The organism is Methanopyrus sp., from assembly GCF_053997775.1.
Genome location: NZ_JBMXXF010000029.1, coordinates 1 through 47910 on the forward strand (window position 1 = coordinate 1; position 47910 = coordinate 47910).

The following is a 47910-nucleotide window of genomic DNA, read 5'->3' on the forward strand; positions in this document are numbered from 1 at the left end:
CCCTCCCACGCGTGCGTCTCCTCGTGCACCTTCAGCGCCCACCGGGCCGGCTCCTGCGCCAGGTCGACCACGGTGCTGACGCGCTTGAACCAGTCCTTCCCCAGCTCGCCGATCCCGTAGATCAGCGCCCGGAAGTCGCCCGGGCCCACCTCCACCCACGAGCCGGACTCCGCGACGTCGGTCCCCTGGAACGCCGCCTGGATCGCGTTCCTGTCGTCCTTGAACGCCATGTACGGGTACGCCGTGGGGATCACCTTCAGCCCGCACGGCGGCTGGAAGCCGCCGATGGTGTTGAGCGCCTCCCGGAGCTCGCCCCCGTACTCCTCGATCTTGGCGGCGTCCAGGTAGGCCTGCCGGTAGTCCTGCAGGGAGGCCGCGGCGGGGGCGCCGGCCAGGGCCAGCGCTCCAATCAGGGTGAGCAGCGCTAATCTCACTTAGAACAATCCCCCGTGGCACTTTGGTAGTACTTTCCGGCCCGGAGTTGTTACCGATGAGTACCAAAAAGGTTTCGGGAATGACCTTTATCGGGCCACCTGGTGACCCGGTGCGATCCTCGGGGGAGGCCGGGATCGTGCCGATCCTGCTCGTTCTTCTCCTGCTGACGGTGTCGATCCAGCCCGCGGGGGCCGCGGGCGCGCAACCGCTGCAGTTCCACGAGCCGGACGCGGGCGTGCCGCCGGGGGAGTACTGGGCGGACCCCTTGGGTTGCCCCACCCCGTCCTTCTTCCGGGAGGTCGTGCTGCCGGACTCGAGGGGTCTGCTCGTCACCCCGCCAACCCGGCTGGCGGGCCGCCCCTACCCGGAGAACGAGGCCCTGGTGGAGAGGCTCGAGGCGCGCTGGCGGGAGCTGGCGGGGAGGCCCAACCGGGAGAAGATCGTGGCCCTGGTCTACTACAACTGGCCCCCGGGCCGGGAGTCCGTCACCGCCGATGGGCTGGACGTGTTCGGCTCGCTCGTTAACATCCTGGCCAATCTCAAGGCCGCGGGCTACGACGTGAGGACGCCCTGGGACCGGGAGCTGCTGGAGATCGCCCGGCTCGAGCGGGAGGGCCGGTGGGACGAGGCGGCCCGGCTGGTGAGGAGGCTCGAGGCCGAGCTCGCCCGGCTGGTCTGGCGGTACGGGATCAACGTGGGCTGGTGGAGCGGGGAGCGGCTGCGTCGGATGTACGAGGGTCGGGCCTACCTCGCGCTCATCCCCGTCGACGCGTACCGTCGGTGGTACGAGCGGCTGCCCGAGGTGGATCGGCTGTACGTGGAGGACGGTCTGCCCGGGCTCCTCTACGGGTACGCCCGGCTGCTGAGACCGCCGCTGAGCGGGCGTGAGCTGGAGTCGCTGAGGCGAGATCTGGAGGCGCTGCTGTCGGAGGCGCGGCGGCTGCTGTCGTCCGTGGGGCCGGTCGGGGTCGGTTCCGGCGATCCTAGGGAGCTTCAGGCCGCCCGGGAGGGGGCGCTGAGGGAGCTCTCCCGGCTGGCGGAGGCGGTGTTGGAGTACGCCTCGGGGCGCCTGGGCGCATCGGAGCTCCGCCGGGCGTTCGAGCGGGCGTTGGAGGCGGGCCGGCGGCTGGAGCGGCTGCTGGGGTACCGCACGGGCCTGTTCGGGTGGGGACCGCCGCCCGGGGACGTGATGGTCGTGGACGGGTACTTCGTGGTCCCGGGGCTGAGGTTCGGGAAGGTGCTGCTGGTGCCTCAGCCACCGCGCGGCTGGCTCTGGGGCTCGCTGGAGTCGTCGGTCACGTACCACTCGCTGCTGCTCCCGCCGCCGCACCACTACCTGGCCGTGTACCTGTGGCTGAAGCGGACGGTCGACGTCGTCGTGCACGTGGGCACGCACGGGACGCTGGAGTGGCTGCCGCTGCGTCGGACGCTCCTCTCGCACGTGGACTTCCCGACGGTGCTGCTCGGGGACGTTCCGCACGTGTACCTGTGGTGCGTGACGAGTGGGGAGCTGCTGAACGTCAAGTGGAGGACGAGCGCGGTGGTGATCGGGCACCTGCCGCCGCCCCCGGAGACGGCGACCGAGTTCTACCTGCGGACGCTCGTGGAGGCGCTGCACGAGTGCTTCCACTGGTTCCAGTCCGGCAGCCCGGGGCTCGCGGAGCGGTTGCGTCCGCTCATCCTGGAGGCGCTCCGCGTCACCCGGCTGTACGAGTGGATGGGTCTCTCCTGGGAGGACGTGGTCCGGATGGCGGGGACGGAGCGGGGTTTCGAGCGGCTGGTGGACCGGCTGCACCTATACCTGCACGCGATGCAGGCCCACGGTGAGCGCCCGGTGCCGGCGAGCCTGGCGCGCTCGCTGCACGTGTACGGGCTGGTCACCTCGGACGAGGTGCGCGCCTACGTGCGCGCCATCCTCTTCCGAGAGTTCCTGAGGCGGGAGCTCGAGCGCCGCGGGCTGAGCCTCGACGAGCTGGATCGAATGATCCGGGACCACCCCGACCGGGCCCTCCGGCTCCTGAACGAGCTCTGGGGCGAGTGGGACCGGCTGGTGTCCCACCCGGGGAAGCTGCGGTCCCTTTACCCCGACCTCTACCGGGAGGCGGAGCGGATCCGACGGCTCGTGATCGAGTCCGCCCGGCTCGAGATCGAGAGCCTGCTGAGCGCGCTTTCCGGGCGCCGGATCCCGGTGGGGCCCCCGGGCGACCCCACCCTGGACCCCTCCGTGCTGCCCACGGGGCGCCTGCTGTACGCCCTGGACCCGAACGCGCTCCCGTCCGAGGCCGCCTGGAGGGCGACCGAGGGGTTGCGGCCGCCTCAACGACCCACCCTGTTCCTGCTCTCCGCCACGGACCTAATCAACGACCGCGGCGCCTCCCTGGCCTACCTGATGAGGAGCTCGGGCCTGGTGAGGCTCGACGAGGGGTACGGGCTCACGGGCTCCCCGGTCTACGCCCCGGTCCTCGTCTGCCAGGGGCTGGAGTCCGTCTTCGCCCGGTGCACCCCGGGCCTCGCGCTGCTCAAGGCACACCTGGCGTGCGTCCTTAGGGCCTCGGAGCGGTGCCCACCGTCGGAGCTGGAGCGGCTCCTGGAGCGGCTGCGGAGCGGGTGCCGGGACCCGGAACTCCGGGCCGCGCTCTCGAGGATCCACGTCGACCCGGGCCTGCTCCGCCGGGGCCTGGAGGCGCTGCGGCGGTGGTACGAGTCCCTCCCGGTCCGGGTGCTCGAGCTCCCGGACTTCCGACCGGACCCGAGCTGGTACGGGGCGTGGGCGGTGAAGTTCCTGTACGGGGTGCAGGTGGAGGGATTGCCGGTGGAGGAGGCCGCCCGACGCGCCGCCGCGGCCCTGTACGGGCCGGCCGACTACACGACGGGAGTGCGGGTGCTCGCCGAGCGGCTGGAGCCCCGCGAGTGGGACCTCTTCGTGGCCTCGCTGCCCGCCAAGCTGGGCCGGATCCTGCTGCCCGAGGGCCCCGTCTCGGACCCCGGGATGTTCGAGCTGGAGCTCCTGCTGGTCGACCAGCTCGTGAAGGCGGAGACCGACCGCATCTGGGGGGCCTTGGCGGAGGACGTCCTGGAGTTCGGCGTCGCCTGCCTCGCCCTCTCCCGGGCCGTGCGCGGCGCGTGCCTCGACCTGCTGCTCCTGGACCCGACCACCCGGGAGCTGACCCCGTTCCACGCGGAACTGCTGCGCGAGTTCCACTCGCTGCTACTCGACCGGGACTGGATACTCTCGCTGAGCACCCCGGGCCAGGCCGCCGCGCTCTTCGAGCGGGTGTCGAGGCTGCTGGGCCTGATCGCCGCGCTGAGCCCCGTCATCGAGTCCCCGGGCACCCCGGTGGAGGAGGCGCTCGCGGGCGCCCTGGGGCAGCTCCTGTACGAGGTCACCCACCGGTTGGTGCTCGACCGCGAGGTGGCCCGGCACCTGGAGCGGATCAACCCGTACGCGCTGGAGGCGATCACCGCCCGGGTCTTCCACCTGTACTACCGGGCCGGGGAGGCCCTGCTCCGCCGTACCTACCACGCGCAGGTCATGGTCTGGGAGGGCGAGCTGAAGGAGGTGAGCCGCTGGGTCGAGCGGGCCAGGAGGGAGATCCTCTCCCGATCGTTGGAGCTGTTCTCGTACCTGTCGCGGCGGTACGGGGCGTGCGGATGCTTCGAGGAGGCGGCCAACCCGGTCCTGAGGTCGGTCCTCTCCCTTTCCAGCCCCGTCAGCGCGTTCCTGCCCAACCCGTACGCCGTCGGACTCGTCCCGGCGCGGCCGATCCCCGCCGGACGGCCCGGTTCGATCTCCATCCACCCGTCCACCGCACCGCTCCCGTCCCCGCCACCGGTCTCCCCCTCCCCCAGCCCGGAACGGGGCGCCCCATCACCCAGTCCGAGTCCCGCGCCCGCGACGTCCGTGGGTGTTGGGCCAGCCGGACGCGTCGCCGTGAGGTCCCCCGCGGTGGCTCCGGGGTCCCGGGTGACCCTGGCACTTCCGTCTCGCCTCGTCTCGTCGACCGGTACCGTGTCGTCGCCCTGGATCGCTCGGACCGACCGGCGCTCTATCATCGGGCCGGTCGCCGTCCGGTTGACCGACCGGCCCGTCGGTGGGGGGACGGCCCCGTCTGCGGTCGGCCGCTCGATGGCGCGCGGGCCAGTTCGGATCTCCCCGGTCGGTTCCCCGCTCTCCCGGTCGGTCGGCCTCGCCCGCTCGGTCTCGAGGTCGGGGTCGGGTCCGTCCAGGGGCGGGTCGACCAGGTCGCCCGCCGTGTCCCTCTCCCGCCAGCCGTCTCGCGCCTCCGGGTCTCCGGTCCCGGTGTGGCTGCAGCGGTTGCTGTTGCTGGTGCTGGTCGGGCTGGCGCTCGGGGTGGGGGCGTGGTCGTGGTCGGGGCGCAGGGAGCGGGTGGGGTGGACGGAGGGTTGGTGATCACGCGTGCTTGGCGCGGTGGATGAACTTCCTCACGGCCTCGGGGTCCTTGACGCCCGGCTCCCGCTCGACGCCGGAGGAGGCGTCGACGGCGTGGGGTCGCACCTCCCTGACGGCCCGCTCGACATTCCCCGGGTTCAGCCCGCCGGCGAGGATCACCGGGACGTCCACCCGCTCGACGACCTCGGCCGAGGCCGACCAGTCATGGGTGCGCCCGCTGCCGCCACACTCCTCGGACTTGGTGTCCAGGAGGAGGGCGTCCACGACCTCCAGGTACCCGGACAGGGTCTCGTCGTCGACCCGGTCGTCCCCCAGCCACAGGCGCCCGGACGCGTCGACCCACAGCGTCTTGATGACCTCGTACCCGAGCTCCCTCACCCGCTCGCAGTCCTCTGGGCTTTCCGTCCCGTGAAGCTGGGCGACGGTGGCCTCCTCCACGCGCTCGAGCACTCCCAGGTCGTCCATCACCACCGTCACTTTGGAAACGAATGGGGATACCGTGGAAAGGATCTCGTTTGCCGTTTCCGCGTCCACGGACCGGGGGCTGGGGACGGGGACCTCGGTCACGCAGCCGATCGCGTCGGCCCCGGCCTCCTCGGCGAGTCGCGCGTCCCGGGTTCGGGTGATCCCGCAGATCTTGACGCGGACCACGGTCAGTCCCCCAGGTAGTCGGTGAGCGTGCGCTGGCCATCGCCCTTTCCGTCCCGGTCCGTGGCCTCGGGTTCCAGCCGTCGCCACTCGAGCCCGTACTTCTCCAGGAGGCGGCGGCAGCCGTCGGTGATGGAGGGGGCGACGAGGATGCCGCGCACCTCCTCGCCCCGCTCCTCGCGGAAGGCCTCCACGTACCGGCGGAGCTGGGAGGCCGCGTCGACGCCGGCCCGGGCCCGCTTGAGCTCGAGGACGACGAGGCGGCCGTCGGCGTCGTACCCGACCACGTCGGCGATGCCGGCCCGGCACTCGACCTCCTCCCGCACGGGTTGGAAGCCGGGCTCGATGACGTCCGGGTTCCGCCAGATGAGGCGCTTCATGTCCTCCTCGGAGCGGAACAGGGAGAACACGGAGCGCTCGCTCCGGGCCCCCTCCTTGGGGAGGGAGCAGGCGAGGAGGACGCGGTGGAAGTAGACGATCACCTCCTCCTTCACGTCGAGGCGGCGGGAGCGGAGGACGACGAGGTCGTCCCGCACCTCGAGGGACTGTCGGGAGGGGGCGGGGTTCCAGTTGGTGGGTTCGCGCTTCTCCAGGGCGTTGTGGAGGAGGAAGGTGCCGTCCGGCTTGCAGATGGCCAGCCGTAGGGCGGGTCCGGCCCGGGACTCGGCCCGGCCCCGGTACTCGGCCTCGCAGATCCCCGCGATCAGGACGGGCCGCTTGCCCAGGTCCCGGGCGAGGGTCTCCAGCTCCCGGGGCGTGGGCTCTTTTAGCACCCGGACCCCGGCCAAGGCCCGCTCCCCTGGTCGGGGGCTGGGTGCGGTGTCGGAGCTGCCGGTGGCACCGTTCGAGCGTAAGCTGCGGGCGGCGGGCGACGGGATGCGGGTCAGCCGCCGGGCCCCGGTGGTCCTTCGGGACAGCGTGCAGCGGCTCGCGGAGCGGATCGGGGAGCGGGCGGGGAGGCTGGCCGCGGCGCGGGGGAAGAAGTACGTGGAGCGGGAGGACGTGTGGAGGGCGTTCCTGGAGGTGGTGCTGGGGATCGACGCGGGGGAGTGACTCAGTCGCCCTCGAACCGGTCGATCGCCCGCTCCGCCACGCTCTCGACCGCGTCACCCACGTGGTCGTAGTCACCGCCGACGGCGATCGGCACGTTGTCCACGTACACCACGTCCAGCCCGGCCCGGAGCGCCTCCCGGGTGGCCACGTCCACGGCCGCGGCCTTCAGCTCCGTGAGCAGCACCTCGGCCTCGTCCACGTACCGCTCCAGGTCCCGGCGCAGCTTCGGCCGGTTGCTCAGGTGGGGGGACGTGCCCACGATCTCGCACCCGTACTCGGACTCCAGGTGCTCCACGAGCTTGGGCACCACCGCCTCCGGCGCGGTGGTGACGAAGATCGCCTTCTTCCCGGAGACGTCCTCCACGGGCTTGGGCCGGAAGACGGTCCGAACGACCTCCAGCCCGTCCTTCACGCGCCGGACGCCCCGCTCGACGCGGCGCACCTTATCCTCGTCCGCCATCGGCTCCTCGCACATCGTGAGGATCGCCAGGTCGCACATGCGGATCCGGTACGGGCCCAGGTACCCGGTCACGTGGCGCAGCGGCTGGTTCGCGCCCACGATGACGATGCCCGCGTCCGTCTCGATCGGCGGGATGGCGGCGCCGCTGCCCTCGACCACGATGAAGTCCGCCGGCAGGTCGTTGGCGATCTCGGCGCCCTGCAGCACGTTGTCGATGAACGTGCGGCCCGCGAGCCCACCCGCGCAGCGCCGGCACCCCACGGTCGGGATCCGGCTGAGCAGGGCGTCCTCCCAGTGATCGCTGGCCGCGTGCTTGCCCTTCTCCGCCTGCTCCAGCAGGTACTCGGGCGTCAGCTCGATCTCGTCCCCGCGCACCACCTCCGGCTCCCTCGGGCCCCCGCGCCCCATCACGACCACGCACGGGTTGTACCCGCGGGCGTGCAGGACCCGGCACGAGTAGGCGGAGACGGCCGTCTTACCCACCCGCTTCCCGGTCCCGATGATCCGCATCGACGGCTTCTCGAGCACGTCGTGCATCTCCACGGGCTTAAGCTTGAGGTCCGGGCACCAGTACTCCGCACCCGCGGAGAGGACGGTCGCGGCGATCCGGAACCGGTCGTCCGGGGAGACCACCGGCTCATCGCTGAGGTCCAGGACCACGTCCACGTCCTCGCGCTCCACCACCTCCTCGATCAGCTCCAGGGGCAGCTCGTCCTCCCGCTCGGGCAGCCAGACCCTGACGCCCAGCTCCCGCTTGACGTCCTCCGGCTCCCCGATCTTCTCCGTACCACCGATGAACACGGCCCCGACCAGCTCACCCAGCTCCTCCTCCACCACCCGCAGGGCGGCCCGGGTGACGGGGATGTAGTGCTCCCCGTCCACGAGCGCCAGGATCCGGGTCATCCCTCCAACCCCCGCAGCACCTCCTCCGAGGTGACGAGCTCCGCGCCCAACCGCTCCATGTGCTCGAGGGCGAACCGGTGCGCCTCCTCGTCCAGGGAGGCCACGCAGTCCCTCACCACCTTAACGTCGTAGCCCCTCATGAGCGCGTCCGCGCAGGTGAAGAGCACGCAAACGTCCGTGCAGACCCCGGTCAGGTACAGCTCCCTCGCGCCGCGGACGCGCAGGTCGTAGTCCAGCGTCGTGCCGTAGAACCCGCTGTACTTCCGCTTCCGAACGACCACGTCCCCCTCCTTCGGCTCCAGCCCCTCGACCGGCTCGGCGCCCTCCGTCCCCGCGACCGCGTGCTCGCCCCACACCTTGAACTCCGGGTCCCCCGGGTAGTGCTCGTCCCACACGTGCACCACCAGCTCACCGGCCTCCCGGAACGCGTCCGCCAACCGGGCGATGGTGGGGACGAGGTCGCGCGCCCCGGGCACCTCCAGCGGGGCGCCCTCCTCCACGAAGTCCCGGAGCATGTCGATGATGAGGAGGGCCCTCACCGGGCCCGCCCCCTCCGACCCGCGATCGCCAGCAGCGGGGCCGCGAGCGCGATCGCCCACCAAACGGGCGTGAACCAACCCCGCTGCTGCGCCCTCTGCCGCTCGCGCTGCTCCTCCCACAGCGGCTTCGCGGCGGGCTCCGCGTTCGTCAGCTTCACGACGGCCAGCGTGACGGTCTCACCCGTCTTCTCCATGTCCTTCGGATCCAGCTTGTCGGCCGTGTTGGACCTACTCCACGGGGCGACCTTGAACGGCTGGTTCATCACCTGGCACACCGGCACGCGCCGGATGTGGTTGTGGTAGAACGGGTACGTGTCGCTCGGGTAGGTCGTGTCGCCCACGGTCACCGGGTGCCCCAGCTCCCTCGCGCACTGCTCGAGCAGGCGGATCAGCTTCGGGTCGCCCTCCACCGGCTTCGGCTGGGCGCTGCGCCGCGTGAGGAACACGTTCTCGCCCGCGCCCACGCAGTTCAGGTCGATCACGGCCTCGCAGTTCTTCACGATGTCCGGGTGCTTCTTCACGAACGCCTCCGAGCCCTTGAACCAGAGCTCCTCACCGCCGAACCCGATGATCAGGACCGTCTTCCTCGGTCGGAAGTTCTTGGCCAGGACGCGGGCCATTTCCACCTGGATGCCCATGGCCGCCGCGTCGTCCGTCGCCCCCTCGCAGAAGCCCGGCGAGTCGATGTGGGAGCCCACGATCACGTACTTGTTAGGCTCCCGCGTCCCCTTGATCTCCCCGATCACGTTGTACGTGCACTTGCCCCCGCCGAGGTCCACCTTCTCCTTCCACACGTTCAGCCCGTACTTCTTGAGCTCCCGCTCCATCATGTCCGCGGCCTTCAGCTCGGCGTCGTTGCCCCCGTACCTGGGACCCAGCTTGCACACCTGCCTGGCGAAGTTCAGCGCGTGGTTGGGGTCGAACTCCCGGACCTTGTCCACCGGGTTGAAGGCGGTCGTGCCCGTCCCAACGACCGCCACCAGGACCGCCAGGGCGGTCGTCACCGCGGGAAGGAGCCGTCGCATGCCCGGGAACCCGCCCCGCTATCGTTTTGGATCATGTAACGATTCCCGGATGGTGGACCCGCCGGGATTTGAACCCGGGGCCACGGCCTCGCAAGGGCCGCGCTCTGCCAGACTGAGCTGCGGGCCCGCCTCCGGTCGCGGTCGTTCCTAAAGGACGTTAAAATAGTTTACCCCTTCTTCCCGCCCTTCCCCTCACCGCGGTCGCCCGATTCGTCCCCCGACCGACCCCTCACCCACAGGACCGCCGCGAGGCCGCCAACCGCCAGCGGCACCCCCACCGCCAGCGCCGTCGCCAGCGCGCTCCACCCGCCCGAGGAGGACCGGGCCTTGGGCCGCTCCCGCTCCAGCGTGACCGTCCCCAGCTCCCGGCGGGCCGGGATCTTCGGGAGTTGATCGGCGGGCACGCGCCGACCGAGGAAGTTCACGGGGTCCGGGGCGCCCGGGGCCCCGCCCACCATGGCGCCGCCGTCGTAGGAGGCCCACACCCGGATCCGGAGGCCGCGCCCGGACGGCTCCAGGCTGTACGTGATCACGTCCCGCCGGTGGATCCCGTACGTGTCCCGGCCCGCGACCTTGATCGCGGCGGTGACGGGGTCCCTGTCGTACTCCCGGTACCGGCCCACGGCGTAGTAGTGCGGGTTGTTGGTCACCTTCACGTACTCACCCTCCCGGAGCCGAAACCGCTCGAGCCGGCCCGCCGAGACCCGGTAGTCGTACACGGCGATCCCCACCGTGCCGTCCGGGGCCTTGACCACGAAGTGCCCCCACCGGTTCTCTCGGAGGAGTTCCATCGCCCGCCGGACGTCCTCCCGCTCGATCCTTCCGCGCTCCACGACCCGCTGCCCGAGCCTCTCGAGCTCCCGGTTGATCGTCGGGGAGTCCCGGCCCCCGATCGTGAGGATCCATCCGTCGCGCGTGATGACGGTGTGGCAGAAGTACCCGCCGGAGTTCCGCTTGAACTCCTTGAGCGCCGGCCTGCCGGCCCATTGAACCCGCTGTATGACGATCTCCGCGGGCGTCTTGGCGTCCCGGCGGTAGGCGAGCACGTAGTGGTCGTCCTTCACGTGGACCAGGACCGTGCAGCAGCCGGAGGGGTGGGCCAGTGGGGCGAGCAGCAGGAGCTTCGTCACCGCGGTGAGCACGCTCATCCCCCCACGCGCTCGGCGACGGCGCGCCCGGCGATGACGCCGGTGGCGGCCGCGTTGACGATGTCCCGGGAGAGGCCGGCCCCGTCCCCGGCCACGAAGAGGCCCTCCACCGCGGTCTCGAGCTCCTCGTTCGTCCGCACTCGGGCGGAGTAGAACTTGATCTCGGGCGCGTACAGGAGGGTGGAGTCGGAGGCGACGCCCGGGATCACCTCGTCGAGGATCTCGAGCCCTTCGATGATGTCGAGCGTGACGCGGTGTGGGAGGGCCATGGACACGTCGCCCGGGGTCACGTCCGTCAGGGTGGGGGTGACCTGGGAGCGGTTGATGCGGTCCCAGGTGGAGCGGCGGCCGCGGCGGAGGTCGCCGAGGCGCTGCAGGATGGGCCGGTTGCCGCCGATGGTGGTGGCGAGCTCGCCGATGGACCGGCCGTACTTGATCGTGTTCTCGACGGGCTCGGTCAGGTCGACGCTGACGAGGAAGGCGAAGTTCGTGTTCTCGGACTTGCGGTCCCGGTACGAGTGCCCGTTCACGCCCACGAACCCCTCGTACGTCTCCTTGACCACGTACCCGCCGTGGCAGACGCAGAAGGTGCGGACCTGGTCGTCGTACGTGGGCGTGCGCAGGCGGAACTTGGGGTCCAGGGAGACCTCCACGATCGGGTCCATCACGACCTTCGGGACCTCCACGCGGACGCCCACGTCGATCGGGTTGTAGCGGATGCCGAGGCCCAGCCGCTTGGCCTCGCGGATCATCCAGTCGGCGCCGACCCGGCCGGGCGCGACGATCACGTAGTCCGCCTCGACCTCGCGCCCGTCCTCGAGGCGGACGCCCCGAACCTCCCCCTCCGAGGCCAGGATCCGCTCGACGCGCGTCTTGGTGACGATCCGGACGCCGAGGTCCTCGAGCTCCCGGACGAAGGACTTGATCACCTTCGGCAGGTGGTCGGACCCGATGTGACGCTGCGGGATGCGGACGAACTCGACGTCCGCGGCGGCCGCCCGCCGGGCGATCTCCTCGGCCTTGGGGCCCGAGGGCTCGCGCAGCTCCCTCGGGGCGCCGTGCCGCAGGAAGACCTCGTCCACGTACTCAACCAGCCGCTCGGCCTCGCGCCGGTTCCCCACGATCTCGGTTAGGTCCCCGCCCACGTCCGGTCGCAGGTTGAGCACGCCGTCGGAGAGGCCGCCCGCCCCGCCCACGCCCCGCATCACCTCGCCCTTCTCCAACCGCTCGTCCACGTCCGGACCCTGCTCGTAGACGATCACCTCGACGTCGCCCTCCGCGCGCCGGGCGACCTCTCGGGCCGCGAAGAGCCCGGCCGGACCCGCGCCGACGACGATCACCCGCGCCATGGTCGGCCTCGCCCGCACCGATCATCCCGGGGTCCGGTCACCGTCCTCAGAAGTCGTCATCCCTCGTCCCGACGCCGGCTCGCCGCCTCCAGCAGTTCGTTCACGGCCTCCAGCAGCTTGACCGTCTCCGACTCGGGCACCCCGGACTCGCCGCCCACGGGCACCACCTGCAGCTCCGCCTTCAGGTCCTCATCCACCTCTTTCAGCGCCTCATCCACCGTCCGGGCCAGGTGCACGGCGATGGCGTACGGCTCCTCGAGCCCCGGGTACCCGCGGATGACCGCGAACAGGTCCCACTCCCCGTCCTCCGGGTTCTGGAACAGGACCACGTAGTACGCGTACTTCGCGTCCTCGGGCACCGGCGGCTCCAGCTCCTCACCGCCTCCTCCGCGCGAACTCATCGAACACCTCCCCTAGCTCGACGTCCAGGTAGGCCAGCAGCACCATCACGTGAAAGATCAGGTCGGTGGATTCATAAACCACGCCCTCGCGGTCACCGTCCTTAGCGGCCAGGATCAGCTCGCCGGCCTCCTCGATGATCTTCTCGCAGATCTTGTTCAACGCGGGCTTGCCGTCGTCGCGCGTCAGCTCGGCCACGTAAGAGCCCTCCGGCCGCTCCTCGATCCGCCGCCGGATCACCCGGAACACCTCCTCCAGCACGTCGGCGCCGGCCAACCCCCGTACCCCCGGGGTGTCCCGGATGAGCGACGACTACCGCGTCCGGATCCGCGGGATATACTCCACGGCCCTCACCAAGCTGTGCCTGGATCACGGTCTCCGGATCACCCAACCCTCGGACGACATCCTCGAGCGCTTCCCCGACGCGGAGTTCGAGGACGGCTCCCCGGACGTGGACGTGCGAGACACGAGGAACCGCCACGGGATCGAGGTGCACGGGGAGCGGGAGCCGGTCGAGGACTTCCTGGACCTCCTCCGCCGGGAAACGCTCGCCACGGTCACGACCGAGCGCGTCGGCGAGGGCAGCGTGTTCAAGGGCGTGGTCGAGGAGATCGACGACCGGGCGGGCGTGGCCGTCATCGACCTCGGCTCCGGCCTGCGCGGGTTCCTGAGCGAGGAGGAGTCGGAGCTGGTGGAGGAGGGGGAGGAGGTCGTCGTCCAGGTCGCCCAGCCCGTGTCCGAGGGACCGCTCAAGCTGACCACCGAGGTCTCCGTGGCGGGCGAGTACGCCGTCCTGCTCCCCGTGGAGGGGGTCAAGGTCAGCCGGAAGATCCGGGACGAGAAGGAGCGGGAGCGGCTCCGGCGGCTGGGCGAGGCGCTCGTGCCCGAGGGCTGGGGCCTCATCTGGCGCACCGCCGCGGAGGGGCGCTCCGGGGACGAGCTGGCCGAGGAGGTCGAGCGGCTGATCGAGGAGCGGAAGCGACTGTTCCAGCGCGCCGAGCGGATGGACGAGCCCGGCCCCATCGTCGAGTACCGGGAGGTCGAGGTCGAGCTCCACGCCCTCACCAAGCACCAGCTGGACCGCGTCCGCGCCCGCGTCCTCCCCACGATCACCGGCCACCACTACTTCAAATGCCGCAGCCGCGCCGCGAGCGTCGCCGTGGACACCGTGGAGCCCTTCCTCGAGCGGCTCGACGAGGAGGCCGTCACCGAGCGCCTCATGGAGTGCCTCACCCGCTCCGAGGGCCCCTCCGAGGGGGACCGGGTCGACATCTACCACGTCAAGCCCGGGCGCGGCGTGAAGAAGCTCGGCGGCGAGCCCCGGGTCGAGTCGTACGACCCGACGGAGGGGCTCCTCAAGGTCCGGCGCCGCATGAAGGGGCCCGGGTACTACGACGGGCTGGACAAGCCCATCGAGGAGGGCGACTACGCGATCACCCTGCTCCCCGACGGCTCCATGGTCACCGTGCACGAGTACTACAACAAGGACGGCGAGTTGAAGGGCCGGTACTACAACGTCAACACGCCGGTCGAGATCACCCGGGACGGGGCCCGCTACGTGGACCTCGAGATCGACGTGGTCGAGCCCGAGGAGGGAGAGCGCGAGATCATCGACGAGGACGACCTGGAGCGGGCCGTGGACGAGGGCTGGATCCCGGAGGAGCTCGCCGAGCTCGCCCTGGAAACGGCCAAGCGCGTGGAGGAGCGGGGGCTGGAGGAGGTCCGCCCGCACCCCGTCTGGAAGGGGTTCGAGCCGTGAACCCGCGGCGGGCCCTCACCCGGTGCGACGGGTGCGGCGCCTGCGAGTCCCGCTGCCCCATGAACGTGCCCCGGCGCCGGTTCAACACGCTCGCCGCCGCCGGACGCCTCGAGGAGGCCCTCGAGCTGGCCAGCGACTGCACGCTGTGCGGGCTCTGCGAGCGGGTCTGCCCGCACGGGATCCCGCACACCGAGCTCCTCGCCGGGCTCCGGGCGGAGGAACCGACCCCGAGCGCCGTCGAGCGCGCCCTCCGGAGCGGGACCCCCTACCCGAGGAAGCTGGAGGGCGAGGGGGAGCCCCTGGACGGGGACGTCGTCGCCGTCCTCGGCTGCACGATCCGCAGCCGCCGCGAGTGGCTGGAGTCGGCGCTGCGCCTGGCGCGCCGGGCGGGGCTGGCCACGCTGGGGCGCGAGGAGCCCTGCTGCCTGAACTTCGCCCGGAAGCGGGGCGAGGAGGTGCCGGAGCGGGTGCGGGAGCGGTGGCGGCGGCTCTTCGAGGAGTACGACGCGGTGGTCGTGTTCTGCCCCGGCTGCCTCGACTTCTGCATCGAGGTGCTGGGCGAACACCCCCTGTACTACGCCGCCATCGCCGAGTTCGAGGGCGTGCCCCGGGGGGCCACCTACAAGTCCCCGTGCCACCTCGTCCGGCACGGGCTGGACGACGCGGTCCTGTCCGCCCTGCCCGACCACGTCCGCACCCCACCCCGACGGCACCGCTGCTGCGGGGGCGGGGCCCTGGTCGGCGAGCCCTCGCCCGACACCGTCCGGGCGCTACGTCGGTCCGGGGAGCCCGTGATCACGCCCTGCCCCATGTGCACGCGAACCCTGGAGGGGGAGCTCGACGTCCGACCGCTGTGGGGGTACGCGGTCAACTTATCCCCCGATGAGGAGCCCGCTGTCTGCTGACCTTCGGGGCCGGGAGTGACGACGTTACGCACTCCCCGAGGGGGTCCCACCCGTGACGCTCACCGAGGAGGATCTGGAGCTCATCCGCCGCGAGCTCGGCCGCGAGCCGAACGAGACGGAGCTGGCCATGTTCGAGAACCTCTGGTCCGAGCACTGCGCGTACCGCAGCACCCGGCGCCTCCTCCGGCAGCTGCCGACCGAGGCGGATCACGTGCTCGTGGGGCCCGGGGACGACGCGGCCGTCGTCGCCATCGACGACGAGTGGGCGCTCGTGGTGGGGATCGAGAGCCACAACCACCCCTCCTACGTGGACCCCTACAACGGCGCGGCCACCGGCGTGGGCGGGATCGTCCGGGACGTCCTCTCCATGGGCGCCTTCCCCATCGCCCTCCTGGACCCGCTCCGCTTCGGTCCCCTGGACGCGGAGCGCGTGCCCTACCTCGTGGACGGGGTCGTGCGCGGGATCTCGGACTACGGGAACCGGATCGGCGTGCCCACGGTGGGCGGCGAGCTCGAGTTCGACCCCTCCTACGCGCGCAACCCGCTCGTGAACGTGATGTGCGTGGGCGTGGTGCGTCGGGACGAGATCGTGCGCGGTCGGGCGGAGGAGCCGGGGGACGTACTCGTCCTCATCGGGGCGCGCACGGGCCGGGACGGGATCGGAGGCGCGGCCTTCGCCTCGGAGGAGCTGGACGAGTCGTCCGAGGAGGAGGACCGTCCCGCGGTCCAGATCGGCGACCCCTTCACCGAGCGCCTGCTGATCCTCGCCCTGCGCGAGCTCGTGCGGCGGGGCCTGGTCAAGGGGTGCAAGGACCTGGGCGCGGCCGGGCTCACCTGCGCCGCGGCCGAGATGGCGGCGGACGGCGGCGTCGGTGTCGAGGTGGACGTCTCCCGGGTTCCGCTGCGAGAGGAGGGGATGGAGCCCTGTGAGATCATGCTCTCCGAATCCCAGGAGCGCATGCTCATCGTGACGTCGCCGGAGGACGTGGACGAGGTCCTCGAGGTGTGCGAGCGGTACGGGCTCGAGGCCGCCGTGGTGGGCCGGGTGACGGACGACGGGTACCTCACGGTCCGCGACGGGGAGGAGCTCGTCGCCCGGGTCCCGGCCAAGTTCCTCGCGGACGGGGCGCCCACGCTCGAGTGGGAGGAGGAACCGTACTCCTACCCCGAGGACGTGGACGTGCCGGAGCCCGACCCGGAGGACGCCGCGAGGGCGATCCTCTCCTCCCCGAACGCGTCCCCCCTCCTGCGGGAGTGGGTCTACCGGCAGTACGACCACGGGGTGCAAGGGCGCACGCTGGTCGGGCCCGGGCACGACGCCGCGGTGCTCTGGCTGCAGCACGAGGGGCTGGAGGACCGGGCCCTCGCCCTGACCACGGACTCCAACCCCCGGCACGTCCTGATCGACCCGAAGGCGGGCACGGAGGGCTGCGTGGCGGAGGCGCTCCGGAACATCGCCACCGTGGGCGCGCGGCCCCTGTGCCTCGTCGACTGCCTCAACTTCGGTAGCCCGGAGAACCCGCGGGTGTACTACCAGCTGCGGCGGTCGATCGAGGGGCTCGCGGAGGCGGCGCGCCGGTTCGACGTGCCCGTCGTGGGGGGCAACGTGAGCCTGTACAACGAGCACGAGGAGGACGGCCCCGTCAACCCCACCCCCGTCGTCGGGGCGGTGGGCCTGATCGAGGGGCTGGAGCACCTGGAGGACTTCCCGAGGACCCCGGAGGAGGGGGAGTCGATCGTCCTCCTGGGGGAGACGCGGCCGGAGCTCGGCGGCTCCCTGTACCTGATCGAGTACCACGAGATCAAGGGCGGGAAGGTGCCCCGGGTGCGGTACCGGGAGGAGCGCCGGCTGCACCGGCTGCTGCGCCGCCTCGCGCGGGGGGCCCGCGCGTCCGCGATCCGGGACGTCTCGACGGGGGGCCTCCTGGTCGTCCTCGCGGAGACGCTGGGCGAGGTGGGGGCGGAGGTGGATCTCTCCCGCGCCCCGGGCCGGGTGCCGCGCTGGGACTACCTGCTGTTCTCGGAGAGCCACGGGCGGGCGCTCGTGGTCACCGACGAGCCGGACCGGGTGCTGGAGGAGTCGCGGGAGGCGGGCGTCCCGGCCGAGGTGGTCGGTGAGGTGACGGGGGACGGGGTGCTGCGGGTCGAGGCGGGACCGGCGCGGCTGGAGGTGAGCCGGGAGACGCTCGAGGCGTGGTGGCGCGAGCCGCTGAAGCACCTGGAGTGAGGGGGAGTACCGCTGAGCGAGTTCCTGGTGTTCATCGACCACCCGTCGAAGAAGGAGGTGCCGGACTCGGAGGTGGAGCTGGCGCGGAGACGCGTGGAGAACCTCGGAGGTCGGATCGTGTGGTCCGTCGCGGGCAGCCTGAAGAAGTACCACCCGGACGTGCGGTACGTGGACCGGCTGAGGAAGGAGGGGTACGAGCTGGCGCTGCACCTCAGCCCCGGCTACATCGGCGTTCATCGGACCTCGCTGGCCACGGGCGTGCCGGAGGGGAAGATCCGGGAGGCCGTCCTCGGGGCCCTGAGGCTCGTGGACGGGGCGCGGTACCTGACGCTGTGCGGGCCCCTGCACACGGCCTTCTTCCGGGGGAAGGTGCCGAGGAGGGGCTGGAAGGACGACCTGGGGCCGAAGCTACACCCGTCCGTGGTGCACGGGTTCGGGCGGGCGGCGCGGGACGCGGGCCTGAGGCTGCTGATCGGGGTGCGGACGCCGGACTGGATCCGGGGCATCCTCGACGAGCTCGGCGTGGAGTACGTGGAGGGGGTGGGGATCGACCGGTACACGATCGACGATGAGGATCCGGAGCGCGCCGCCGAGATGATCGTGGAGGGTCGGGGATCGGCTGTGATTGTGCACCCGCGCCGTGATACCTTCAGGCGGTTACACAAGTTTATTACGCACCTAAAACGCCTTCTGTAAGGGGCGGATAACGCCGATGTATTCCAATCTGTCCGAGGAGGATCTAAAGGTGATTAAAGAAGTGACCCTGTCGCTGCTGGAGGACGAGGAGGGGATCGACCCGGAGGTGGCGCGGCGGACGGTGGACATCATCCTGCGGCGGGAGGCCATCGACGAGGAGATCGCGGGCGAGCTGGGGGTGGATCCGCGGGAAGTTAGGAAGGTGCTGTACAAGCTGCACGAGCGCGGCGTGGTGTCCTTCCGGAAGGAGCGGCGGAAGGAGTACCGGTACCCCGTCTACGCCTGGAGCCTGAACCTGCGGGAGGTGCTGCGCCGGGGCCTGGAGATCAAGGAGCGGGAGCTGGAGGACGTGGAGCGGGCGCTGACCAACGACATGTCCCACCCGATGTTTCACTGCGGTAACGAGGAGTGCCCCGTCCTGAGCTTCGAGGAGGCCATGGAGTGCGAGTTCCGGTGCCCCAACTGCGGCGAGATGCTGCAGGAGGTGGACATGACCGAGGAGCGCCGCCGGATGGAGGAGCTGGCGGAGGAGTTAAAAGAGGAGATCCGGCGGCTCCGGGAGCTCAGGGAACGGCTCGGTGGATCGGGACCCGATTGAAGACCTGCGCCGGGTCGGCTGCCCGGAGCGCGTGATCCGGCACTGTCGGGCCGTCTGCGAGCTCGCCGTCGAGATGGCGGAGCGCTGCCGGGAGGACGTGGACGTCGACCTGGTCCGCACCGGGGCCCTGCTGCACGACATCGGCCGGGCGGAGACGCACGGCATCGAGCACGCGGTCGTCGGCGCCCGGATCGTCCGGGAGCTCGGATACCCGGAGCCCGTCGCCCGGATCGTGGAGCGGCACGTGGGCGCCGGGATCCCCCGGGAGGAGGCGGAGGAGCTGGGGTTACCGCCCAAGGATTACGTGCCCGAGACGCTGGAGGAGAAGATCGTCGCCCACGCGGACAACCTGACGTTCGGGACCGAGCACGTCCCGATCAAGGCCGTCGTCCGCAAGTTCTCCGAGCGGATGGGTGAGGACGCGCCCCCCGTGCGCCGGCTCATCCGGCTGCACCGCGAGCTGTCCGAGCTGGGCGCGGTACCGCCGGAGCTCGACCGGTGGTGATCGCTTGCCCGTGGTCGACGTCACGATCCTTGAGAAGCTGTACCGGGACGGCGGGGCCGAGGAGTCGCTGCTGAGCCAGGTCCGCGAGCTGCTGGGCGACCTGGAGGTCGAGGTGGATGAGGTCCGCAGGAACTTCCGCTCCTGGGCGATCCTACGACTCCGAGGACCGGACGCGGAGGAGGCGGCCGAGCGCCTGGTGGGCGAGTTCGATACCGTGCGCTCCCTGTTCGACCTCACGCCCGGCGACGTGATCTACGGGCGCATCATCGACCTTTACCGGGTCGGATACGGAATCTACGTGGACGTGGGCGTGGTGGGTCCCCGGGTGGTGGACGCGCTGGTTCCCCTCTACCGGCTCCGGGAGCAGCTGCTCGGCGGGGAGAAGGCCTCGGTCCGCGACATCGGGCGCAGCTTCGGCTTCGTGGAGAACCTCCCCCTCGAGGTGGAGATCGTGGAGGTGAACGAGGAGGAGGGCGAGATCGAGGCCCGGCTGACGGACGAGCAGGTGGAGTACCTGCTCGAGATGGCCGCGGACCCGTACGACCGGCTGATCGTCGCCGGGGTCACCCGGAAACGGCTCCAGCGCGCCCTGAATCGGGCCGGTTTCGGCCGCCGGGTCCTCCGCATCGAGAGGTGGGGCCTCCTGGAAAATGAGGTGGTGCTCGCCGAGGGCACCGACGCCCCCGGCGTCCTGAGCCGGGTGGGCCCCTACCTGAAGGGGGCCGAGGTCGAGCTCGTGTACGACGACAAGTTCCTGGAGCGGATCGGGTTCATCCCCAGCCCCGAGGGGCCCATCCTGGAGTGACTCAGTCGCAGATGTCCTCGAACAGGTCCATCAGCGGCCGCACCTCGATGGCCAGGACCCCGAACATCTTCTCCTTCCCGCTCGAGTAGAACCTCCGGTACACCTCCACCCCCTCCTCGATGGAGTCCACGTTGGGTAGCACGTTTTCCAGCCCCTCCTCCCGCAGCATCTCCTCGAACGAATCGTACTCCCGAACGTCCACGACCTCGACCAGGAGCCGCCGATTGAACAGGATCTTGTCCCCGGGCTTGATGCGCACCCGCTTGTCGTCCTTCACCCGCCCCTCCACCGTCTTCTTCCCCTCCTTGATGAGCTCCAGGTACTCCTCCTCCAGACCCATGTGATGGACCCGGAGCTCCCGCCCGCGCCTCTTAGCCTCCTCCAACCGCACGGGATCCACCCCCTCGAACAGCAGCGTGCCGACGATGACCCCCACCACGCCCGGCGTTCCCAGCGCCAGCTCCACGTGCTCCGGGCGGCCGACCCCGCCCCCGACGACCGCGTCGCAGTACATCCCCACGGTCAGGCCCGCCTCGAACGGGGGACCCTCCCGGGACCCGACCGCGCCCACGTCCACCACCACGACGCCCGGACGGCGACCGCAGATCAGCTCCACCGTCTCGTCGAGGAACTCACCCACCCGCTCCCACGGCCCCAGCACGCTCGACCCTTCCAGGTCCAGGCCCGCCACCGCGTCCTCCATCACCTCCAGGTCGTTTAGGTACTCTTCCGCGTCCTCGTAGCACTCCGTCGGCAGGATCCTACGGGCGTGGGAGGGGAGATCCACGTCGCACCGGCCAGCGTCGACGAGCGCGGGCACCTCCAGGGACTCCAGGAACTCCAGGTCCGCGCCGGGCTCCCCGTCCAGGATCGCGTCCAGGTCCGCCACGTAGACGAAATCCAGGTCGTAGCGGTCCACGAGCTCCGACGCCAGCTCGTGCGGGTCGTCGGGCAGGTCGTACGCGCGCGAGATCGGCTCGTACTCCCGCTCCTCCGGACTCTTACGGACGACCACCCGACCCCCTCGCAGGTCGAGGGCCACCCCCAGGCCTAAGGGCTCCTCCGACGCGTCGAGCAGGTCCCAGCAGGCCGCCTTGTACAGCTGCAGCGCCCGGACCATCAGGTGCTCCGCCCTCCCCTCCACGGCCCGGGTGAGCTCCCGCAGCGTCTCCACCCGGTACCCGCGCTCGGCGGCGGCGTACCCGACCGCCGCCTCCGGGTTCAGCCCGCCGAGGCGCCGGATCCCATCCCTCAGCGCGCCGATGGCGCCCCGCACGAACACCCGGAAGTCCGACTCCCGCTCGCCCGACAGGGACTCCAGGCGCGCGTCCGAGACCCTTCGAAGCGTCGCCCTCAACCCCGTCAGCAACCCGCGTTCCCCCGAGGAGATACTTTTACCACGGGCCCGCGTGGGGTCGGGGTGACGCGATTGCGGGCCGCCCTGGCGCTGGAGGACGGGACGGTGGTGCACGGGGAGCTCTTTGGGTGCCCCCGGGAGGCGGAGGGGGAGGTCGTTTTCAACACCTCGCACACCGGGTTCCAGGAGGCGCTCACGGACCCCTCGTACCGCGGCCAGATCCTCATCATGACCGCACCGATGCAGGGTAACTACGGGATCCTGCCGGGGGCGGGCGAGTCGGACCGGGTGCAGGTGGAGGGGTTCGTGGTCCGGTACCTGCACGACGGGCCGGTGCATCCCCGGGCCGAGGGCACGCTCGACGAGTTCCTGGAGGAGAACGGCGTGCCGGGGCTGGCCGGCGTTGACACCCGAATGCTGACGCGCCGGATCCGCACGGAGGGCGCCATGCGTGGCGTGCTCGTGCCCTACGAGCCGGACGATCCGCCCGATCGGGAGGAGCTGGTGGAACGGGCGCGCCGGGTGCCCCACATCTCCGAGCTGGACCTGGTGCCCAGGGTCTCCACGGAGGAGCCCTACCGGTTCTCCGAGGGCGATCCCGAGGTGATCGTTATCGACTGCGGGGTGAAGCGGGGCATCCTGCGGGAGCTGGCCCGGCGCGGGGCCGGCGTGCTGGTGGTCCCGTACGACACGCCGGCGGAGGAGATCCTGGACCGGGACCCGGACGGGGTGCTGGTCTCCAACGGGCCCGGGGACCCGGCGCGCGTGAAGGAGACCATCGAAACGGTCCGGCGGCTGGTCGGGGAGGTGCCACTGATGGGGATCTGCCTCGGAAACCAGATCCTCGGGCTGGCCGAGGGTGGCCGCACGTTCAAGATGAAGTTCGGCCACCGGGGCGCCAATCAGCCGGTGAAGGACCTGAAGGACGGTCGGGTGTACATCACCTCGCAGAACCACGGGTTCGCGCTGGACCCGGAGAGCCTGGAGGACACGCCGCTGGAGGTCCGGTGGGTGAACGTGAACGACGGGACCGTAGAGGGCGTCGTGCACACGGACGCGCCCGCGTTCTCCGTCCAGTTCCACCCGGAAGCCAACCCGGGTCCCTGGGACACCCGGTGGCTGTTCGACGAGTTCCTGGACCTGTGCCGGGAGTACTAGAGGGGTCGGGGGGCTCCTTGCCCGAGATCACGCTGCTGATCCCCGCCAAGTTCGAGCCCACGGAGGCCGTGGAACGGCCCATCCGGTCCGTCCTGAGGCAGCGCGGGGTGGAGGTCCGGAAGGTCATCATCGCGGCCGGCTCCCGGCGGGATTACGAGCGGTTTCGGGACCGGTTCTCGGGCGAGGATCGGGTGGAGGTGATCCTGGCCGGGGGCCGGGTCAAGGGTGAGACGGTGAACGCCGCCCTGCGCGAGGCCGAGATCCCGACCGAGTGGGTCCTCCTGCTGGACGCCGGGGACGAGCTCGGTTCTCGGGACTACGTGCGCCGGCTGGTCTCGGACCTCTCCCGGACCGGGGGGAACCTCGCGTTCGGGAAGATCCGGTACCGTGGCGAGAACCTCGTCGGTCTGATGGTGGCCCTGCAGTTCGACGTGATCGGAGACGGGATCCGGTTCTGGGCCCGGTCGGTCGGCTCCGCCCCCGTCTACACCACCGGGGCCCTCTTCCGCGCGGAGTTCCTGAAGAGCGAGGGGCTGCCGGAGAACCTGGCGGAGGACGTGACCCTGGGGCTCACCCACCGGTGGGAGGAGGCCGGGTTCCTGTACCGGCCGGACCTGGAGGTGTGGATGGACGACCCGGCCGGCCTCCGGCAGAACCTGCTGCAGCAGGCGCGATGGTGGGCGGGCATGTACCAGGCCGCGGCCGCGGCCGTCTCGGCCCGGAACGCCCCCGGGATCGCGTTCTCCACGTTCGTGCTGGGCTCCCTGGCCACCTCGCTGGTCACCACGTACCTGTTACCCTTCCTCAACCTTAAGATCCTGCTCATCCCGTTAACCGGACGGCTCGTCTACGCGCTGGTGTCCTCCCACCACTGCCTCAAGCGCCGGGGTCCACTCTGGGCCCTGATCGCGGTCCCGGCCCAGTTCCTCTGGACGTTCTTCCTCGAGGTGGCCGCCCTCTACGGGCTCCTATGGCTGGCGCTGCGGGGGAACGTGTGGCGGCGAACCCGCCGGGCCTCGGAGGGGGACTCGGCTTGAGGGTCCTGGCGGTCTTCGCGCACCCCGATGACATGGAGGTGCACTGCGGCGGCACGGTCCGCAAGCTCACCCGCGACGGTCACGAGGTCCTGGAGATCGTGCTCAGCCGCGGGGACAACGGGGGTCGGGCGGAGGTCCGGGAGCGAGAGGCCCGGCGAGGGGCCGAGATCCTGGGCGTGGAGGAGGTCATCTTCCTGGACCACGAGGACGGCCGAATCACCGTCGACCCGGAGAGCGTCGACGCGCTCCGCGAGTACCTGAGAAGATACCGACCGGACCTGATCTTCACCCATTCACCCCGGGACACGCACCAGGACCACCGCCGCACCTACCGGCTGGTCACGGCCGCGGTGAGCAAGTTCCCCGAGGTCAGCGTGCTGATGGGCGAGGGACCCTCCACCACCCCGGACTTCAGCCCGGTCCTGTACGTGGACGTCTCCGACGTGATCGAGGAGAAGCTGGAGGCCCTCCGGGCCCACGAGTCCCAGATTCAGCGCGGCGCGATCAGCGAGGACCACGTGCTCCGGGCCTCGCGGTACTGGGGGGCCAGAATCGGCGCGGAGCACGCGGAGGCCTTCGAGGCCTTCCGGCTCCGGGAGGGTCTACTCCTCCGTTAACCGCTTCTCCCTGACCTCGCCTTCCGGTTCCACCTCCTCGAACACCTGCGCCTCGAACACGTACACCTCGCAGTCCGGCGAGCACCACGCGTCCGGCGGCAGCCCGGCCTTGAGGCAGGCGTGCGAGAGGAACTCCATCACGTCCCAGCCCTCCTCCACCGGCACCTGAGGCAGCAGAAGCCCCGAGTTCGCGCCCCGGCGCACGATCACGCCGTGACGACCGATCTCGATCCGCTCCAGGTACTCCTTGGGGTTGCTCACCTCCAGGCGCCTCGGCGGCGTGAGCACGCTCACCTCCACCCGCACCTCCTTCATCTCCCTCGGGTCCCGCATCGGCGGGAACCGCGGGTCGTTCGTCGCCGCGCTGATCGCCGCCTCGACCGTCGCCTCCACGAGCGGCTTCACGGGCTCGGGGAACCCGATGCACCCGCGCAGCTCGTCGCTCGGGTGCCGCTTCAGCGTGACGAACACGCCCCGCTTCTCCCGCAGCCGCTCCGACGGGGGATCCCGGCGGATCTTCCGGCCCGACCGGAGGTACTCGACGATCGCGTCCCGGGCCAGCCGGACCAGGAACTCGCCCTCCTCCAGGGACAACCGCTCCGACACCTTACCTCCCCCGCAGCCTCCTCTCAACCTCCCTGATAACCCGCTCCATGTCCCTCCAGTGACCACCCACCCAGTACGTCTTCCCGCACCCGGGGCACCTCCACGTGACCTCGAACGGCCCCGGGTTCTCCGCCCTCACGCGCCTCACCGGCTCGTTGCACTCCGGGCAGCGGGACTCGTCCGGATCCAGGAACGGCTCGTCACCCAGCGCCGCGAGCACCTCCGCGAGCTGGCCGGGCACGTCATCGCTGCGAACCAGCACGGAGCGCGGGGCCCGCTCCGCCAGGGCCCGGTCCCGGGTGATCAGCAGGGCGTCCCGCTCCCGGCAGAACTCCAGCAGGACCGCGTCCTCGTCCTCCACCCGCTTCGGGTCCACCACCTCGTGGGCCGAGACCGTCGGGTAGCCGAGCAGGCGGAGCCAGCGGCAGAGGCGGAGAAGCATGTGGTCGGCGAGGAGGAGCAGCGCTCACCCCGCCAGCCGCTGAAACTCTTCCTTCAGCTTCTCGTACTCCTCCAGCTGCTCCCTGGAGACCGACGGGGGCACCTTCTCCGCCGCCTTCTCGAAGTGCCGCTTCTCCACCTTGAGCTCCTCCATCAGCGCCTCCTTCCGCGCCTCCAGCTCCCTCTCCGACTCCGCCTCCTCCTCGATCCGCTCCAGCTCGTCGATGACCTCCCGAAGGGCCAGCATGGCCGCCTCCATGCAGATCGCCTCGATGTCCGCCCCCGTGTACTTGGCGTCCTCTTCCTCCTCCCGACGCTTCAGGATCTCCACGATGTCCTCGATGGACACGTCCTCCGCGAGCGGCATGTCCCGCGTGTGGATCTTCACGATCTCCTTCATCGCCTCCTCGTCCGGCGGCGGCACGTACACGATCCGGTCGAACCGGCCCGGACGCAGCAGCGCCTCGTCCAGGATGTCCGGGCGGTTCGTCGCGGCGATCACGAACACGTCCTCGGTCGCCTCGATCCCGTCCATCTCCGTCAGCAGCTGGTTCACGATCCGCTCCGTGACCCGGGAACCGCCCACCTCCGTGCCCCGCTTGGGCGCGATCGCGTCGATCTCGTCGAAGAAGATGACGCACGGGGCCGTCTGCCGCGCCTTCTGGAAGATCTCCCGGATCTTCTTCTCCGAGTTGTGCAGCAGGACTCCCGCGCCTCCGACGAAGTTGTGGCCCAGCCTCACCTCCACTACGTCGTACACGTACTCGTCGTCGCGGTCCAGCGGCACGATCTCCTCGATCCGATCGAAGTACAGGTGCTCGAGCCCCACCCTCAGGAGGCCACCGTTCGCGGCGACCCGGTCCGAGACGCGCTCGACCTCGACGTGGACGTGCGTGCTTCCCGCGAGCTCCTCCGGGACGTCGGAGCGACCCCTGGCCTGCCCGTCCTCCGGGAGCCTCCGGGCGCGCTCGCCCTCCTCGGACGGGAACCCGACCCTCTCCAGGAACCTCCGGACGTGCTCCGGCTCGGTGATCGCGACGCGGTACCGCCCGCCCTCCCCGCACTCGCGCCTGCGGGCCACGATGCCCAGGATTTGCAGCGCGATCAGGAGCTCCTTCGCCAGCCGCCCGCTCACGGCGCCCGTCTCGATCACCGCGGGCCGGCCGTCGGACCGCACCGAGAACGAGCCATCACCGGCGTAGTACCCGCGCAGCGCGGCGGCGAGTAGCCCGGGCTTCAGCGACAGGAGCGGTCCGAACCGCCTCTCCCCCTCCTCACCACTCAACTTCTCGCACAGTCTCCTGAGCTCGCGGCTCTCGATCCGGTAGCCGTCACCCTCGCGGTACCCGCCCTTCCATCCCCGCTCCCGCGCGATCCGGTCGAGCTCCCGGATCACCTCCGGTTCATCGACGCGGATCCTGACGACCTCCCGACCCGTCAGGTCGCCCTTGGCCACGTACAGTCCCAGCAGGAACGCCAGGTCCTCGTCGACCTTGACGCCGTCGATCTCGTCCGAGTCGCCCGCCGGTAGCCTCGCCGGCAGGAGGATCCAGTCTCCCTCGGACAGCTCCGAGGTCGGCACGTCCGTGATCCTGCCGTCCCGGACCGTGAACACGGAGTGGTCCTCGGTGACGATCACCTCCCGGCCCGTGCGCGTGATGAGCTTCACGAGCCCGGTCCGGCGGCGGTGTCGGGCGACCCGCTCCACCGGCGACCAGACGATGCCCTCGTCCGTCAGCGCGGCGACCTTGACGTCTCGGCCCTCCTTCCACAGCCGGTGGAGCTCCTCGATGGGCACCAGCCGGGCCTCTCCGTCGACCTTCGCCCAGACGACCTCGTCGCCCGGGATCGACTCGCCCACCCACTTGCTGAGGACCTCGGGTCCGCGGACCGCGATGAAGTTGGCGTCGGACTCGTTCGCGACGGCCTTGGCGAGGAGGGTCTTACCCGTGCCCGGCGGGCCGTACAGCAGGATCCCGCGCGGGGGGCGCGTGCCGAGCCGCTCGTAGACCTCCGGGTACTTCAGCGGGTACTCCACGGCCTCCTTCAGCTCCTGCTTGACGTCCTCGAGCCCGCCCACGTCGTCCCAGGACACGTCCGGCACCTCGACGATGACCTCGCGGAGGGCCGAGGGCTCGATCTCCTTCAGCGCCTCCATGAAGTCGTCCATCGTGACCTTGAGCTCCTCCTTGAGCTCGACCTCCTCCGCCTCGAGCACCTTCTCCAGGGCCTCGGAGTACTCGATCTCCTCCTTCTCCTCGACCTCCTCCGCCTCCTCGAGGACGCGCCGCAGCGCGCGCTTCTTCTCCTCGGAGATCTCGGCCCGGTCGAGCCCCTTCTCCAGGACCTCCCGCAGCTCCTCGTCGGACAGCTCCGAGATCTTCTCGGAGACCTCCTCTCCCTCCTCGCCCTCCCGCTCGGCCAGCTTGGCGCCCAGGCGCCGGATCGCCCGGCGCAGCGCCTTGAGCCCGGCGGTCTTGCACAGGGCCTCGAGGTCGGCGCCCGTGAACCCGTGCGTGAGCTCGGCGAGCTTGTCCAGGTCCACGTCGTCGGCGAGCGGCATGTCCCGCGTGTGGATCTGCAGGATCTCCTTGCGTCCCTCCTTGTCGGGCACGCCGATCTCGATCTCCCGGTCGAAGCGGCCGGGTCGGCGCAGGGCGGGGTCGATATCGTCGGGCCGGTTGGTGGAGGCGAGCACGACCACGCGCTCGTCCTCGGAGAGCCCGTCCATGAGGGTGAGGAGCTGGGCGACGACCCGGCGCTCGACTTCGCCCGTCTCGCCCCGCTTGGGCGCGATCGCGTCGATCTCGTCGATGTAGATGATCGCGGGCGCGTTCTTGCGCGCCTCCTCGAAGATCTCGCGGATGCGGGCCTCGCTCTCGCCGTAGTACTTGCTCATGATCTCCGGGCCGTTGATCGTGTAGAACTTGGCCCCGCACTCGTTCGCGACGGCCTTGGCGAGGAGGGTCTTACCCGTGCCCGGCGGTCCGTAGAGGAGCACGCCCTTCGGCGGCTTGATGCCGAGCTCCTTGAGCAGCTCCGGGCGCTTGAGCGGGAGCTCGACGTACTCGCGGATCTGCTCGATCTCGCGGTCGAGGCCGCCGATGTCGTCGTACGTGACGTCCGGGATCTCGGCCGCCTTGGCCAGGTCCTCGGAGTAGGGCTTCACGACGATCTCGGTCTTGGGCCCGATGACCGTGGCGTCCTCGGGCTCGATCCCCACGACGAGCACGCTGTCGGGGAGCTTGACGAGGACGTGGCCGGCGATCGTCTTGCCCTGGATCTCGAGCGGGATCACGTCGCGGTGGGTGGCGGGGATGGGCTCCCGCTGGGCCTGGGTCCTCAGGTAGTCCTTGATACGGTTCAGCACGTCCCGCTCGTGTTCCCTCGTCAGCTCCTTCTCGACCTCCTCCTTCAGCCCGGCCTGCACGGGCACGACGACCTTCTCCGTGGGCATCAGCTCCACGCGCTCGGCCTCGCGCTCCTCCGCGCGCTCGACCTCGACTGGCTCGCCCACGGACGCGCCCGCGTTCTGCCGCTCGTACTTATCCATGCGGATGATGCCCTTGCCCACGTCCTCGCGCTTGGCGGGCCGGACGCGCGCGACGGTGGACTTGGATCCGGTGATCTTGACCAGATCCCCAGGCTCGACCCCGATCCGCTCCCGGGAGCGCTTGTCCAGGCGCACCACGCGCTTGCCCACGTCCTCGGGGTAGGCTTTTTCAACGCGCAGCTCTATGGCCAAACGCGCCACCCCGCCGGAGTGGCCGGCCTCCTTCCTGAATTTATGGGTTATTCGATCAGTTCTCGGCGTGGGGAGGTGGGGTGTTGAGGTCCTGCTTCCCCGACGTCCAGAGCGCGGATCCCCAGATCCCCGCGCACCTGACCCGGGTGGGCATCAGCGGGATCAAGAAGCTCGTGAAGATTCCTCGGACCGAGGGCCGCCCGATCATCCTCGTGTCCACGTTCAACCTCTTCGTCGACCTGCCAGCCCACCAGAAGGGCATTCACATGTCGCGCAGCCACGAGGTGCTGCAGGAGGTGTTGGAGGAGCTGGAGAAGTCCGTCGAGGAGTCGGACACGATGATCGAGGACCTCTGCTCCCGCATCTCGCGGAAGCTGCTCGAGAGGCACGACTACGCGACCCGGTCCGAGGTGCACATGACCGGCGAGCTGATCCTGCCCAAGAGGACCCCGGTCACGGGGCTCCCAACGCAGGAGCCCTACAAGATCATCGGCCGATCGGTCTCCCGGCGGACGGAGGAGGGGATCGAGACCCGGAAGATGGTGGGGGCGGAGGTGATCGGGCTCACCGCGTGCCCCTGCGCGCTGGAGATGATCCGTGAGTACAGCCAGGAGCGGGTCCAGCGCAGGCTCGTGAAGGAGCTCGGGCTGGACGAGGAGGAGGCGGAGGAGTTGGCCCGGAAGATCATGAAAAAGGACGTGTTTCCGATGACCCACAACCAGCGCGGCGTGGGCACGGTCATGATCGAGGTGCCGGACTCGTACAGCGTCAACATCAAGGACATCATCCGCATCGTAGAGGAGTCGATGAGCGCGCCCACGTACGAGCTGCTGAAGCGCCCGGACGAGCTGGAGGTCACCAAGCGAGCGTGCCGCAACCCGAAGTTCGTGGAGGACTGCGTGCGGGAGATGATCCGGCGGATCGTGGACGAGTTCGATCACCTGCCGGACGACGCCCTCGTGATCGTCCGACAGGTGAATCACGAGTCCATCCACAAGCACAACGCGTTCGCCGAGCGCGTTACCACCATGGGTGAACTCAGGCGGGAGCTGGGGAGCTGAACCGTGCCCGGCACGCCCGTGCACATCCACCGGCTGGCCAGGCGGATCATGACGGAGCTGGACGCGTTCGAGGGCTCGCGGCCCCTGCTTGACGACGTGGACGTGCTGATCGTTCGGGGCATGAGCCGCGGCGAGTGGGACCTGGAGGACCTGACCGGGTACCTGCGGGACGTCCTGCGCCGGTGCGGCGTGGAGGTCGTCGACCACGAGTCCGAGGAGGGGCGCCGGCTCGTGGAGGCGATGGGCCGGGTCGTGGCCGAGCGGATTCAGTCCCGGTACGCCGAGGAGGAGCCGATGCCCGTGAGGCCCATCGAGGAGCCGAGCCAGATGCTGGAGGCCGCCGCGCAGGGCGAGCTCATCATCGACCCGCTCGGGTTCGAGCGCGTGCGGCGGGACCTGGAGGCGATGGGCTGCTCCGTCGGCTACGCGTTCGGCCGGTCACCGGACGACCTGGGCGTGTTCCTGGCGGCGTGGGCGGATCGGAGCGGGGTGGGGCCCAAGTCGGTCGAGCTGGTGATCGCGAACCTGAAAGGGGAGGGCGCGGTTGAGGGTGAGTCATCGGGCGGTGATTGAGGTCTCCGGGCGCGAGCTCGACGACGTGCTGGAGGAGTCGGGCGTCAGCACGCCCGCGTACGTGTACGACGCGGACCTGGCCGTCGAGCGGGCGCGCGAGTACCTAGAGGCCTTCTCCTGGTTCCCCGGCGACGTGCGCGTCTGCTACGCGATGAAGGCCAACTTCAACCCGCACCTCGTCGAGCACATCCTGGACGAAACCCGCGCCGCGGACGTCGTCTCCCTATGGGAGATGCGGATCGCCGTGGAGGCCGGCGCGGAGGAGCTCGTGGTGAACGGCAACGCGAAGTCCGACGACGAGCTCCGGGCGGCCGTCCTGAACGCCTGGGTCATCAACGTCGACTCGATGGAAGAGCTCCGCCGGGTGGAGCGCATCGCCCGGCGCGAGGAGCGGCGCGCCCGCGTCGCCCTACGCGTCAACCCCGAGGTCGACCCGGACACCCACCCGCACATCGCGACGGCCGTCGAGGGGTCCAAGTTCGGCGTCAGCCTGCGCGACGCGGAGCGCGTCTGCCGGGCCATGATCGAGTCCGAGTACGTCGAGTTCCTGGGCGTGCACTACCACATCGGCTCCCAGATCACCGACCTGGAGCCCTTCGTGGAGGCGCTCCGCTCCGTCCGCCGGTTCCTGGAGGAGACCGGGCTCGTGGAGGAGCTCCGCTACCTGAACGTCGGCGGCGGGCTCGGCGTCCCCTACCGGATGGACGAGGACGTCCCCCGACCCCGGGACCTCGCCCGGGCGCTCCGCGAGGACCTGAAGGACCTGCACTCGGAGTCCCCCGGCTTCGACCTGTACCTGGAGCCCGGGCGGAGCATCGTGGGCGAGGCTGGCGTGCTGGTCACCCGGGTCCGACAGCTCAAGGAGTCCGGGAACCGGCGCTGGATCTTCGTCGACGCGGGAGTGAACGCGCTCATCCGACCCGCCCTGTACGACGCGTACCACGAGGTCGTGGTGCACGGAGGGGACTACCTGGAGACCGTGAGGGCCTCCATCGCCGGACCGCTGTGCGAGTCGGGCGACGTGCTGGCGGAGGACCGCGAGGTCCCGGCCGACGTTTCCGAGGGCGACCTGGTCGTGTTCCTGACGGCCGGCGCCTACTGCGAGTCCATGGCCTCCAACTACAACTGCCAGCCCCTGCCCGGCTCCGTGGTCGTGCGGGACGGGGAGCTGGTGGGCGTGCGGGAGGTGCAGGGGTATGACGAGTTCCGCACCGTCTGGGAGTGAACTACGGCGGCGGATCCTCGAGGCCCTGGCCGAGCGAGGCCCCAGCTCCCGCCGCGAGCTGATGGACCGGGTGCGGGGCAACCGCGGGCTCATCAGTCGGGAGATCAACGCGCTCCGAGACGAGGGGCTGCTCGAGCCCACCGACCGCGGCTTCGCGCTGACGGAGGAGGGATGGCGGGCCCTCGCCCGCCCCTCCCGCGAGTACGAGTACCGGAACCGACCCGTGCGGCTCACCCGGGGCGGGCCGGAGGTCGAGGCCTTCCTCCGGGTTATCCGCGGCGAGTCCAAGTCCCGAACGGGCAGCATCGTGGCCACTACGCGCTGCGACATGCGGTGCAAGTTCTGCTACTACAACCTGGTGAGGGACCACGTCGACCTGACGCCGGAGGAGATCCTCGAGGAGGCCCGACGGCGCGTGGAGGCGGGCAACAAGGAGGTCGTGATCCAGGGCGCGTCCCCGCACACGTTAGGCGCGGACCTCGTCGAGGCGGTCGAGCTGATCAAGGACGAGTTGAACGTCACCGTCGGCGTGGGCACCGGACCGCTCATCCCGACGGACCTGCTCGAGGACCTGCGGCGCGCGGGCCTGGACTACCTCAAGCTCAGCTTCTCCGGCCGCACCCGGGAGGAGTGGCGGGCCGTCACCGGCCGCTCCCGCGGGTTCGACGAGTTCTGGGAGGTCGTGGCCTGGTGCCACCGGCACGGGCTGGAGGTCACGTTCGTGGGCGGCGTGGTCGGCCTCCCGGGCGTCCCGGAGGAGGCCGACGCGGAGCGCGTGCTCACCATCCTTCGCCTCAACCCGGGTAAGACCGTCCTCCAGTTCAACCCGGTGCAGGACCCGGCCCGGGGCCCTCTGCGCCCGGAGAAGCTGCCCCGGATCTACGGGCTGGTGAGGGACCGCGCGCCCGACGACGTGATCCTCAAGAGCTGCTGCGTGTCCCCCGCCTCCTGGCGCCCCCTGTACGAGGTCCGGGAGCACCTGGACAAGGTCGTCTGCATGCTGGGACTCGAGTGCCGGGAGTACGACGGGTGCCCGTTCACCGGGCGCATCCTCGAGCAGCGGATCCTGAACGAGCTCTACGAGCGGGGCCCGATGGACACCCGCGAGCTCGCCCGCCGGCTGCGCGTCTCACGGCGACGGCTCCACCGCAGGCTGCGGTCCATGGAGGAGCGCGGCCTCATCGCTCGGAGGAACGATCGGTGGGTCTACGAGCGAGGCGGGTGAGCTCCCGCCGGGGGTTTCGGGTCGAGGGACGCCCCCGGATCCCGTGCGCGCGTAGGATCCGCTCGACCGACTTCCGGGTGTGCTCTATCTCCACGACCTCGAAGCCCGCGCGCTCCATGAGCTTCCGGGCGAGCCGATAGTAGGACTTGTCCGACGCCAGCATGGCCACGATGGGCTTCCTCAGCAGGCGTGAGGCCGCCAGAAGCAGGCCCAGCGCGAGGAGCGTGCAGGCCTCGTCCAGCCCGGGGAGTCGGGTGAGCGGTCCCTCGATGAGCGCGTCGCCGACGAGGATCGCGTCCGACCGGAGGAGCCGGATCGGGCCTGCGCGGCGGAGCGTGTTGACGAGGGTCTTAAATATGGAGAGCGGGATGTTTCCACCGAACGTCAACACGACGGGGTAGGGGCGCTCGCACGCCGCGACCGCGGTGGTGGACTTCCCCGTGCCCGGCTCCCCGACCAGCAGGACGCTGCGCCCCTCCCGGATCAGCCTTCGCACCCGGCGCACGTACTCGGTCTCGACGACCCGCCCCGGCGGCTCCTCCCAAACTTCGACGCGGAACGTTTCCGCATGATCTTTATCGGAGTTAACCTCCCTCACGATCGCATCCAGAAGGGTGGTGAGTGCCCTCATGTACGCGAGCATCGAACCCCTCCTCTCGTCGCTGTCGCGTGAGTTCAACGCTGACTTCGAGGTCATCCCGGTCGCGGAGGATAATAGCGTGATCCGGGTCTCCCTCCCGGATGAGATCATCGAGGTGTGCATGAAGCGACCGTTCATGTCCCCGTTCCTGAAGTCGCTGGCCTCGCTGGCCCGGGCCGTGGACGAGGAGATCTCCGGGCTGGAGCGGTTCGAGGTCGTGGAACGGGACGACAACAGCATCGACATCACGTTCACGGGCGCCTCCGGCTCGGTGGAGGTGAAGATGGTCGCGGAGACCACGGTACCGGCTAAGTTCATCGGGCACCTGCTGTCCCAGGGGATCCGGCGGTTCCGTGTGACCCACAAGACGTTCATGACCCGGCGGATGAACGACGACCTGGCCGTGATCAGCTTCGTGGACGACCGGCACTGCGACATGTACCGGGAGTACATGAAGCGCCTGGAGGACCTCGACGTCAGCTGCGCCGTGGGCTGGGTGAACCGGCTGGGGTGCGACGCCTTCTTCCCGAAGAGCGTGGAGTCCATCCTGGAGAACTGGCACAGCGTGGAGGCGGCCTCGCAGCTCATCCACGCGGGCGTGACCGACGTCATCCTGCTCGAGCACAGCTACTCGAAGTACCTGTTCCGCGAGTTCCACAACAGGTTCCGGCACAGCTGGGAGCAAGCGGGTATCTCGTACCGCTCGCCGCTGGGGGAGCTGACCCCGGAGTACGTGGACGAGATCATCCTCGCGCACAACTTCCTCAAGGGCCTGAGCATGGACGTGCGCGGCATGATCAACGTGACGCTGCACCGGGACCGGATGGTCGTGAAGACGAGCCGCCGGGAGTGCTCGGTCTGGTACGAGGACATCCGAAAGGACGCGATGGAGGCGATGGACGCGGTGAGCCGGGCGCTGGTGGAGTAGGGGCGGGGCGCCCTCAGTCCGAGATGATCTCGACGAACTCCTTCAGCTTCTCGCGCACCTTCTCTTTGTCCCTTGGGTTCACCTGCACCATGCCGCCGTGGAACTCCTCGGTGATCCGCTTGAAGATGGTCGGCCCCGTGTGCTCGAACTCGTCCTTGATCAGCAGCGCGTACAGCTCGATGTCGTCCCGGTCGCTCAGCATGCTGCGGATCTTGATGAAGTCCTCGTGCATGAAGATCGCGTCCGTGATGTAGACGATCTTGCACTTGTCGTAGTCGACGTTCTCGAGCGACTCCAGGACCTTCGCCAGCGGCTTGACCGGGTCCGTGCCGCCGCCCGCCGGGATGCCCAGGATCTTCTCCACCAGCTTCCGCCGGTTGACCACCTCCTCGAAGTCCTTCAGCTGATGCACCTCGGACCGGAAGGCCCACAGCCCGATGTTCTCCATCCCCACGGTCTCGAACAGGGCGGCGGCGAGCGTCGCCGCCACCTCCATCTTGTCCCCGCTCATCGAGCCGCTCGAGTCCAGGAGGATCGCCACCTTGGGCTCGTCCTTGTTCCGGAACCGCCGCTTGTAGAGCGTCAGCGGCACGTTCTTGAAGTAGCCCTCCTCCAGGCTCCGCTCCCAGTCGATGTCCGACAGGAAGTCCGACTTGTCGAACCCGTGCAGCCAGCCGAAGTGCGCCTTCGCCTCCCCGTCCTCCAGCTCCTCGAACTCCCGGGAGATCTCGTGCCCCTCGTCCAGGATCCGCAGCGAGTCGCTCTGCAGGATCTTGAGGAACTTCTTGCGCTCCGGGAACGAGCGGTCCACGACGAACGCCGGGTCCGAGCCCTTGCCCACCCCGGAGATCCCGCCGGACGGGGCGGGCGCCGCGTCACCCTGACCCTCCGACTCGCCCTCCTCCGACTCGCCCGCCACGGGCGGGGTCTCGGCGGCCATGCCCTCCGGACTCTCGGCGGCGGCCCCCTCACCCTCTCCTTCTCCCTCCTCCTCGCCGCGCTCCGGCGCCCGCTCCGCGAGCTCTCGGAGCCGCTCCTCCAGCTCCTTGGGCACGTAGTACCCCTGATCCTTGGCACGCTCCAGCTCCTCCAGGTTCCGCCGGACGACCTCCCGACCCACCCGCTCGGCCCAGTCCTCCAGCTCCCGCATCGTGGGCTTGAGCAGGTTCTCCACCTGGCGCTTGAACCGGTCCTCGTCGATCTGCGGCAGGTTCTTCACCATCTCGTTGGCCTGAACGACGGAGAGGAGCGGGTTCCGGAACTTGCCCCGGCGCTCCACGCCCTCGATCACGAACTGGGCCTGCTCGAGCGAGCCGGTGTAGTCCGAGGGGTCGTTACCGGTCTTCTCCTCTACGTGGTTCGGGTCCATGGGGGCGCCGCGCCGGTAAGCCTCGAACGGGTCCGAGCTCGGGCCGTGCTCCCGCAGCTGCCGCTCGAGGGCGCGCTCGAACGTCTGGGCGGCGCGCTCCCACCGGTCGTTCGCCGAGGCGACCGCCTTCGCGATCTTGCGGGCGCGCTCGAGCGCCTCCTCAACCCCTACCTGCTCCGCCAGCCGGTTGAGCCGGTGCGCGAGCTCGGAGAGTAGCTTCCGGGCCTGCTTGTTGAACGCGTCGTCGGAGAAGGCCCGCTCCAGCTCCTCCTGATCGACCGAGTGCGAGTGGGAGGCCTGGGGCGAGGTCATCGCCTCGATCTTGTGCTTGAGCGGCGAGTTCAACCGGTTGAGCACGTCCAGCCGGCCCTGCTCGGAGAGCTTGTCCATGATGCTGCGAGGCACGTGCTGCTGGAGCAGGCTGCCGATCATCTGCTCGTCCGTGATGTTCTCGAGCATCCGCTTCTTCTCGGGCCCGAAGATGGCCGTTTTGAGCATGTCCATGATGGCCTCGTCGGAGAGCTGGGACCCGAAGGCCTCTAGCACCCGCTCCACGTCCTCCCGGTCGGGCGGCTCCAGCGCCTCCTCCTCCGCCTCTTCCTCCTCCAGCAGCGACTCGAACTCGTCCCGGACGTTCTCGTTGGCGTGCGCGGCGAACTTCTTGAGGGACTCAACCGCCCGCTCGTCCACCGTCTCCTTGGACAGGATCCGCGAGAGCTCCTCGGCCACGATCGCTCGGGCGACCATCACCTTCTCGTACAGATCGAGGGGCTTCTTGTACCCGTGCCGGGCGAAGTGCCGGATGGCCAGGTCCACGAAGGTTTGGAGGTCGATCCGGTCCCCGTCCGCCAGCACGGTCAGCTTCCGGAAGAAGCCCTCGGGTAGATCGGGGGGAGCGTGAACGTCGCCCCGCTTGCGCAGCCGGGCCATCAGCTCGCTGACGATCTCGGTCGCCTCCTCCAGCCGGATTTCGGCCCCGGTCAAGGCAAGGAATCACCCGTCCGGTCCGCGCTTACGACCGGAAGATCGGCTTGAGCTTCTCCCGGACCTTCCGCTCGAGCGCCTTACGTCGGGCCTCGAACTCTTCGGATTTTTCCGGGTCTAATAACATGTCGCCCAGGATCTTGTTGACCACGTTGCGCGTGACGGTCTCGAGGTCGTAACCCATCCGCACACCGATGGCCACGGCCTGCGCCACGTCCTTCGCCACGTCCACGCCCTTGCCCATGTCCTTGATCATCGAGGCCAGGTCCTCGAGCACCTTCTCCACGGCCTCCGTCGTCTCGATGACCCGGCGCGCGGCGTCCTTGGCCACCTTCTTGTAGATCTCGACGTCGTACTCGCCCCACGGGACCAGCTCCACGCGCCGCAGCAGGGCCTCGTCGAAGTTCGTCGTACCCTTACCCTCCGGGTTCAGCGCCCCGACCCGCATGATCGCGCCCGTCTCGCCGAAGTCCACCGGCGAGTGCGGGATGTAGATCACCTCGGTGTCCTTCTCGAAGATGTGGATGAGCGTGGGGATCATGTAGCCCGGGAACCGGTTCACCTCGTCGATGAAGAACAGGCAGGCCCCGTGGCGTCGAGCGTCGTTCACCACGTCCTTGAGGTAGCCACCCACGTATATGAGCTCCTTCATGGCCTCCACCGCCTCCTCGTAGTCCACGTCCTCCTCAGCGTACTCCTCCGCGATCTTGTCCGCGACGGGCAGGGCGGCCACGTCCACGCCTCCGATGAACTCCTGCTCGCGCGCCTCCTGGTGGCCCCGCATGACGACGACCGGCACGTCGTACAGCTCGCCCATCAGCCGCACGAGCTTCGTTTTGCCCGTACCGGGCGGCCCGACGAGCAGCACGGGAGTCTGCTCGACGACTAACGTCATGTACATGGCCGCGAAGTCCCGCTTGTGCTCGTCGTCGAAGAAGTACCCGTGCTCCTCAAAGTCCCGAATGACTCGGTACGGGTCCTTCGGCAGCCTGACGTGGTCCTCCTCGCCCTCGAACACGATCCAGTCGTCCTCCACGGTCACCTTAGGCTTCATGATCACCTTGCTCACGGGAAGGACCCCCTATCGGTGTTCACCAAAACGACGTTAGGGGAAACCTTAAAATGATGGTAGAGCTGGTCGGGGCCGCGGCGGGCGCGGCCGCGTCCTTCACCACCGCGCTCGCGATCGGGTTGCCGCCGATCCAGCGGGAGAAACCGAGAAGGCGATCGTGGGAGGTCTCCGCCGCGTTCCCGACCCCGGTGATCGGGGCGGGCGGGACGGTGGCGGTGTGCCGGGTGCTGGGGTGGAAGGAACTCCGGCTCGCGGTGCTGGTTGGAGTCGCGGTGGGCGTGGCCTCCGCGGCGTTCGTGGCGAACATCGAGAGGGTGTTCCCCCGACCCGAGCCGGGGTGATCGCGCTGACCTGGGAGCCGGTGGTGGAGCTCGCGACGGGACTCGCGCTGGCCTGGCTGAACTTCGTGACCGTAGATATACTTATGGGACTGCCCGAGGCGCCCGGCGTCAAGGGAGCCGGGGCCATCGGGCGCGCCGTCGAGCGCCGGGGCGGTGACCTCGCCGGCGGGTACTTCATGGGCAACATCGTTTGCTCCCCGGACGCCTCCGCCGGCACGCTGCTGGCCTCCGCGGGGTACTGGTGCCTGGGCGGGCCCCACGGGGGGCTGCTCGCCGCCCTCGCCGTGTACCTCGGCAACCGGCTCTGCGCCGACCCGGGGTACGCCGGCACGCTCGGCGCGCTCTCCGCCACGGCCCTCGTGACCCTGTACGACCGCGTGCTCGGGTTCGACCCGATCAACTTCGTGGCCGGGATGGTCCTGGCCATCACGACGATCCACGGGATCGACCACCCGATCGCCTCCCGAATCATCGGGGACATGGCGCGCCGCCTGGGTCGGGGGCCCCGGGAGTGAGGCCCGCCGAGCTCGTGATGCTGGCCGTCCTGCTCTGGGTATCGCTGCGCCTGCTGGTGGCCCGGGACGTGTACGCGCAGCTGATCTACCTTAACGTCGTGGGGTTCGCCCTGGCCGGGCTGATCGCGGCCACCTGGCGCACGGACATGGGGCTGCTGGCGGCGCTCTGCTCGTTCATCTTCTCCACCCTGGAGTCCAACGCCGTGGCCTACACGATCCGCAAGGTGGAGGAAATCCGACGGGAGGGCGGGCGCCGTTGAACGCCCTCCTGATCGCGTCGCTGTCCGCCTGCGCGATCGGGACCGTGGCCGCGGTGCTGAGGAGGGACCCGGTGCGGAAGCTGCCGGGCCTCGCGCTGGCCAAGTCGGGGATGATCGGTGCCGTGGCCGCGGAGGGGTACCTGGACGTCGCGGCCGCGGGGGCGGCCATGGAGGCGATCGGCACGATCATGTTCTGCGTGTACCTGATCAGGATCGAGGAGGTGAGGGCCCGTGGTGAGTGAGTCGGAGCTGGCCCTCTACGCGGGCTCGTTCATGGTGCTCGCGGGCGTCGCGGGCGCCGCGATCGGACCCGCCCGCTCGGACCCCGTCGTCAAGGCCCTGAACCTGGACATAGCCTCGACCGGGATCTGCCTCATCTTCCTCGCGTTCAACCACATGCTCGCCCTCCTCACGTACATTGCCGTCGGAGCCTTCGCCACCCCCATCCTCATGAGAGCCATCCTGAGGGTGGAGGCCGGTGAGCGCGAGTGAGGGGTTCTCCCGGCTCCTCCTCTCCGTGCGCCGGCCGGAGTCCATGGTCTCCGCCTACTGCCTCCTGCTCGCGGTCATCGCCGCCGTCGGGCTCACGCACGGGTACCACTACCACCGGAAGCAGCTCTACCCCCGGCCCGAGCCCCAGCTGCAGGTGAAGTCGGGGGACCCGCTGGCCCCGTACGATCGGGGCGGGATCCCGCTCCGGCGGCCCGGGATCACGGTGTCCCAGTACCCGCAGTTCGAGCCGAGCCGCGGCTGGGTGACCTCGTACCTGACCCCCTTCACCCGGTGGCTGGCCCGGCACTCCCGGCACTGCGGCACGACGATCGTCTCGCACCCGGGCGGCATCCTCGACGAGATCCTCTACTACACGCGGGGACTGGACACGGTCCTCGAGTCCTCGATCATGTTCGTCGGGTTCGTGATCTTCTCGTGGGTCGTCCGGATGAAGACCGTCACCGAGCGGGAGATGGGGCGGAGGGAGTAGGTTGCAGCTGGTCCCGGCCACGGTCCCGGAGCTCACCGTCAGGATGTACCACGTGGCCGTGGCCGTGGGGCTCGCCGCGGGACTGATCGCGACCGCGGACATCCTCGCGGACCGCAACCCGCTGAACCGCCTCACGATGACGGACGCCGTGGAGATCGGGTCCCTCGCGCTCCTGGCCTCGGTGGGCACGGACTTGGCGGAGTGCCTCATCCTGCCGGGGCTGGTCGTCGGGCTGGCGGAGCTCATGGCCACCTCGGAGGTCCTGATCGCCCGCCACTCGGACCCCCGGAGCCTGCCCCGGTTCGACCCGCTGGACATGGAGGTGCTCCGGACGGCCCCCACGGCCCTGATGATCGGGCTGGCCCTGTACGGCGTGCTCCTGACGGGGTTCACCGGCGGGGCCGTCGCGGGCACGGGGGCGGCCTTCTACCTCTTCTCCCGGGTGAACCGACCGAGGTACGAGGAGTGGCGGGGCATGGAGTCCCTCTCCGGGCTCGGCTGGGCCCTGTGGGTGATCGGGTTCAGCCTGTTCTTCCTGCACCCGAGGTACTGGCTGCTGGCGCTGCTGCTCGCCGGCACCGGCGGCATCCTGGTGAAGGTCGGGCCGAAGCTGTCCCTCTTCGGGTACGTGATGGGCTACGACGTCCGGGTGGGGGCGGGCGATGTACCCGAGCGGTGAGGTGTTCACCGTCATCCCGCTGGGCGACATCGTCCCCTACCTCAGCACGGTGAACGCGGTGATCCTGGGCGTGCTCATCGCCGTCCTCCTGCTCCCGATCCTCAGCCGGACGGACATCTACGTGGAGGTAGACCACCGACGGCCGAAGATCAAGGCGAAGATCGTGACCCCGCGGGAGGACCGCATCAAGGCCGCCCTCGCCCTCACCTCCACGCTCGCGTCCGTGGGCGTGGTCACGACCGGGGACGTGTTCAACTTCACCCTCTTCCTCTCCCTGCTCGGCATGTCCAACATGGGGCTGATCGGGACGACCGTCGGGGACGACTTCGCCCTCGAGTGCGCCTTCCACTACGGGCTGATGTGCCTGATCGCGAGCCTGCCCCTCTTCGGCGGCGCCGCCCTGATCCTCGCCTCCACCGGCACGCTCAGCCTCCACGAGCTGATGAAGCTCCCCCGGGGGGCCGGCGGGTGGACGCTGACGTACGGTAAGGCCCTCCTCACGGCCGGGGTCCTCGGGGAGGCGGGCGTCGGACCCTTCTACGCGGTGAAGGTCGACTCGTTCCGCCGGATCTGGGGCCGGTACGCCTTCGTGATCCACCTGACCACGCTCCTGACCTTCTCCCGGTTCATGGAGATCCTCAGCCTCCTACCGTGACGGGGGAGGACGGGTGAGGCGCTGGCTACCCTTCCTGGCCGCCGTGGCCGCCGACGCGCTCCTGATCTGGCTCGAGTGGTGGTACCCAGGGCCGGTGAGACGGCACTACGGCGCGTTCCTCGCGCTCACGATCCTGATCTTCTCCCTCACCCTACTAGCCCTGGGCTGGGCCCTGGCGCCCCGCGGGAAGCCGGACCGAGCACCGTTCCTGGGGTACTGACGGATGATCGTCGTGGACACCGTGCTGGGGCTGCTGGAGGCGTTCTTCGTCGGCAGCGTGTACCTCGGGCTGCACCGGAAGGTGATCGCGCGCATCCAGCGGCGGCCGGGCCCGCCCATCATCCAGGAGTTCCTGCACACGCTCAAGTTCCTCATGAAGGAGGCCTACGCCCCCATCACCGCCGCCGGGTTCCTGTACTGGCTCGTGCCCGTGTTCAACGTGATCGTCTGGTCCTCCGCCGTCACGATCTCCGCCGTCCTGGAGGGCAACCTGCTCCCCTTCTTCGCCTTCTACGCGGCCTACAAGGTCCTCTCGCACGGTGCCGGCGTGTCCGCGGGCTCCACGTACACGAAGATCGGCGGCGTGCGGCACGCGATCATGCCCGCGGGCGAGCTCGCCCTCGCCTGCTCCCTCGTCTCCGCGTACTTCATCACCGGGCACGCCGACGTGGCCGGCATCCTCGCGTGGGAGCGCGCGCACGGGCCGCTGATCGAGCACGCGCCCTTCTCCGCGCTCGCGTTCTTCACCCTGCTCTGGATCGACGCCCCCTACTCACCCCTCGACCCCTCCAAGGGCTACGACATCGTGGAGGGGTACCTGACGGAGTACCCCGGCTTCCTCCGTGGCCTCATACACACGGCCGAGGCCCTGAAGTTCTACTGCGAGCTCTGGATCTTCCAGGCCGTGTTCCTCGGCGTCTCGGACCCGGCCACCCACCTGCTCGTCATGGGCGCGCTCACGATCCTCCTGGCCGTCCTGTGCGCGATCACCCCGATCCTCACCCCGTACCAGGCCGTGGGCGTCCACGTGCTCGTCGCGTCGCTGATGTTCCTGGACGCGCTGATCCACTGAAGGGGGGCGGAGACCAGTGAGACCCCACCTGCTCGCGCTCACCTCCTCCCTCCTGGTGATGGTGGGGATCACGGCCGCGGAGCACTCCACCCAGTCCCGGATCGGCGCGCTGATCCTGCTGGCGGTGACCCTACTCCTCGCCACCTGCAGCCGCACGTGCGAGGCGGTCCACCGGGCCGAGGAACTCGCCGTGCCACTGGCCGTGCTGACCCTACTGCTAGCCTGCCTGCACGTGCTGCGGGTGGGGCACCTATGAACCCGGAGGACCTCGCCATCCTGGGCGCGACGGCCGCCTTCGTGGTCGGCTCCCTGGTCGGACTGGAGTACAGCTACCGGGTCTACGGGGAGATCTTCCGGGAGCGGCGCGTCGACCCGATCGCCCTCCCGCTGGCCCTCCTCGGCTGGTCCACCCTGGCCGTCTCCTGGGTGAAGTGGCGACCGCTGGGGCTCCCGGCGGGCGCGTTCCTGGCCGGGTTCGTGGTGAACATGCGCCCCGGGTACGGCCGCATCGAGACCGCGCTCGGCCTGCTCCTGTTCTGCTCGATCCTCCTCGCCCACCGCGGGATGGAGGTGATAGGATGCTGAAGCTGCTCACCCGGAGGAAGGACCTGACGGAGGAGGATCTCGAGGAACTCTACGCCGAGGACGAGGAGACCGTGCTGCGCGTGAAGCGGTGGATCCTGCGGAGCTACGCCTACGACCGGGACATCGTCCGGCGCCTGGCCGAGCTGCTGGGAGTGGAGAAGGACCAGGTCCGGTCCGTCCTCACCCGGGCCCGCTCCTGCACGGCCCTCTACGGGCTTCACCCCGAGGTGGAGCAGCTGGAGCGCCTGGTCGAGAACGTGGACGAGACGGCGGAGCTGCTCCTCCTGCTCGACGTCATCGGCGAGGGTGAGCTGCGGGAGGAGCTGAGGGAGGAGCTGTTGGAGCTGTACCGGGGCCGGGAGCCCGTGGAGCTCGACCGGGACCGGCTGCTCCGCGCGTTCTACTCCCTGCGGGAGCGGGGGATCGTGTAGTTGCGCTCCCTGCTGAAGCGGCTGAAGGGGTTCGTGCGCTCCCGCTCGATCCACGTCACGGTGGTGAACACGGGCGGCTGCAACGGGTGCGACATCGAGATCCTCGCCTGCTACACGTACCGGTACGACCTCGAGCAGTACGGGATCTACTACCACAACAACCCGAGGAAGAGCGACGTCCTGATCGTCACGGGCCCCGTCACGTACCAGTGGCGGGAGAAGCTGAAGCGGCTGTACCGGAAGGTGCCGGAGCCCAAGGCCGTGGTGGCCGTGGGCGCGTGCGCCTGCTCCGGCGGGATCTTCAACCAGGAGGGCGGGCGCGTCTGCGGGCCCGTCCGGGAGATCATCCCCGTGGACGCCGAGGTGCCCGGGTGCCCCCCGCGCCCGGAGGAGATCGTGTCGGCCATCGTGGAGGTCGTCCCGCGACTCTTCCGAGCGTGGGAGTTCCGGCGGGGTAGCGAGCATGGAGCGGAGGCGGGAGGGTAGGGACGCGTCCCCCCGGGGCAACGTGCGCGTGGTGGACGTGGAGACGGGCGAGGAGGTGCCCATCTCGCACAAGGTGCCCGTGGGCCCCAACCATCCCATCCTCAAGGAGCCGCTGCGCATCAAGCTGGCCGTGCGCGGGGAGGAGGTCGTCGACTGCAAGGTGGAGATGGGCTACTGCCACCGCGGGATCGAGCGGATCATGGAGGGGATGCCGTGGCAGAAGGCCGCGTTCCTGGCCGAACGCGTCTGCGGGATCTGCTCCCACGCGCACAACATGTGCTTCATCGGGGGCGTGGAGCGCACGGCCGAGGGCGAGCCCGCCCCGCGGGGCCTCTTCCTGCGCGTGCTCGTCCAGGAGCTGGACCGTATCCAGTCGCACCTGATCGCCAACGCGGCGTACTTTTACTCCATCGAGCATGAGACGATGTTCGTCTGGAACATGAACACGCGGGAGCGGGTCCTGGACTGCATCGAGGAGATCACGGGCAACCGCATCCTCACCGGCTGGAACGTCGTGGGCGGGGTGCGGGTCGACGTCACGGAGGACCAGCTGGAGCGCGTGCTCGAGACCCTGGAGAAGGTCGAGGAGGACGTGAAGGCGTACCGCCGCATCGCCCAGACGGACCCCCTCATCAAGCTCCGCTCCCGCGGCGTGGGCGTGATCACGAAGGAGCACGTCCGCCGGTACCGCGTCGTCGGCCCCCAGGCCCGCGCCTCCGGCGTGCCCGAGTCCGACATGCGGCTCCAGGAGCCCGTGTACCCGGAGCTCGGCTTCAAGCCCGTCTCCCGCAAGCGGGGCGACAACCTGGCCCGCATCCTCGTCCGGTACGACGAGTGCCTCCAGTCCATCGACCTCATCGAGCGGATCGTGGACGAGCTCCCCGAGGGAGAGCACCGCCGCGAGCTGGAGATCCGGGGTGGTCACGTCGACCACCGGGTTGAGGCGCCCCGGGGCGAGCTCGTCTACGACATGGAGCTCACCCAGGGCGGGGTCGTCCGGCGCGTCACCATCCGCACGCCCTCCGTGCCCAACATCCGCGTCCTGGAGGCGATCGCCCCGGGCGCCCCCACCATCGCCGACGCCGTCGCCGTCTACGCGAGCCTGGACCCGTGCGTCGCGTGCAACGAGCGGTTCGTGATCGTGGACCGGGACCGCGGCGAGATCCTCTACGAGGGCCGGGCCCGGGAGGTGATGAGGGAATGCTCCCGGACTACCTCGGGCAGATCCTGACCCGCAAGGGCGGCAAGCGGCTGCTCGACGCGCACTCCCCCCGCCGGATCCTCGACCGACCGCCCCGGTTCCGGGACTTCCCCCGGATCGACCTCGACCGGTGCGTCGTCTGCGGCGCCTGCGCGGACGCTTGCCCCGTCGGGGAGGCCGAGAACCAGCCCCCCGCCCTGGAAATGGGGGACCGGGGGCCCGTCCTCCACCGCGAGCGGTGCATCCGATGCGGCCTGTGCGCGGAGGTCTGCCCCGTGGGCGCCATCGAGGTCGGCACGCTCGCCGAGGAGGTAAAGGAGAAGGTCGTCCCTTCCAAGCCCGCCCGGGTCGTCGTCGACCGGGACCTGTGCGTGGGCTGCGGCCGGTGCCAGGAGGTCTGCCCCTCGGACGCCATCGAGGTGGACGAGACCGCCAGCGTCGACCCGGAGCGCTGCGTGCTCTGCGAGCGGTGCATCCAGGCGTGCCCCGTCGCCGGGGCGATCAAGCTGATCCCGCTGGACGTAGAGGAGCTCGCGAGGCGCTGGACCGAGCACCTGAAGGAGGCCCTCCGCCGGGCCCGGGAGGGGTGAGTCCGTGGTCGAAGTCCACTTCCACCTCGACGACCGGCTCACGAACGTCCGCGTCAACCTCGCCCGCGTCGAGCGCCCGGAGGAGTGCGTCGCCTGCGGCCTGTGCGCGGAGGTCTGCCCCGTGGGCGCCATCGAGGTGGAGGACCGGGTGAGGCTGGACGAGGAACGCTGCGTGGGCTGCTCGCTGTGCGTGCAGGCCTGCCCCCGACGCGTGCTGAGGTACTACGAGCTCACCTTCGAGGACTCGGAACCCCGCATGCGCCCCGTCCAGGTCCCTCGGGCCGAGCCGGAGGTCCGCTCCATCCGCGTGGACCTGGACGTCTGCGAGGAGTGCGAGGGGAGGCCGTGCCTGGAGGCCTGCCCCGAGGACGTGATGCGGCGCGTCATCGAGGAGCACGTGATCGACCTCGACGCGTGCCGCGGCTGCCTGGAGTGCGTCAAGGTGTGCCCGCACGGCGCGGTGTCCATCGAGCTGGACGTGCCCGAGCTGGAGACCCGGGACCCGCCGACGCTGAACCGCGAGCTGTGCGTCGAGTGCGACAGGTGCCACGAGGTCTGCCCCACGGGCGCCGCGGAGAACGTGCCGTCCGGCAGCCCCGATCCCGACGCGTGCATCGGATGCTACGTTTGCGTCGCCCACTGCCCGACCGAGGCCCTCAAGCGTCCGGACCACCGACCGCGCCCGCGCCGGACGGAGCGCGTGTACTTCATCGACCCGGAGCTGTGCATCGGGTGCCGGATCTGCTACGAGGCCTGCCCGGTCGGGGCCGTCGAGATCGAGGAGGAGACCCGCATGCCGGTGATCACGCCGTCCGAGTGCGTCCGGTGCGGCCTGTGCGCCGAGGCCTGTCCCACCTCGGCCATCGACACCGTGCCGACGGACCGGGCGGAGCGGGAGGTCAGGCGGGCCCTCGTGGGCAACGCCTTCCTGCGCACCCTCCAGGAGCTCCTCCGATCGCGGGCCGAGCGGGAGTTCGGGTCCCTGGAGGAGCGGGAGCGCCGGCTCCGGCGCCGGCTGGAGCGGAAGCTGGAGAGGAGGCTGAAGCGTGAGGCGCTCCGTCGGGAGGTCCGAAAGGAGGTGGAGGAGGCGCTGCGCGAGCTCGTGCTGCGGGTGGGTCTCGAGCATGGTGCGGACCTGGACCGAGGTTAGGATGGTGAGGGTCATCCCGAGGCTGTGCCGGGGCTGCGGCCTCTGCGAGCGGGAGTGCCCGGTGGGTGCGATCACCGTTCGGGACGGGGTGGCTCGGATCGATGGGGATCGGTGCGTCCGGTGCGGCCTGTGCGTGAGGGCGTGCCCCTTCGACGCCCTCCTCATGGGCCGCGCGTACGCTCAGGAGGGCGAGGAACGGGTGGAGCTGCTAGACGGGCCCCCGGACGTTCGGGTCCGGGTGATCGAGGAGAGGTGCGTGGGGTGTCAGGCCTGCTCCTCCTCCTGCCCCTTCGACGCCCTCTTCGGGAACAAGGGGTCCCCTCCCGAGCTGGATGAGGAGCGGTGCGTGGGGTGCCTGGAGTGCGTGAGGGTGTGTCCCGCCCGGGCCATTAAGCCCGTGGGGGAGGAGCGTTGAGCGCCCGGGAGAGCGTTCCGCTGGACGAGCTGGTGGACCGGGTGCTGGAGCGCGTGGAGGGGGCGGACGAGGAGCTCGTCGCCCGCGTGGCCGCCGAGGTGGGGCCCGTCCGCCGGGAGTTCGTGATCGTGGACGGGGAGCGGTGCGTGGGGTGCAAGATCTGCTACGAGGAGTGCCCGGTGGACGCGATCTCGGAGCCGGACCCCAACAACCCGCCCGAGATCGACCACGACCGGTGCGTGAGCTGCCGGCTGTGCGCGAAGTCCTGCCCCGTGGACGCGCTCAGCGTGGTCCGCGGTGAGGCGCGGGTGCGGGGGAAGGAGGTGGAGATCCTGCTCGACCGGGTGGAGGTGATCCGTCGGAAGATCGACGTGCGGGAGGCGCGGTTGGACGAGTCCAGGTGCGTTCAGTGCGGCCTCTGCCGTCAGGTCTGCCCGGTGGACGCGCCCGACCTGGAGCGGTTGGAGATCGATCTGGACCGGTGCGTGGGCTGCCGCGCGTGCGAGCACGCCTGCCCGACGGACGCGATCCGGATCCGCCGGCGGCTGGAGTCCCCCCGGTTTGAGCGGGAGATCGAGCTGGATCAGGATTCCTGCATCGGGTGCGGGGTGTGCGTGGAGGTCTGCCCGGTGGACGCGGTGGAGA

The 47910-nt window shown here is 70.0% G+C and carries 53 protein-coding genes and 1 tRNA gene; 36 read left to right on the forward strand and 18 right to left on the reverse strand.

Annotated features, from left to right (window positions below):
- Positions 1–434 (reverse strand): hypothetical protein (locus ACXJJV_RS04225; protein WP_456466935.1); only part of this gene is annotated, 434 nt, incomplete at its 3' end.
- 137 nt (positions 435–571) lie between these two features.
- Here ACXJJV_RS04225 and ACXJJV_RS04230 point away from each other — a divergent pair.
- Positions 572–4846 carry a cobaltochelatase subunit CobN gene (locus ACXJJV_RS04230; RefSeq protein WP_456466936.1) on the forward strand — a complete coding sequence of 1425 codons (4275 nt, stop codon included), beginning with the start codon at positions 572–574 and terminating at the stop codon, positions 4844–4846.
- Here the strand turns inward: ACXJJV_RS04230 and ACXJJV_RS04235 are convergent, their stop codons facing one another.
- Together ACXJJV_RS04235 and nucS are read right to left on the reverse strand one after the other, a co-directional pair.
- Complete coding sequence (locus tag ACXJJV_RS04235; protein WP_456466937.1) at positions 4847–5497, reverse strand: phosphoribosylanthranilate isomerase; 651 nt, start codon at positions 5495–5497, stop codon at positions 4847–4849. It abuts the gene before it with no gap.
- 2 nt (positions 5498–5499) lie between these two features.
- Positions 5500–6282, reverse strand: a complete 783-nt coding sequence (gene nucS, locus ACXJJV_RS04240; RefSeq protein WP_456466938.1) for an endonuclease NucS — start codon at positions 6280–6282, stop codon at positions 5500–5502.
- 31 nt (positions 6283–6313) lie between these two features.
- On the opposite strand from nucS, the gene ACXJJV_RS04245 reads away from it, so the two are divergent.
- Entirely contained in the window at positions 6314–6547 is a 234-nt protein-coding gene (locus ACXJJV_RS04245) for a histone-like protein (protein WP_456466939.1), read from the forward strand.
- 1 nt (position 6548) lies between these two features.
- Here the strand turns inward: ACXJJV_RS04245 and ACXJJV_RS04250 are convergent, their stop codons facing one another.
- From ACXJJV_RS04250 to hisE, 8 genes are all read right to left on the reverse strand, one after another.
- Positions 6549–7910: a 2,3-diphosphoglycerate synthetase gene (locus ACXJJV_RS04250; RefSeq protein ID WP_456466940.1), complete on the reverse strand. Its 1362-nt coding sequence runs from the start codon at positions 7908–7910 to the stop codon at positions 6549–6551.
- Positions 7907–8449, reverse strand: a complete 543-nt coding sequence (locus tag ACXJJV_RS04255) for a cysteine hydrolase family protein (protein WP_456466941.1) — start codon at positions 8447–8449, stop codon at positions 7907–7909. The genes ACXJJV_RS04250 and ACXJJV_RS04255 overlap by 4 nt, the downstream gene beginning before the upstream one ends.
- Complete coding sequence (locus tag ACXJJV_RS04260; RefSeq protein WP_456466942.1) at positions 8446–9474, reverse strand: M28 family metallopeptidase; 1029 nt, start codon at positions 9472–9474, stop codon at positions 8446–8448. The genes ACXJJV_RS04255 and ACXJJV_RS04260 overlap by 4 nt, the downstream gene beginning before the upstream one ends.
- Positions 9475–9524: 50 nt before the next feature.
- A tRNA-Ala gene (locus tag ACXJJV_RS04265) sits at positions 9525–9601 on the reverse strand.
- Positions 9602–9641: 40 nt separating this feature from the next.
- Positions 9642–10616: a hypothetical protein gene (locus tag ACXJJV_RS04270; RefSeq protein ID WP_456466943.1), complete on the reverse strand. Its 975-nt coding sequence runs from the start codon at positions 10614–10616 to the stop codon at positions 9642–9644.
- Positions 10617–10618: 2 nt separating this feature from the next.
- The gene (locus tag ACXJJV_RS04275; protein WP_456466944.1) at positions 10619–11971 is read right to left on the reverse strand and encodes an NAD(P)/FAD-dependent oxidoreductase; all 1353 of its coding nucleotides are present in this window, start codon (positions 11969–11971) and stop codon (positions 10619–10621) included.
- A gap of 56 nt (positions 11972–12027) precedes the next feature.
- On the reverse strand, positions 12028–12372 hold the full coding sequence (locus tag ACXJJV_RS04280; RefSeq protein WP_456466945.1) for a hypothetical protein: 345 nt from the start codon (positions 12370–12372) through the stop codon (positions 12028–12030).
- Positions 12347–12646, reverse strand: a complete 300-nt coding sequence (gene hisE, locus ACXJJV_RS04285; protein WP_456466946.1) for a phosphoribosyl-ATP diphosphatase — start codon at positions 12644–12646, stop codon at positions 12347–12349. Before hisE ends, ACXJJV_RS04280 begins: the two co-directional genes overlap by 26 nt.
- Before the next feature lie 25 nt (positions 12647–12671).
- On the opposite strand from hisE, the gene ACXJJV_RS04290 reads away from it, so the two are divergent.
- Genes ACXJJV_RS04290 through ACXJJV_RS04320 form a run of 7 tightly spaced genes read left to right on the forward strand, consistent with a single transcriptional unit; the run spans position 12672 to position 19865 of the window.
- On the forward strand, positions 12672–14129 hold the full coding sequence (locus ACXJJV_RS04290) for a ribonuclease FAU-1 family protein (protein ID WP_456466947.1): 1458 nt from the start codon (positions 12672–12674) through the stop codon (positions 14127–14129).
- The gene (locus tag ACXJJV_RS04295) at positions 14126–15034 is read left to right on the forward strand and encodes a (Fe-S)-binding protein (RefSeq protein ID WP_456466948.1); all 909 of its coding nucleotides are present in this window, start codon (positions 14126–14128) and stop codon (positions 15032–15034) included. The genes ACXJJV_RS04290 and ACXJJV_RS04295 overlap by 4 nt, the downstream gene beginning before the upstream one ends.
- 52 nt (positions 15035–15086) lie before the next feature.
- Positions 15087–17261 carry a phosphoribosylformylglycinamidine synthase subunit PurL gene (gene purL / locus ACXJJV_RS04300; protein ID WP_456466949.1) on the forward strand — a complete coding sequence of 725 codons (2175 nt, stop codon included), beginning with the start codon at positions 15087–15089 and terminating at the stop codon, positions 17259–17261.
- A 27-nt stretch (positions 17262–17288) separates the two neighbouring features.
- Positions 17289–17957, forward strand: a complete 669-nt coding sequence (locus tag ACXJJV_RS04305; RefSeq protein WP_456466950.1) for a hypothetical protein — start codon at positions 17289–17291, stop codon at positions 17955–17957.
- Positions 17958–17973: 16 nt separating this feature from the next.
- Positions 17974–18555: a hypothetical protein gene (locus ACXJJV_RS04310; protein WP_456466951.1), complete on the forward strand. Its 582-nt coding sequence runs from the start codon at positions 17974–17976 to the stop codon at positions 18553–18555.
- Complete coding sequence (locus ACXJJV_RS04315) at positions 18536–19060, forward strand: TIGR00295 family protein (protein ID WP_456466952.1); 525 nt, start codon at positions 18536–18538, stop codon at positions 19058–19060. The genes ACXJJV_RS04310 and ACXJJV_RS04315 overlap by 20 nt, the downstream gene beginning before the upstream one ends.
- Positions 19061–19070: 10 nt before the next feature.
- Positions 19071–19865, forward strand: a complete 795-nt coding sequence (locus tag ACXJJV_RS04320; RefSeq protein WP_456466983.1) for a DUF2110 family protein — start codon at positions 19071–19073, stop codon at positions 19863–19865.
- Position 19866: 1 nt separating this feature from the next.
- On the opposite strand, the gene ACXJJV_RS04325 is transcribed toward ACXJJV_RS04320, so the two are convergent.
- Entirely contained in the window at positions 19867–21234 is a 1368-nt protein-coding gene (locus ACXJJV_RS04325; protein WP_456466953.1) for an ASCH domain-containing protein, read from the reverse strand.
- A gap of 60 nt (positions 21235–21294) precedes the next feature.
- On the opposite strand from ACXJJV_RS04325, the gene carA reads away from it, so the two are divergent.
- From carA to ACXJJV_RS04340, 3 genes are read left to right on the forward strand one after another with little or no spacing between them, the layout of a single operon-like run.
- Entirely contained in the window at positions 21295–22380 is a 1086-nt protein-coding gene (carA, locus tag ACXJJV_RS04330; RefSeq protein ID WP_456466954.1) for a glutamine-hydrolyzing carbamoyl-phosphate synthase small subunit, read from the forward strand.
- A 17-nt stretch (positions 22381–22397) separates the two neighbouring features.
- The gene (locus tag ACXJJV_RS04335) at positions 22398–23417 is read left to right on the forward strand and encodes a glycosyltransferase family 2 protein (RefSeq protein ID WP_456466955.1); all 1020 of its coding nucleotides are present in this window, start codon (positions 22398–22400) and stop codon (positions 23415–23417) included.
- Positions 23414–24034 (forward strand): PIG-L deacetylase family protein, encoded by a 621-nt coding sequence (locus tag ACXJJV_RS04340; protein WP_456466956.1) that lies wholly within the window; start codon positions 23414–23416, stop codon positions 24032–24034. The genes ACXJJV_RS04335 and ACXJJV_RS04340 overlap by 4 nt, the downstream gene beginning before the upstream one ends.
- Here ACXJJV_RS04340 and ACXJJV_RS04345 read toward each other — a convergent pair.
- Genes ACXJJV_RS04345 through ACXJJV_RS04355 form a run of 3 tightly spaced genes read right to left on the reverse strand, consistent with a single transcriptional unit; the run spans position 24020 to position 28826 of the window.
- Positions 24020–24640, reverse strand: coding sequence for a TIGR00296 family protein (locus ACXJJV_RS04345; protein WP_456466957.1), 621 nt, complete (start codon positions 24638–24640; stop codon positions 24020–24022). The two genes, ACXJJV_RS04340 and ACXJJV_RS04345, sit on opposite strands and share 15 nt — an antisense overlap.
- A gap of 1 nt (position 24641) precedes the next feature.
- Positions 24642–25103 carry a Mut7-C RNAse domain-containing protein gene (locus ACXJJV_RS04350; protein WP_456466984.1) on the reverse strand — a complete coding sequence of 154 codons (462 nt, stop codon included), beginning with the start codon at positions 25101–25103 and terminating at the stop codon, positions 24642–24644.
- A gap of 3 nt (positions 25104–25106) precedes the next feature.
- Complete coding sequence (locus tag ACXJJV_RS04355; RefSeq protein ID WP_456466958.1) at positions 25107–28826, reverse strand: AAA family ATPase; 3720 nt, start codon at positions 28824–28826, stop codon at positions 25107–25109.
- 83 nt (positions 28827–28909) lie between these two features.
- On the opposite strand from ACXJJV_RS04355, the gene mptA reads away from it, so the two are divergent.
- From mptA to ACXJJV_RS04375, 4 genes are read left to right on the forward strand one after another with little or no spacing between them, the layout of a single operon-like run.
- Positions 28910–29887, forward strand: a complete 978-nt coding sequence (gene mptA, locus ACXJJV_RS04360; protein ID WP_456466985.1) for a GTP cyclohydrolase MptA — start codon at positions 28910–28912, stop codon at positions 29885–29887.
- A gap of 3 nt (positions 29888–29890) precedes the next feature.
- Positions 29891–30460 carry a DUF2120 family protein gene (locus ACXJJV_RS04365; protein ID WP_456466959.1) on the forward strand — a complete coding sequence of 190 codons (570 nt, stop codon included), beginning with the start codon at positions 29891–29893 and terminating at the stop codon, positions 30458–30460.
- Positions 30438–31685, forward strand: a complete 1248-nt coding sequence (gene lysA, locus ACXJJV_RS04370; RefSeq protein ID WP_456466986.1) for a diaminopimelate decarboxylase — start codon at positions 30438–30440, stop codon at positions 31683–31685. The genes ACXJJV_RS04365 and lysA overlap by 23 nt, the downstream gene beginning before the upstream one ends.
- A complete protein-coding gene (locus ACXJJV_RS04375) occupies positions 31657–32910 on the forward strand; it encodes a radical SAM protein (protein ID WP_456466960.1) in 1254 nt (417 codons plus the stop codon). Before lysA ends, ACXJJV_RS04375 begins: the two co-directional genes overlap by 29 nt.
- Here ACXJJV_RS04375 and ACXJJV_RS04380 read toward each other — a convergent pair.
- Positions 32864–33553, reverse strand: coding sequence for an ATP-binding protein (locus tag ACXJJV_RS04380; protein ID WP_456466961.1), 690 nt, complete (start codon positions 33551–33553; stop codon positions 32864–32866). The genes ACXJJV_RS04375 and ACXJJV_RS04380 overlap by 47 nt on opposite strands.
- On the opposite strand from ACXJJV_RS04380, the gene ACXJJV_RS04385 reads away from it, so the two are divergent.
- Positions 33540–34478 carry a hypothetical protein gene (locus tag ACXJJV_RS04385; protein ID WP_456466962.1) on the forward strand — a complete coding sequence of 313 codons (939 nt, stop codon included), beginning with the start codon at positions 33540–33542 and terminating at the stop codon, positions 34476–34478. The two genes, ACXJJV_RS04380 and ACXJJV_RS04385, sit on opposite strands and share 14 nt — an antisense overlap.
- Positions 34479–34491: 13 nt before the next feature.
- Here ACXJJV_RS04385 and ACXJJV_RS04390 read toward each other — a convergent pair whose 3' ends face one another.
- Together ACXJJV_RS04390 and ACXJJV_RS04395 are read right to left on the reverse strand one after the other, a co-directional pair.
- Positions 34492–36831 carry a vWA domain-containing protein gene (locus ACXJJV_RS04390; RefSeq protein WP_456466963.1) on the reverse strand — a complete coding sequence of 780 codons (2340 nt, stop codon included), beginning with the start codon at positions 36829–36831 and terminating at the stop codon, positions 34492–34494.
- A 28-nt stretch (positions 36832–36859) separates the two neighbouring features.
- The gene (locus ACXJJV_RS04395) at positions 36860–37900 is read right to left on the reverse strand and encodes an AAA family ATPase (RefSeq protein WP_456466964.1); all 1041 of its coding nucleotides are present in this window, start codon (positions 37898–37900) and stop codon (positions 36860–36862) included.
- Positions 37901–37956: 56 nt separating this feature from the next.
- On the opposite strand from ACXJJV_RS04395, the gene ehaA reads away from it, so the two are divergent.
- The 19 genes from ehaA to ACXJJV_RS04490 all read left to right on the forward strand — a co-directional run.
- A complete protein-coding gene (ehaA, locus tag ACXJJV_RS04400) occupies positions 37957–38244 on the forward strand; it encodes an energy-converting NiFe hydrogenase A subunit EhaA (protein ID WP_456466965.1) in 288 nt (95 codons plus the stop codon).
- 20 nt (positions 38245–38264) lie between these two features.
- Positions 38265–38759 carry a [NiFe]-hydrogenase-3-type subunit EhaB gene (gene ehaB, locus ACXJJV_RS04405; RefSeq protein ID WP_498043501.1) on the forward strand — a complete coding sequence of 165 codons (495 nt, stop codon included), beginning with the start codon at positions 38265–38267 and terminating at the stop codon, positions 38757–38759.
- Positions 38756–39019: a DUF2109 domain-containing protein gene (locus ACXJJV_RS04410; RefSeq protein WP_456466967.1), complete on the forward strand. Its 264-nt coding sequence runs from the start codon at positions 38756–38758 to the stop codon at positions 39017–39019. The genes ehaB and ACXJJV_RS04410 overlap by 4 nt, the downstream gene beginning before the upstream one ends.
- A complete protein-coding gene (locus ACXJJV_RS04415; protein ID WP_456466968.1) occupies positions 39016–39261 on the forward strand; it encodes an EhaD family protein in 246 nt (81 codons plus the stop codon). Before ACXJJV_RS04410 ends, ACXJJV_RS04415 begins: the two co-directional genes overlap by 4 nt.
- Positions 39254–39511 (forward strand): EhaE family protein, encoded by a 258-nt coding sequence (locus ACXJJV_RS04420; RefSeq protein WP_456466969.1) that lies wholly within the window; start codon positions 39254–39256, stop codon positions 39509–39511. The genes ACXJJV_RS04415 and ACXJJV_RS04420 overlap by 8 nt, the downstream gene beginning before the upstream one ends.
- A complete protein-coding gene (locus tag ACXJJV_RS04425; protein WP_456466970.1) occupies positions 39498–40001 on the forward strand; it encodes an EhaF family protein in 504 nt (167 codons plus the stop codon). Before ACXJJV_RS04420 ends, ACXJJV_RS04425 begins: the two co-directional genes overlap by 14 nt.
- A 1-nt stretch (position 40002) precedes the next feature.
- Positions 40003–40680, forward strand: a complete 678-nt coding sequence (locus ACXJJV_RS04430; protein WP_456466971.1) for an EhaG family protein — start codon at positions 40003–40005, stop codon at positions 40678–40680.
- On the forward strand, positions 40664–41335 hold the full coding sequence (locus ACXJJV_RS04435) for a proton-conducting transporter transmembrane domain-containing protein (protein WP_456466972.1): 672 nt from the start codon (positions 40664–40666) through the stop codon (positions 41333–41335). The genes ACXJJV_RS04430 and ACXJJV_RS04435 overlap by 17 nt, the downstream gene beginning before the upstream one ends.
- Positions 41336–41348: 13 nt before the next feature.
- Entirely contained in the window at positions 41349–41555 is a 207-nt protein-coding gene (locus ACXJJV_RS04440) for a hypothetical protein (protein WP_456466973.1), read from the forward strand.
- Between the two features lie 3 nt (positions 41556–41558).
- Positions 41559–42407, forward strand: a complete 849-nt coding sequence (locus ACXJJV_RS04445; protein ID WP_456466974.1) for a respiratory chain complex I subunit 1 family protein — start codon at positions 41559–41561, stop codon at positions 42405–42407.
- Positions 42408–42423: 16 nt separating this feature from the next.
- Positions 42424–42663, forward strand: coding sequence for a hypothetical protein (locus ACXJJV_RS04450; RefSeq protein WP_456466975.1), 240 nt, complete (start codon positions 42424–42426; stop codon positions 42661–42663).
- Positions 42660–42992, forward strand: coding sequence for a DUF2104 domain-containing protein (locus ACXJJV_RS04455; protein ID WP_456466976.1), 333 nt, complete (start codon positions 42660–42662; stop codon positions 42990–42992). Before ACXJJV_RS04450 ends, ACXJJV_RS04455 begins: the two co-directional genes overlap by 4 nt.
- Positions 42986–43423 (forward strand): EhaM family protein, encoded by a 438-nt coding sequence (locus ACXJJV_RS04460; protein ID WP_456466977.1) that lies wholly within the window; start codon positions 42986–42988, stop codon positions 43421–43423. Before ACXJJV_RS04455 ends, ACXJJV_RS04460 begins: the two co-directional genes overlap by 7 nt.
- Positions 43424–43432: 9 nt before the next feature.
- Positions 43433–43909, forward strand: coding sequence for an NADH-quinone oxidoreductase subunit B family protein (locus tag ACXJJV_RS04465; protein WP_456466987.1), 477 nt, complete (start codon positions 43433–43435; stop codon positions 43907–43909).
- Complete coding sequence (locus tag ACXJJV_RS04470; RefSeq protein ID WP_456466978.1) at positions 43887–45140, forward strand: hydrogenase large subunit; 1254 nt, start codon at positions 43887–43889, stop codon at positions 45138–45140. The genes ACXJJV_RS04465 and ACXJJV_RS04470 overlap by 23 nt, the downstream gene beginning before the upstream one ends.
- Positions 45110–45700, forward strand: coding sequence for a 4Fe-4S dicluster domain-containing protein (locus ACXJJV_RS04475; RefSeq protein WP_456466979.1), 591 nt, complete (start codon positions 45110–45112; stop codon positions 45698–45700). The genes ACXJJV_RS04470 and ACXJJV_RS04475 overlap by 31 nt, the downstream gene beginning before the upstream one ends.
- Before the next feature lie 4 nt (positions 45701–45704).
- Positions 45705–46850, forward strand: coding sequence for a 4Fe-4S binding protein (locus ACXJJV_RS04480; protein ID WP_456466980.1), 1146 nt, complete (start codon positions 45705–45707; stop codon positions 46848–46850).
- The gene (locus tag ACXJJV_RS04485; protein WP_456466981.1) at positions 46825–47265 is read left to right on the forward strand and encodes a 4Fe-4S binding protein; all 441 of its coding nucleotides are present in this window, start codon (positions 46825–46827) and stop codon (positions 47263–47265) included. Before ACXJJV_RS04480 ends, ACXJJV_RS04485 begins: the two co-directional genes overlap by 26 nt.
- The coding region (locus tag ACXJJV_RS04490) for a 4Fe-4S binding protein (RefSeq protein ID WP_456466982.1) at positions 47262–47910 on the forward strand (649 nt) is incomplete at its 3' end. The genes ACXJJV_RS04485 and ACXJJV_RS04490, both read left to right, overlap by 4 nt.

Excerpts from the sequence above, each read along its gene's own strand:
- ACXJJV_RS04470 (WP_456466978.1), top strand. The coding sequence starts at position 43,887 with ATGGAGCGGAGGCGGGAGGGTAGGGACGCGTCCCCCCGGGGCAACGTG.
- ACXJJV_RS04460 (WP_456466977.1), top strand. The coding sequence starts at position 42,986 with ATGCTGAAGCTGCTCACCCGGAGGAAGGACCTGACGGAGGAGGATCTC.
- ACXJJV_RS04290 (WP_456466947.1), top strand. The coding sequence starts at position 12,672 with ATGAGCGACGACTACCGCGTCCGGATCCGCGGGATATACTCCACGGCC.
- ACXJJV_RS04310 (WP_456466951.1), top strand. The coding sequence starts at position 17,974 with ATGTATTCCAATCTGTCCGAGGAGGATCTAAAGGTGATTAAAGAAGTG.
- ACXJJV_RS04385 (WP_456466962.1), top strand. The coding sequence starts at position 33,540 with ATGTACGCGAGCATCGAACCCCTCCTCTCGTCGCTGTCGCGTGAGTTC.
- ACXJJV_RS04485 (WP_456466981.1), top strand. The coding sequence starts at position 46,825 with ATGGTGCGGACCTGGACCGAGGTTAGGATGGTGAGGGTCATCCCGAGG.
- ehaA (WP_456466965.1), top strand. The coding sequence starts at position 37,957 with ATGGTAGAGCTGGTCGGGGCCGCGGCGGGCGCGGCCGCGTCCTTCACC.
- ACXJJV_RS04445 (WP_456466974.1), top strand. The coding sequence starts at position 41,559 with ATGATCGTCGTGGACACCGTGCTGGGGCTGCTGGAGGCGTTCTTCGTC.
- ACXJJV_RS04380 (WP_456466961.1), bottom strand. The coding sequence starts at position 33,553 with ATGCTCGCGTACATGAGGGCACTCACCACCCTTCTGGATGCGATCGTG.
- ACXJJV_RS04475 (WP_456466979.1), top strand. The coding sequence starts at position 45,110 with ATGCTCCCGGACTACCTCGGGCAGATCCTGACCCGCAAGGGCGGCAAG.
- ACXJJV_RS04455 (WP_456466976.1), top strand. The coding sequence starts at position 42,660 with ATGAACCCGGAGGACCTCGCCATCCTGGGCGCGACGGCCGCCTTCGTG.
- ACXJJV_RS04435 (WP_456466972.1), top strand. The coding sequence starts at position 40,664 with ATGTACCCGAGCGGTGAGGTGTTCACCGTCATCCCGCTGGGCGACATC.
- ACXJJV_RS04250 (WP_456466940.1), bottom strand. The coding sequence starts at position 7,910 with ATGACCCGGATCCTGGCGCTCGTGGACGGGGAGCACTACATCCCCGTC.
- ACXJJV_RS04280 (WP_456466945.1), bottom strand. The coding sequence starts at position 12,372 with ATGAGTTCGCGCGGAGGAGGCGGTGAGGAGCTGGAGCCGCCGGTGCCC.
- ACXJJV_RS04260 (WP_456466942.1), bottom strand. The coding sequence starts at position 9,474 with ATGCGACGGCTCCTTCCCGCGGTGACGACCGCCCTGGCGGTCCTGGTG.
- ACXJJV_RS04275 (WP_456466944.1), bottom strand. The coding sequence starts at position 11,971 with ATGGCGCGGGTGATCGTCGTCGGCGCGGGTCCGGCCGGGCTCTTCGCG.
- ACXJJV_RS04375 (WP_456466960.1), top strand. The coding sequence starts at position 31,657 with ATGACGAGTTCCGCACCGTCTGGGAGTGAACTACGGCGGCGGATCCTC.